The sequence below is a fragment of the Curtobacterium sp. PhB190 genome, assembly GCF_004365385.1.
GTDB lineage: Bacteria > Actinomycetota > Actinomycetes > Actinomycetales > Microbacteriaceae > Curtobacterium.
In genome coordinates this window covers 228119-283196 of record NZ_SODN01000004.1, presented here as the reverse complement: position 1 = coordinate 283196, position 55078 = coordinate 228119, and the positions used below count along the sequence as shown (strand labels likewise).

General features: G+C 69.9%; 57 protein-coding genes and 1 tRNA gene (2 of these 58 cut by a window edge). 27 read left to right on the top strand and 31 right to left on the bottom strand.

The window, feature by feature from the left end; translation table 11 throughout:
• The 9 genes in view from EDF47_RS08680 to EDF47_RS08640 are tightly spaced (at most 10 nt apart) and all read left to right on the top strand, a layout consistent with a single transcriptional unit that may run on beyond the window.
• Window positions 1–313 carry the 3' portion of a hypothetical protein gene (locus EDF47_RS08680; protein WP_133936749.1) on the top strand. 266 nt of this gene lie to the left of the window's left edge, so 313 of the gene's 579 nt are visible here — the last part of the coding sequence; the start codon falls outside the window, past its left edge; its stop codon occupies window positions 311–313.
• Entirely contained in the window at window positions 313–729 is a 417-nt protein-coding gene (locus EDF47_RS08675; protein ID WP_133936751.1) for a hypothetical protein, read from the top strand. Before EDF47_RS08680 ends, EDF47_RS08675 begins: the two co-directional genes overlap by 1 nt.
• A 3-nt stretch (window positions 730–732) precedes the next feature.
• Complete coding sequence (locus tag EDF47_RS08670) at window positions 733–1149, top strand: hypothetical protein (protein ID WP_133936753.1); 417 nt, start codon at window positions 733–735, stop codon at window positions 1147–1149.
• 3 nt (window positions 1150–1152) lie between these two features.
• Window positions 1153–1668, top strand: coding sequence for a hypothetical protein (locus tag EDF47_RS08665; RefSeq protein ID WP_133936755.1), 516 nt, complete (start codon window positions 1153–1155; stop codon window positions 1666–1668).
• 9 nt (window positions 1669–1677) lie between these two features.
• Complete coding sequence (locus EDF47_RS08660) at window positions 1678–3489, top strand: hypothetical protein (RefSeq protein ID WP_133936757.1); 1812 nt, start codon at window positions 1678–1680, stop codon at window positions 3487–3489.
• Window positions 3490–3491: 2 nt separating this feature from the next.
• Window positions 3492–4436: a carbohydrate binding domain-containing protein gene (locus tag EDF47_RS08655; protein WP_133936759.1), complete on the top strand. Its 945-nt coding sequence runs from the start codon at window positions 3492–3494 to the stop codon at window positions 4434–4436.
• 2 nt (window positions 4437–4438) lie between these two features.
• Window positions 4439–6202 carry a hypothetical protein gene (locus EDF47_RS08650; RefSeq protein ID WP_133936761.1) on the top strand — a complete coding sequence of 588 codons (1764 nt, stop codon included), beginning with the start codon at window positions 4439–4441 and terminating at the stop codon, window positions 6200–6202.
• A gap of 10 nt (window positions 6203–6212) precedes the next feature.
• Window positions 6213–6836, top strand: a complete 624-nt coding sequence (locus EDF47_RS08645; protein WP_133936763.1) for a hypothetical protein — start codon at window positions 6213–6215, stop codon at window positions 6834–6836.
• Entirely contained in the window at window positions 6833–7027 is a 195-nt protein-coding gene (locus tag EDF47_RS08640; RefSeq protein WP_133936765.1) for a hypothetical protein, read from the top strand. The genes EDF47_RS08645 and EDF47_RS08640 overlap by 4 nt, the downstream gene beginning before the upstream one ends.
• Here the strand turns inward: EDF47_RS08640 and EDF47_RS08635 are convergent.
• From EDF47_RS08635 to EDF47_RS08600, 9 genes are all read right to left on the bottom strand, one after another.
• The gene (locus EDF47_RS08635; RefSeq protein WP_133936767.1) at window positions 7017–7577 is read right to left on the bottom strand and encodes a hypothetical protein; all 561 of its coding nucleotides are present in this window, start codon (window positions 7575–7577) and stop codon (window positions 7017–7019) included. The genes EDF47_RS08640 and EDF47_RS08635 overlap by 11 nt on opposite strands.
• A gap of 30 nt (window positions 7578–7607) precedes the next feature.
• On the bottom strand, window positions 7608–7766 hold the full coding sequence (locus EDF47_RS19790; protein WP_166673207.1) for a hypothetical protein: 159 nt from the start codon (window positions 7764–7766) through the stop codon (window positions 7608–7610).
• Between the two features lie 357 nt (window positions 7767–8123).
• Window positions 8124–8414 carry a DUF1905 domain-containing protein gene (locus tag EDF47_RS08630; RefSeq protein WP_123673347.1) on the bottom strand — a complete coding sequence of 97 codons (291 nt, stop codon included), beginning with the start codon at window positions 8412–8414 and terminating at the stop codon, window positions 8124–8126.
• Window positions 8415–8639: 225 nt separating this feature from the next.
• Complete coding sequence (locus EDF47_RS08625) at window positions 8640–9560, bottom strand: endo-beta-N-acetylglucosaminidase H (RefSeq protein WP_131878506.1); 921 nt, start codon at window positions 9558–9560, stop codon at window positions 8640–8642.
• Window positions 9561–9609: 49 nt separating this feature from the next.
• Window positions 9610–12609, bottom strand: coding sequence for a glycoside hydrolase family 38 C-terminal domain-containing protein (locus tag EDF47_RS08620; RefSeq protein ID WP_133936769.1), 3000 nt, complete (start codon window positions 12607–12609; stop codon window positions 9610–9612).
• 50 nt (window positions 12610–12659) lie between these two features.
• Entirely contained in the window at window positions 12660–14054 is a 1395-nt protein-coding gene (locus EDF47_RS08615) for a cellulase family glycosylhydrolase (protein ID WP_133936771.1), read from the bottom strand.
• Complete coding sequence (locus tag EDF47_RS08610) at window positions 14054–14875, bottom strand: carbohydrate ABC transporter permease (protein ID WP_123294190.1); 822 nt, start codon at window positions 14873–14875, stop codon at window positions 14054–14056. The genes EDF47_RS08615 and EDF47_RS08610 overlap by 1 nt, the downstream gene beginning before the upstream one ends.
• A 167-nt stretch (window positions 14876–15042) precedes the next feature.
• On the bottom strand, window positions 15043–15921 hold the full coding sequence (locus EDF47_RS08605) for a sugar ABC transporter permease (protein WP_131878500.1): 879 nt from the start codon (window positions 15919–15921) through the stop codon (window positions 15043–15045).
• Window positions 15921–17213 (bottom strand): sugar ABC transporter substrate-binding protein, encoded by a 1293-nt coding sequence (locus EDF47_RS08600; protein WP_131878498.1) that lies wholly within the window; start codon window positions 17211–17213, stop codon window positions 15921–15923. The genes EDF47_RS08605 and EDF47_RS08600 overlap by 1 nt, the downstream gene beginning before the upstream one ends.
• A 115-nt stretch (window positions 17214–17328) precedes the next feature.
• On the opposite strand from EDF47_RS08600, the gene EDF47_RS08595 reads away from it, so the two are divergent.
• The 3 genes from EDF47_RS08595 to EDF47_RS19785 all read left to right on the top strand — a co-directional run bounded on the left by EDF47_RS08595 (window position 17329) and on the right by EDF47_RS19785 (window position 19039).
• Complete coding sequence (locus tag EDF47_RS08595) at window positions 17329–18360, top strand: LacI family DNA-binding transcriptional regulator (protein WP_133936773.1); 1032 nt, start codon at window positions 17329–17331, stop codon at window positions 18358–18360.
• A 91-nt stretch (window positions 18361–18451) separates the two neighbouring features.
• The gene (locus EDF47_RS08590; protein ID WP_123293983.1) at window positions 18452–18784 is read left to right on the top strand and encodes a hypothetical protein; all 333 of its coding nucleotides are present in this window, start codon (window positions 18452–18454) and stop codon (window positions 18782–18784) included.
• 102 nt (window positions 18785–18886) lie between these two features.
• Complete coding sequence (locus tag EDF47_RS19785) at window positions 18887–19039, top strand: hypothetical protein (RefSeq protein WP_159572741.1); 153 nt, start codon at window positions 18887–18889, stop codon at window positions 19037–19039.
• 8 nt (window positions 19040–19047) lie between these two features.
• Here the strand turns inward: EDF47_RS19785 and EDF47_RS08585 are convergent, their stop codons facing one another.
• The 3 genes from EDF47_RS08585 to EDF47_RS08575 are packed head-to-tail and all read right to left on the bottom strand — an operon-like array spanning window position 19048 to window position 22183.
• Entirely contained in the window at window positions 19048–19911 is an 864-nt protein-coding gene (locus EDF47_RS08585; protein WP_132099650.1) for an EamA family transporter, read from the bottom strand.
• A 13-nt stretch (window positions 19912–19924) separates the two neighbouring features.
• On the bottom strand, window positions 19925–20587 hold the full coding sequence (locus tag EDF47_RS08580; protein WP_111084503.1) for a response regulator transcription factor: 663 nt from the start codon (window positions 20585–20587) through the stop codon (window positions 19925–19927).
• 39 nt (window positions 20588–20626) lie between these two features.
• Window positions 20627–22183, bottom strand: coding sequence for a sensor histidine kinase (locus EDF47_RS08575; protein ID WP_133936775.1), 1557 nt, complete (start codon window positions 22181–22183; stop codon window positions 20627–20629).
• 133 nt (window positions 22184–22316) lie between these two features.
• On the opposite strand from EDF47_RS08575, the gene EDF47_RS08570 reads away from it, so the two are divergent.
• Together EDF47_RS08570 and EDF47_RS08565 are read left to right on the top strand one after the other, a co-directional pair.
• Window positions 22317–23159, top strand: coding sequence for a helix-turn-helix domain-containing protein (locus EDF47_RS08570; RefSeq protein WP_166673206.1), 843 nt, complete (start codon window positions 22317–22319; stop codon window positions 23157–23159).
• Between the two features lie 101 nt (window positions 23160–23260).
• Window positions 23261–23842 (top strand): hypothetical protein, encoded by a 582-nt coding sequence (locus tag EDF47_RS08565; protein WP_133936779.1) that lies wholly within the window; start codon window positions 23261–23263, stop codon window positions 23840–23842.
• A gap of 49 nt (window positions 23843–23891) precedes the next feature.
• Here EDF47_RS08565 and EDF47_RS08560 read toward each other — a convergent pair whose 3' ends face one another.
• The 7 genes from EDF47_RS08560 to EDF47_RS08530 form a co-directional block, all read right to left on the bottom strand.
• Window positions 23892–25544 (bottom strand): ABC transporter ATP-binding protein, encoded by a 1653-nt coding sequence (locus tag EDF47_RS08560; protein WP_133936781.1) that lies wholly within the window; start codon window positions 25542–25544, stop codon window positions 23892–23894.
• Window positions 25541–26092, bottom strand: a complete 552-nt coding sequence (locus tag EDF47_RS08555; RefSeq protein ID WP_131878487.1) for a MarR family transcriptional regulator — start codon at window positions 26090–26092, stop codon at window positions 25541–25543. Before EDF47_RS08555 ends, EDF47_RS08560 begins: the two co-directional genes overlap by 4 nt.
• Window positions 26089–27498, bottom strand: coding sequence for a serine hydrolase (locus EDF47_RS08550; RefSeq protein ID WP_243834029.1), 1410 nt, complete (start codon window positions 27496–27498; stop codon window positions 26089–26091). The genes EDF47_RS08555 and EDF47_RS08550 overlap by 4 nt, the downstream gene beginning before the upstream one ends.
• Window positions 27499–27582: 84 nt before the next feature.
• A complete protein-coding gene (locus tag EDF47_RS08545; protein WP_133936783.1) occupies window positions 27583–28473 on the bottom strand; it encodes an ABC transporter permease in 891 nt (296 codons plus the stop codon).
• On the bottom strand, window positions 28470–29411 hold the full coding sequence (locus EDF47_RS08540) for an ABC transporter permease (RefSeq protein ID WP_133936785.1): 942 nt from the start codon (window positions 29409–29411) through the stop codon (window positions 28470–28472). The genes EDF47_RS08545 and EDF47_RS08540 overlap by 4 nt, the downstream gene beginning before the upstream one ends.
• Window positions 29411–30832, bottom strand: a complete 1422-nt coding sequence (locus tag EDF47_RS08535; protein WP_133936787.1) for a M14 family zinc carboxypeptidase — start codon at window positions 30830–30832, stop codon at window positions 29411–29413. Before EDF47_RS08535 ends, EDF47_RS08540 begins: the two co-directional genes overlap by 1 nt.
• Before the next feature lie 11 nt (window positions 30833–30843).
• On the bottom strand, window positions 30844–32430 hold the full coding sequence (locus EDF47_RS08530) for an ABC transporter substrate-binding protein (RefSeq protein WP_243834028.1): 1587 nt from the start codon (window positions 32428–32430) through the stop codon (window positions 30844–30846).
• Between the two features lie 158 nt (window positions 32431–32588).
• Between EDF47_RS08530 and EDF47_RS08525 the strand changes: the two genes are divergently transcribed.
• Together EDF47_RS08525 and EDF47_RS08520 are read left to right on the top strand one after the other, a co-directional pair.
• Complete coding sequence (locus EDF47_RS08525; RefSeq protein WP_133936789.1) at window positions 32589–33242, top strand: FMN-binding negative transcriptional regulator; 654 nt, start codon at window positions 32589–32591, stop codon at window positions 33240–33242.
• Window positions 33242–34708 carry an amidohydrolase family protein gene (locus tag EDF47_RS08520; RefSeq protein WP_133936791.1) on the top strand — a complete coding sequence of 489 codons (1467 nt, stop codon included), beginning with the start codon at window positions 33242–33244 and terminating at the stop codon, window positions 34706–34708. Before EDF47_RS08525 ends, EDF47_RS08520 begins: the two co-directional genes overlap by 1 nt.
• Window positions 34709–34714: 6 nt before the next feature.
• On the opposite strand, the gene EDF47_RS08515 is transcribed toward EDF47_RS08520, so the two are convergent.
• The 3 genes from EDF47_RS08515 to EDF47_RS08505 are packed head-to-tail and all read right to left on the bottom strand — an operon-like array spanning window position 34715 to window position 36782.
• The gene (locus EDF47_RS08515; protein WP_133936793.1) at window positions 34715–35644 is read right to left on the bottom strand and encodes a DNA-formamidopyrimidine glycosylase family protein; all 930 of its coding nucleotides are present in this window, start codon (window positions 35642–35644) and stop codon (window positions 34715–34717) included.
• Between the two features lie 9 nt (window positions 35645–35653).
• A complete protein-coding gene (locus EDF47_RS08510; RefSeq protein WP_123293994.1) occupies window positions 35654–36151 on the bottom strand; it encodes a ribose-5-phosphate isomerase in 498 nt (165 codons plus the stop codon).
• 22 nt (window positions 36152–36173) lie between these two features.
• Entirely contained in the window at window positions 36174–36782 is a 609-nt protein-coding gene (locus tag EDF47_RS08505; RefSeq protein WP_123673322.1) for an XRE family transcriptional regulator, read from the bottom strand.
• Between EDF47_RS08505 and EDF47_RS08500 the strand changes: the two genes are divergently transcribed.
• Window positions 36781–37308 (top strand): GNAT family N-acetyltransferase, encoded by a 528-nt coding sequence (locus EDF47_RS08500; protein WP_131878477.1) that lies wholly within the window; start codon window positions 36781–36783, stop codon window positions 37306–37308. The genes EDF47_RS08505 and EDF47_RS08500 overlap by 2 nt on opposite strands.
• A gap of 36 nt (window positions 37309–37344) precedes the next feature.
• Here EDF47_RS08500 and EDF47_RS08495 read toward each other — a convergent pair whose 3' ends face one another.
• Entirely contained in the window at window positions 37345–38010 is a 666-nt protein-coding gene (locus EDF47_RS08495; protein ID WP_133936795.1) for a DsbA family protein, read from the bottom strand.
• A 122-nt stretch (window positions 38011–38132) separates the two neighbouring features.
• Here EDF47_RS08495 and pepN point away from each other — a divergent pair, with 122 nt between their 5' ends.
• From pepN to EDF47_RS08480, 3 genes are all read left to right on the top strand, one after another.
• Complete coding sequence (gene pepN, locus EDF47_RS08490; protein ID WP_133936797.1) at window positions 38133–40712, top strand: aminopeptidase N; 2580 nt, start codon at window positions 38133–38135, stop codon at window positions 40710–40712.
• 75 nt (window positions 40713–40787) lie between these two features.
• Complete coding sequence (locus EDF47_RS08485) at window positions 40788–41855, top strand: mechanosensitive ion channel domain-containing protein (RefSeq protein ID WP_133936799.1); 1068 nt, start codon at window positions 40788–40790, stop codon at window positions 41853–41855.
• The gene (locus tag EDF47_RS08480) at window positions 41852–42346 is read left to right on the top strand and encodes a globin (RefSeq protein ID WP_279586383.1); all 495 of its coding nucleotides are present in this window, start codon (window positions 41852–41854) and stop codon (window positions 42344–42346) included. Before EDF47_RS08485 ends, EDF47_RS08480 begins: the two co-directional genes overlap by 4 nt.
• 181 nt (window positions 42347–42527) lie before the next feature.
• Here the strand turns inward: EDF47_RS08480 and EDF47_RS08475 are convergent, their stop codons facing one another.
• Together EDF47_RS08475 and EDF47_RS08470 are read right to left on the bottom strand one after the other, a co-directional pair.
• Window positions 42528–43370, bottom strand: a complete 843-nt coding sequence (locus EDF47_RS08475) for an NAD-dependent epimerase/dehydratase family protein (protein ID WP_133936801.1) — start codon at window positions 43368–43370, stop codon at window positions 42528–42530.
• A 37-nt stretch (window positions 43371–43407) separates the two neighbouring features.
• On the bottom strand, window positions 43408–44109 hold the full coding sequence (locus tag EDF47_RS08470) for a hypothetical protein (protein ID WP_111086787.1): 702 nt from the start codon (window positions 44107–44109) through the stop codon (window positions 43408–43410).
• Between the two features lie 47 nt (window positions 44110–44156).
• Here EDF47_RS08470 and EDF47_RS08465 point away from each other — a divergent pair, with 47 nt between their 5' ends.
• Window positions 44157–45020 (top strand): acyl-CoA thioesterase II, encoded by an 864-nt coding sequence (locus EDF47_RS08465; protein ID WP_133936803.1) that lies wholly within the window; start codon window positions 44157–44159, stop codon window positions 45018–45020.
• On the opposite strand, the gene EDF47_RS08460 is transcribed toward EDF47_RS08465, so the two are convergent.
• On the bottom strand, window positions 45007–45462 hold the full coding sequence (locus tag EDF47_RS08460) for a thioesterase family protein (protein ID WP_133936805.1): 456 nt from the start codon (window positions 45460–45462) through the stop codon (window positions 45007–45009). The two genes, EDF47_RS08465 and EDF47_RS08460, sit on opposite strands and share 14 nt — an antisense overlap.
• Window positions 45463–45494: 32 nt before the next feature.
• Window positions 45495–47180, bottom strand: coding sequence for an energy-dependent translational throttle protein EttA (gene ettA / locus EDF47_RS08455; RefSeq protein ID WP_111086790.1), 1686 nt, complete (start codon window positions 47178–47180; stop codon window positions 45495–45497).
• A gap of 190 nt (window positions 47181–47370) precedes the next feature.
• Between ettA and EDF47_RS08450 the strand changes: the two genes are divergently transcribed.
• The gene (locus EDF47_RS08450; protein ID WP_133936807.1) at window positions 47371–48096 is read left to right on the top strand and encodes a hypothetical protein; all 726 of its coding nucleotides are present in this window, start codon (window positions 47371–47373) and stop codon (window positions 48094–48096) included.
• A 57-nt stretch (window positions 48097–48153) separates the two neighbouring features.
• Here the strand turns inward: EDF47_RS08450 and EDF47_RS08445 are convergent, their stop codons facing one another.
• The 3 genes from EDF47_RS08445 to msrA all read right to left on the bottom strand — a co-directional run bounded on the left by EDF47_RS08445 (window position 48154) and on the right by msrA (window position 49711).
• The gene (locus EDF47_RS08445) at window positions 48154–48819 is read right to left on the bottom strand and encodes a single-stranded DNA-binding protein (RefSeq protein ID WP_133936809.1); all 666 of its coding nucleotides are present in this window, start codon (window positions 48817–48819) and stop codon (window positions 48154–48156) included.
• A gap of 123 nt (window positions 48820–48942) precedes the next feature.
• Window positions 48943–49146 carry a methyltransferase gene (locus tag EDF47_RS08440; protein ID WP_123294006.1) on the bottom strand — a complete coding sequence of 68 codons (204 nt, stop codon included), beginning with the start codon at window positions 49144–49146 and terminating at the stop codon, window positions 48943–48945.
• A gap of 37 nt (window positions 49147–49183) precedes the next feature.
• Complete coding sequence (msrA, locus tag EDF47_RS08435; RefSeq protein ID WP_123294007.1) at window positions 49184–49711, bottom strand: peptide-methionine (S)-S-oxide reductase MsrA; 528 nt, start codon at window positions 49709–49711, stop codon at window positions 49184–49186.
• A gap of 158 nt (window positions 49712–49869) precedes the next feature.
• Between msrA and EDF47_RS19780 the strand changes: the two genes are divergently transcribed.
• Window positions 49870–50136, top strand: coding sequence for a hypothetical protein (locus tag EDF47_RS19780; RefSeq protein ID WP_111086795.1), 267 nt, complete (start codon window positions 49870–49872; stop codon window positions 50134–50136).
• A gap of 89 nt (window positions 50137–50225) precedes the next feature.
• Window positions 50226–51566 carry a hypothetical protein gene (locus EDF47_RS08425; RefSeq protein WP_133936813.1) on the top strand — a complete coding sequence of 447 codons (1341 nt, stop codon included), beginning with the start codon at window positions 50226–50228 and terminating at the stop codon, window positions 51564–51566.
• 82 nt (window positions 51567–51648) lie between these two features.
• Here the strand turns inward: EDF47_RS08425 and EDF47_RS08420 are convergent.
• A tRNA-Arg gene (locus tag EDF47_RS08420) sits at window positions 51649–51721 on the bottom strand.
• A 112-nt stretch (window positions 51722–51833) separates the two neighbouring features.
• Here EDF47_RS08420 and EDF47_RS08415 point away from each other — a divergent pair.
• The 3 genes from EDF47_RS08415 to EDF47_RS08405 all read left to right on the top strand — a co-directional run.
• Window positions 51834–52637, top strand: coding sequence for an acylneuraminate cytidylyltransferase family protein (locus tag EDF47_RS08415; RefSeq protein ID WP_133936815.1), 804 nt, complete (start codon window positions 51834–51836; stop codon window positions 52635–52637).
• Complete coding sequence (locus tag EDF47_RS08410) at window positions 52634–53506, top strand: N-acetylneuraminate synthase family protein (RefSeq protein ID WP_133936817.1); 873 nt, start codon at window positions 52634–52636, stop codon at window positions 53504–53506. Before EDF47_RS08415 ends, EDF47_RS08410 begins: the two co-directional genes overlap by 4 nt.
• A gap of 274 nt (window positions 53507–53780) precedes the next feature.
• A protein-coding gene (locus EDF47_RS08405; RefSeq protein ID WP_133936819.1) for a DUF6716 putative glycosyltransferase crosses the window boundary here: on the top strand, window positions 53781–55078 show its 5' portion. The gene runs 286 nt beyond the window's last position; only the first 1298 of its 1584 coding nucleotides appear in the window; the start codon lies at window positions 53781–53783; the stop codon falls past the right edge of the window.

Here is a 55078-nt window from a genome sequence, read left to right as displayed (position 1 = left end):
CGAGTGGTTCAACGTCGTCACGGCTCGGCGGGAGTGGGAGGGGGCGCCCACCGACGACGGCACGCTCCACCGGCTCCTCACCGTCGCCCGGGATCAGGTGCTGGCGTACGCGCCAGATGTTCGCCCACCGAACTCCATCCCGGAGCGCTACCGGTCCGGCCAGTTGATGCAGGCGCGGAACACCCACAACGCGTCCGTCACCAACGGCGAAGCGCAGGTGGACGCGGGCGGCTACGTCGTCAACGTCCGACCGCTCGACTGGGCGGTCAAGCAACTCCTTCGTCCGCAGCGAGCCAAGAAGGGGATCCGCTGATGGCCCGCCGCAAGGCCCCGAGTCGGTACCGCGGCTGGGTCATCGAGAACCTCAAGCCCCTCCTGCCGCGCACCTGGGATCTCTCGCCGTACTCGCGCCTTCCCGACGCCGTGGACAAGACCACCGTTGTCGTCTGGCTCCAGAACATCACCCGGCTCCCGGAAGCGCCCTTGGCGTCCCACGTGACCGAGTACACCGTCACGATCGTCAGCCCCAGGACCAGCCCCACCGAGGCGGACGCCGACCTGGACGACGACATCGCGGACCTCCTGCACGCGCTCGACAACGTGCGCAACGAGCAGGGGTCCCCGAACCTCCGATGGACCCGCGCCGAGCGCGCCGTCTACGCGGAGTCCTTCCTGGCCTTCGACATCACCGTCTCGGTCATCACCACTGCCACTCAGACCCAGGAGTAACTCATGGCTCAGATCACCGTCACCCCGTTCGTCCTCTCGGACGTTCTCCTCAAGGTGGCCTCCTCGAACTACGAGAAGGCCGTCAGCCAGGTCGAGTTCCAGCCCGCGGGCGGGATCACGAACTGGAAGGGCCTCACCCCGGAAGCGGTCTTCTCGTTCCCGCAGGGCGTCACCTGGTCCTGCGTCCTCGCGTACGCGCAGGATTGGGCCACGGACGACTCGCTCAGCCAGTACCTGTTCGAGCACCAGGGCGAGACGGTCTCGGTCGAGTTCTCGCCGGTCAAGGGCGGTCCGACCGTCTACGCCGACGTCATCATCGTCCCCGGCTCGATCGGCGGCACGGTGGACGCCGTGGGCGTCGGCACCGTCACCCTCGGCGTGCTCGGCAAGCCGTCCTTCACCGCTCCCTCGGCGGGCTGAGCAGTGGCGGGCAGTGGTCGCATCTCGGTCTTCGCCAGCCGGGATCTGCGGACGCTGCTCGCCGCCCTCAAGCAGGTCCCACGGGACGTCCAGAAGCAGGTCCGCCAGTTCACGAAACAGGACGCTCAGCCCATCTGGCAGTCCGAGATCCAAGGCAACGTGAAGACCCGCCTGGATCAGCGCGTCCTGGGATCCACCGCTCGAGTCCGGGTCTCCAACCAGAACGTGCAGTTGGAGTCGGCGCGCATCGGTCGCTCCCTCCAGGGCGGTGCCAAGCCGTCCGCAATCTCCGGAGGCGTCGAGTTCGGCGCGAACCGCGATGACCGCGTGACCTACACGACCACCAGCCGCCGCGGGAAGCGCTACCCCGTCACACGGCGCACCAAGCGGCAACTGCCCACCCGGAACACCAACGGGCGCGTGGTCTTCCCGGCCTCGCGCAAGTCGATCCCTCGCCTCGCGAGCCTCTGGTATCAGACCGCGTTCCGCACCCTGCTCGACACCTTCGACAAGAACTAGGAGTTCACGATGGCCGGAGGCTTCTCCATCGGCGTAGCCGCAGACACCCGCGCGTTCGAGGCTGGGGTCAAGGCCGGGATCATCGACCCCATCGAGGACGCCCAGGACGCGCTGGAGGACCTCGGTAAGTCCGGCGACAAGGCAGCCGACGGCCTCTCGGACGGACTCCAGGAGTCGGAGAAGTCCCTCGGCAAGTTGGGCCGCGAGGCCAAGGACGCCGGGAACGACATCGAGCGCGGGATGAAGGACGCCGAGCGCGCCACTGACCGACTTGGGGACGCAGGCAAGGAGGCCGGGAACGATCTGGAGAAGGGCCTCAAGCATGCTCAGCGCCAGACGAACCTGACCGCCGACGACTACAAGGCCATGACCGCCAAGGTCGAGGCCGAGACCCGGAAGTTGAAGCAGCAGGGCAAGGACTCCTTCACCCCTGCCGCTGAGTCCTCCGCCGCGTTCAAGGACGAGGCAGTCTCCAACCTGTCCGAGGTCGCCTCGTCCTTCGATGGCTCCGCTACGAGCATCGTGGACCTGTTCCAGGGCACCTTGGGTGGCATCATCACCGAACTCGGTCCCCTGGGCCTGGCAGCCGGTACCGCCGCCGCGGTCGGGATCGGTCTCATCGGGACGGCCTTCTCCCAGTCGGGTGAGGACAGCGACGCCTTCAAGGAGCGCGTCAAGAGCATGACCGACGAACTCGTCTCCGAGTTCTCGGACTCCGGCGATGCCGTCTCCGCGCTGGATAAGAAACTCCGCGAGTGGGCGTCCGACACGGAGAAGTACGGGACCAGCCTCGTCCAGTTGCAGAAGGATGCGAAGTCGGTTGACCGGTCCTTCAAGGACTGGGCCTCGACGATCGCCGGGGGCACGACCAAGGAACTCAAGGGCCTCCAGAAGCAGGTCAAGGACACCGCGCAGGAGCAGCGCCGCCTGGCTGCCTCAGTGGACACCACGGCTGGGGCTGACCGCTCCGCATCCCGGGAGGCCAGCAAGAAGGCCGACGCCCTCACCAAGGACGTGCTGCCCGCGATCCAGCAGCAGATCGAGGCTAACCAGAACGCCAAGGACGCCGAGGAGGCGCTGGCCGCTGCCAACGGGAAGTCCGTCAAGGAGTACCGCCGCTACGTCGAGGCGCAGACCGCAGCCAAGGAAGCCAACGACTCCTTCGCCGACTCGATGCAGTCCCTGGCCGAGCAGAGCGCCGAGAGCACCTCGGACATCCTCGACAACTCCGCTCTGAGTGCTGAGAAGTACATCCGGGACACCCAGAAGCGGCAGGCCGCGGACGCCGAGTACTACGCGAACCTCTCGACCGTCGGCAAGGAGGTCCCGGCTGACGTCCTCAACTACCTCAAGGAGCAGGGCGACGCGTTCAGCCAGGAACTGGCCACCTACCTCGCCGCGACGCCGGAGCAGCAGGCTCAGATCCTGGAGACCTGGAAGACCGCCGCTGGTGCTGGGACTGACATCGACGGCCCCACGGTCAAGGCCAAGGGCGACACGTCCGACGTTGACAAGAAGACCGCGGAGAAGGGCAAGGAGACCAAGGCCGGTCCCACCTCGAAACTCAAGGCCGACGCGAAGGACGTGGACAAGACCACGGCGGCGAAGGGCCGGGAGAAGAAGGACGGTCCCACGCTCAAGTTCAGGGACGACACGTCCGAGATCGACAAGGCCATCGCCAGGTACCGAGACAAGAAGGTCACCGGCCCCACGGTCAAGTTCCTCGCCGACACCTCCGCGGTTGACGCCGCCGCCGCGAGGATCCGGAACAACCCGATCACTCAGACCGTCAACCAGCGCATCGGAAAGCGGGTGGCCTAGCCATGACCACGACGATCACCATCCCGGCTCTCCAGACCCCGGTGACGCACGCTTGGACTGGGGCTGCCAACAGCAGCGTGTCCACTGAGTCAGTGGGCGGAGTGGTGCAGCGCCGAAACCTCATGCTGAACCCCGGCTTTGAGGCCGGAACGATCGCGTACTGGACCAGCGCTTCGAACGCCCCGTTCACGGTCGGGACTGCGCTTCCCCACAGTGGCCTCTACAGTGCCAAGTACACAGCGAGCGGCGACGGGCTGATGCTCGCAGGCCAGTCCGGCCGTGCTGTCTCGGCAGAGACCGCCTACATCGCTTCGGCCTGGGTGAACCTCCCCAATGACCTCGCAGCGCCGTTCTCGTTCCGGGTCACGTTCAAGAACAGCGCAGGAGCCTCGCTGGGAACGATGATCTCCTCGACCATGATGCAGTGGGCCACGGGTGGCTGGTCGCAGATCTCGATGGACTTCACGACGCCTGTCGGTACCGCCACGGTGGACATCTACTTCATGTACTCGACTGCTGCGAAGGCCGGGGACACGTTCTACATCGACGACGCCATGCTGGAAACCCCGAGCACCTACACGGGGAACTATTTCGATGGCAGCACGCCGACCTCCTACCTCGGGTTCTCGACCAGCCCGCTCCTCGTAGACGGCTGGACCGAGAGCGCCGAGAGCCGGAACATCATCAACCCTGTCCTGGGCGGGGGTGTGGACGTCACCCCGCAGGCTGCGAGCAAGCGCTCCGGCTCGTTTGTGCTCGTCTACCAAGACGAGGCCGACGCCGTGGCGGCGTTCGACATGCACCGGATGGCCACCACCTTCGTCCTGACGGACACGGACCGTCCCAGCGTCGGTATGACGTACGTGCTCTCCGGGACTGTGGAGCGAACCCTCGACGACGAGTCCCGTGACTTCTGGCTCGTAACCGTGAACTACCAGGAGATCTGACCATGGCGCTCCTGGATGACGTGACGTGCGCCCTGACTGTTGGCTCCGTCGCCCTAGACATCGTGGACCGACAGTTCACCCTGTCGCTCGACGAGGGCAACCGGCCCTTCTACCAGGCCACGGCAACCATCAATCGTCCCTCCGATTCCGCGTACGCCGCTCTCGATCCCACACGCCGCAGCGTCGTGACAGCGAAGATCTCCACGGGCGGGGTGCAGTACCTGTCCTCTGGCTTCCTCGTGCACACCCGCACAGCCGACCCGAGCACGAACACCGTGACGTTGCAGTTGGTCAGCGTGGAGTTCGACCTCCTGACCTACAGCCCCCGCACGGACACCGTGTGGCGCAACCTCACCAGCGTCCGGACGCTCTGCCAAGAAGCGCTGTCGCTGACGGCTGGTGTTGTGTCCACGTCGGTCGCGTTCGTTGGAGGTGCGACCGACAAGTCCTTCCTGACCTACACCGCCGCCAAGAACCTGTTCCCGAACCCGAACGTGACGACCAACACGGGCTTCACGGCGTACTCCTCTGCTGGCTCCTCCACGACATACGTGTCCGCGCAGTTGGTCCAGTCCACCGGGACGCAGGCCCCGTACGGGAACGCAGCACGCACGACAGCGAAGGCCACGTTGACCTCCATCGACGTGCGCTACCCGCAGAACGCGCCCAACCCCATCTCTGGCTCTGCCGGTCAGCAGTACTCCGCATCGGTGTCGGTTCGCGCCTCCGCTGGCCTCACGAACGGCACGCTCTACATCCAGTTCTGCGACTCCGCAGGGGCCGTGCTTCAGACGTACTCCAAGAGCACGACGGAGATGACCTCCAACTTCGTCAGCAGCGTCCGCATGAGCGTGACCGCCGTCGCTCCCGAGGGCACGTCCACCATCGGGCTGGTCCTCCGCGCCACGGGGTCAGTCGTGAACGGCTCCGTGCTGGACGGTGCGCAGTGGATGGTGTTGGAGGGCAACGGCCTTGACCCGAACGCGCCCAGCGGCACCCTCCACCCGTTCTTCTCCGGAGCGACCGCTGACAGTGCCGACTACCACTACTCCTGGGACGGGGACGCTGACGTGTCCCCGAGCAACCGCACGCCCCTCGTGGACCGTTCCCCGGACTCGCTGGTCTGGACTCCGGGTGCGAGCGCGGACGACTTCCTGGAGCCGATCCTGGACGCGGTGGGCCTTCGCCTCTTCTACCGAGAAGACGGGCAGTGGTGCTTGGCCGACAACGGCTACAGCCTCCCGGGCCAGTTGACCGTGCAGGACGGATCGAACCTCTATGAGGGAACCGAGACCGTCAGCATCGGTGAGGACAGCGTGGACGGCTACCCCATGAACGCGGACGCCGTACTCCTCAACTACGTCTGGACCGACTCCATCACGGGCCAGGAGAAGAAGGCTTTCGACTTCGCGATCACGCCCAACTACAAGCGTCCCTACCGCGAGGAGATCGAACGGCCCTTCCCTGGACCGGGGCAGGCGAAGCACCTACTCGCACGACTCCAGGCACGGAAGTACGCGCTGGACGTGATCGCACGGCCGGACTTCTCCGCGCGCCCTGGGATGACCGCTCTCATCTCACTCCCGGGGAGCGCCGCCCAGACGGGCTACGTGGAAGCGCTGGACTTCGACCTCTCGTCCGCACAGATGAGTGTCACGACGAAGGGCCTCGTGACTGCGCTGAACAACTCCTACGGCAAGGCCCCTGCCGACCAGACCTACGCGGACGTGGCCTCCACGGTCACCTACGCGACGTACACGAACTAGAGGAGACATCATGGCCATCGGCGATGCAGCAGGCGCGAAGGGTCTGAAGGTGTACTCCGCCTCGGACCTCGTGACGCTTGGCTATCAGCAGAACAACCAGCGGGGCGACGAGATTGCGGCCGTCATGGCGCGCGCCGACAAACTGGAAACCCAGTCCATCGGGGTCCCGAAGTTCGGCGTTCGGAAGTCCACCAACGGCACCAGCCTGCCCAGTGACGTCTGGAAGTTGATGGCCGCAGAGGCGTGGGCGGCTCCTCACAAGAACATCGGCGGCTTCACGTGGTCGGGCGGCGTCCTCCGCGTGCCCCGTGCCGGGTTCTACTTCGTTCAGGCGCACATGAAGCCGTACGCAGACGACTACTACGCCATCGCGATCGAGGTCACGAAGAACACGACCGCTGCCGGGACTGCCAACTCCATCGCTACATCGGAGGTCTACCCCGGTGCTCGAGCCTCCAACACGTCCAACATGGTCGCCCCGAGCGTCACGGCATCGGAACCCCTCGTGCCGCTCAACGCTGGCGACCTCCTCCGGGTTCTCTGCTACGAACGCAACTACGGAGCGAACACGACGCAACTCAACGACCGCGGCACAGACCTGTCCATGTCGGTCATCTGGCAGGACTCGCTGTGACCGAGGAGGAGGCGAGCGCCCTCGCCACCTCCCTTGGGCTGGTGCTCCAACGGCAGAAGGACGTCTACAGGATCAAGGACGCCGAGGACGGCTCCATCGTCGGGTACGTGGACGACGCCCCCGGTGGGTGGGGTCTGTCGCTGGAGGACGTGGAGATCCTCTTGTCGGCCCTCCTCCCGACTACTTCTTGAACTCCTTCTGAGCGTCATTGATGAAGGTCCCAACGAGTTCCCCAGGCTGGTGCATCCACGTCGGGTGCTTGAGGTCCTTGCGCATCTGCTTGAACAGTTCCTCGAAAGCGAGAACCATCCTTCGCGTGTCCTCCGGACTCTCGCTTGCGACCTGTCGGAAGTTGTTCCAGGCGAGGATCACCCCACGGGATCCGAATGTGATGAGGGGTGCTGGGATCCCGGCGAAGATCTTGACCATTGCCGTGGTGTCAGCGGTCTTCGACTTGCCGAGATTCATCATCCCGATCAGGTTCTTGATCGTCTCCTCGTAGAACTCGGTCTTCTGTTCCCGTACGGCTTCGTGACGGACCCGACGGCCTTGCAGGTACATCGACGTACCGAACGTGATCACGGGCACCGAGACAGCCGCGAAGATCGTTCCGGTGATTGATCGCGTGTCCTTCGGGAGTCCCTCGAACCAGTGGAACGCTCCGAGGAGGAGCCAGCCAACTCCCCACAGAGCGAGCGCACCCACTGCCAACACGACGATCCCGAGGATGAAGTTCTTCACTGTCTGACCCATGACGCCCCCTACCGATTCCTAGGCGATCTTGGACGCCGGGATGAAGTGGCCCGAGACGCCGCCCTCGCAGCGCCAGTCGAGTGACGTGGCGCTGCTGCGCGACAGCCGGGGGTCGGCCCGCTCAACGAGGTGGATCGGGAGGCCATGGGTCGGGCAGGTCTTCTGCTCATTGCTCATGTATTGATCGTCCGCCAAGCCACCGACATCTGGTGAGCGTGCTCAATTCGTGCCCAAACGTGCCCAAACGTGCCCAGAAACAGGTACCGTGAGAGCAGGCCTCGACCGACTCGTTTTCAGAAATAAGCCGGTCAGAGGCGGAATGGCGCGGAGGCGCTGAGTGCCCAGATTGGACTTCCAAACTGGCCACGCGGGTTCGATTCCCGTCATCCCCTCTCTCGTTCCTCCCTCTGTCTACGGTTGCCGCACGGTGCAGTGTTCTCCGGCCCGTGCACGGTTGCTTGCTCAGTGCGAGGTTGTTCCGGCGCACCGAGCGATCAACGTCGCACGGGGCGAACACGCGCGCACCGTGCGTCGTCAGGGACTGCCGAGTTCGAGCGTGATCTGCGGGGCGTCGCCGAGTTCCACCCGGGCACGCTTGCGCTCCGCCGCACGCAACGGCACGAGGTACCCGCCGTCCTTCGGGAACAACGAGGTGGTCCAGGTCACGGCGCCGATCGTCACCCGGGCAGGGATCACACCCCAGCCGTAGGTGAGCATCGGCGCGAGGTCGGCGATGACCTCGGCGGCGTCCGGCGGCACGACGGCGAAGAAGAACGGTGACGGGCCGCGCCACTCGATCACCTCACCGCGGAACTCGAGCTCCATGTCGCGATCGTACGGCCGCGTCGTCGAGCGCGCCGGACCGGGTTCCGATCTCGGTCCGTGACGGTTCCGGTTCACGATCACCGGGATCTGCGAACCGGAACCGTCAAGCGCGAGGAGGAACTGGTGCCTCCTCGGAGCCAGCGGGACGTGGACGACGGACGCGCCCCGTGTTTCCAGGCCGGAACCGGGGAGCACGGGGCGCGAGCCGCCGTCAGGACGGAAGGGTCAGCGGTACGACGCGGCCTGACCGTAGAGCTTCTGCGTCAGGGCGGAGACGTAGGCGGACTTGTCACCTCCCGGCAGGTTGTACGTCATGAAGACGCCGTACCCGTCCGCCTTCGTGCGCTGCGCGAGCGACACCGCCGTCGACTGCGAGGTGTTCTGGATGTCCACCGCGGCAGCGGACAACCTGGACTTGTCGAGTCCCGGGATCGACGGCGCCGAGTACGTGCCGTAGTAGGGGTTCCAGGCGTAGTCGAGCTTCGAGCCGACGGTGCTGCTCGACGACGACAGCGAGGACGAGGCCGGGCCGATGTCGTAGAACGAGATGAGCTTGCCGGGCATCTGGGCACGCAGCGCGGTGATGAGCCAGCCGATCGACTGCTGGTTCGGCTGCGGGGTGCCGTTCGCGCCGTAGTCGGAGTACTCGTCGTCGAGGTCGACGCCGTCGAGTCCGTACTTCGACACGGTGGCGGCGATCTGGGACGCGAAGTCCGACGCCGCGGCCTGGGTCGGGAAGTTGGCGATGCCCGCACCCTGGTGGTTGCCGAGGACCGACAGCGACACCTTGATGCCCTTCGCCTGCAGCGGCTTGATCTGCGTGGCAGCGTTGTCGAGGGTCGCCTGCACCTTGTCGTTGTTGACCAGAACTGCCTTGGAGCCGTTCCAGTTGATGTTCGCCGCGAAGATGATCGCGACGTCGAAGGCGTTCGCACCGCCGGACAGCGTGTAGCGGCCGACGTTCGCGAGCTGGTCGTTGTTGACCTCGACGTAGGCGATGCTCGTCGGCCCCGACTTCGTCGCGGCGGCAGTGCCGGCGGCGGCTGCAGCAGCGGTCGGTGCTGCGGTCGCGGCTGACGGCACCAGTGGCGCCGCCACCATCGCGGCGATTGCCGCCACGATCCCGAACTTCATGGACTTCTTCATGACACTCCCCTTCGAGTGGTGAACCGGCCGGCGGTCGCCGACCGGGGTCTCAGACGCGCGGGAACCGGAAGGTCCGCACCTCGTACGCGTCGACGGCGAACGACGACGCATCCGTGTCGGTCAACGGCTCTTCGAGCAGGGTGACCTCGGCAGACGGTCCGAAGGGCCCGTCGACCGCGATCCCCCCGGTCCCCCGCCGCCCCACCGGCTCGTACACCCGCACGACCAGGTCGCCGGAGCGGTCGTCGGCGAGCTTGACGCTCGACAGCACGACCCCGCCGGACACCCGCACGAGCGGCGCGAACCCGTGCGTCCCGGTGACGGTCCGCGCGCCGGCGTTCATCCGGACGCCGGCCGCGGTGGCTCCGAGCTGGTCCGTCCCGATGACGATGCCGTACCGGTGCGTCTGCACGCCCTGGTCCGTCTCGGGGTCGGGGAACCGCGGTGCGCGCAGCAGCGACAGCCGCACGGTGGTGGTGACGTGCCCGTCAACGGCGTCGCGGGTGGTGTCGAACCCGTGGATCGAGTCGTTCACGAGCGCGACGCCGAAGCCCGGTTCGGACACCAGCACGTAGCGGTGCGTCGACGTCTCGAACTTCGCGGCCTCCCACGAGGTGTTCGTGTGCGTCACCCGCTTCTGCGCCCCGAACTGCGTCTCGGCGACGGTGTGCTCGGCGCGGACGTCGAGCGGGAACGCGACCTTGAGGAACTTCTCGGTCTCGTGCCAGTCGGTCGTCTGGTCGAACTCGAGCGTGCGGGAGTCCGGTGCGAGGACGATCTCCTGCCGCACGGTCGAGTCACCGAAGGACCGCGACACGACGACCCGGGCGACACCGGCGTCGTCGACCGAGGCTGTCAACCCAGTGACCGCCACGAGGTCCTCGACGCGGTTCCGGTAGTACCGGTCGACGTCCCACGCGTCCCACATGTTCGGGAAGTCCTGGTGCAGCTGCAGCAGGTTCGCGGCCTGCCCGGCGGCGATCGCCTCGCGCCCGCTGGCCAGGTCGACGGCGCTCGTGACGAGTCCCTGGTCGGTGACCGTCACGCGCACCAGCTCGTTCGCCAGCACGTACCCGCCGTCCTGCTCCGTCAGCGTGACAGCGGTCGGTTCCGCCACGTCGGTCGCCAGGACCGCGCCCTGCGCGGGTGCGCCGGCCTGGAGGAACGGGGCCGGGTTCACGACGACGGCTGCCTGCCCGGTACCGGCGAGCGCCGAGAGCACCTGGCCGATGATCGCGGTCAGCGCCGCGGCCGTCTCGGCGTACTTCGCCTCGGCTTCGCGGTGCACCCAGGCGATCGAGGTGCCCGGCAGGATGTCGTGGAACTGCTGGAGCAGCACCTGCTGCCACAAGGCGTCGAGCTCGTCGTACGGGTAGGCGAAGTCGCTGCGTGCGGCGGCGGTCGTGGCCCAGAGCTCGGCCTCGATGAGGAGCTGTTCGCACCGGCGGTTGCCCTGCTTGGTGCCGTGCTGGCTGGTCAGGGTGGCGCGGTGCAGCTCGAGGTACAGCTCCCCCACCCACACCGGCGGGTCCGGCAGTTCGGCCTTCGCGCGGTCGAAGAACGTGTCGGGGTGCTCCCAGCGGACCTTCGCGCTGCCCTCGAGGTCGGCGAGCCGTGCGGCCGTCCCGGTCATCTCGCGGGTGGTGCCACCACCGCCGTCGCCCCAGCCCACCGGGGCGATCGACCCGGTGGCGAGCCGGTTCTCACGGAACTGGCGGGAGGCCTTCGCGACCTCGCTGCCGGACAGGCGCGAGTTGTAGGTGTCCATCGACGGGAAGTGCGAGAACACCCGTGAGCCGTCGATGCCCTCCCACAGGAACGTGTGGTGCGGGAACTTGTTGACCTGGTTCCACGAGATCTTCTGCGTGAAGAACCACTCGAAGCCCGCACGGCGCATGAGCTGCGGCAGCGCCGGCGAGTACCCGAAGCTGTCCGGCAGCCAGACGCCCTTGGGCCGTATGCCGAACTCGCGCTCGAAGAACCGCTGCCCCTGCGAGAACTGGCGGACGATGCTCTCGCCGGTCGGCATCACGGTGTCGGACTCGACCCACATGCCGCCGATCGGCAGGAACCGTCCGGCCTCGACGGCGGCCTGCACCCGGGCGTAGACCTCGGGGCGGTGTTCCTTGATCCAGGCGTACTGCTGCGCGCTCGACATGCCGTACAGGAAGTCGTCGGTCTGGTCGATGAGCTCGGTCATCGTCGACGTGGTGCGGGCGACCTTGCGGATCGTCTCGCGGACCGGCCAGAGCCAGGCGGAGTCGATGTGGGCGTGGCCGATCGCCGAGATCGTGTGCGCCGAGGATTCTGCGGGGGCGGCGAGCACCTCGGCGAGCGCCGCACGGGCGTCCCCGGCGGTCTCCGGGATGTGCTGCAGGTCGAGCGCGTCGAGGGCGTCGTCGAGAGCCTGCAGGATCCGCATCCGTCGCGGTCCCTCGGGCAGCTCGGCCTGCAGTTCGAGCAGGACGTCGATGTCGAGCGCGAGCTCGTGCACCTCGGACTCGAACACGGCGAGGTCCATCCGGCGCGAGGTGTACAGCCGCTTCGACGACGAGGTCTGGATGTCGCCCTCGTGCGTGACGAGGAAGGGGTGGTAGTCGAGCAGGACCGGGTTCGACGCCGCCTCGACGAAGAGCTCGATCGTCTCCCCGCCTTCGGCCCGTTCCGTCAGCAGCACCCACTGGTTGCGCGGGTTGATCGACTTCACCGGCGTGCCGTCGGCCAGGTACACGAGGCCCTCGCACTGGAACCCCGGCATGTTCTTGTCGAAGCCGAGGTCGATCACGGCCTCGACCCGGCGACCGGCCCACTCGGCCGGCACCGTCCCGGTGAGCCGGAACCACGTCGTCCCCCAGGCCGCACCCCAGGGCGTGCCGACCTCGTACGGTTCGAAGGTGAGCTGCAGGCCCTCGGTCGGCGGGACGGGCTCACCGGGCAGCTCGTGCCACGCGGTCTCCAACGGCACGGCGGTGGCGTGCACCGCCGGCGTGATGCGCTCGTCGAGGACCCGGCGGGCCCGTCCGGTGGTGAGGGGGATGTCGTCGTGCATGGGGCCTTCCAGGGTCGGGGCGTGGGCGCGGGTCAGCGCGTGGTCGCGGGTCAGCGCGTGGTCGCGGGGTGCGCGACGCGGATGGAGGTGGAGTCGAGCTCGGCGGGCACGTCGACGCAGCGGTCGATGCCACGGGCGGCGAGCATCCCGGTGTCGCCGAGCCGGGAACGCAGGACGACTTGCGGGCCGCGACCGTCCGGTTCCGCCGACGCGACCGCGAGCCAGGCGGCGGCGAACCGTCCGCCGGGGGCGCAGTCGGCACGCATCCCGTGTCGGTCCGAGCCGTCGGGCAGCACGTCGTCGAGCACGAGCGCCGTGGCCGGAGGCGCAGCAGCGGTGCCGGTGGCACCGGACCGTGCGACAGCGGCAAAGGCCTCGCCCGCGGGCTTGATCCGGCCGTCGTTGGTGAAGAGCCCGAGGTCGTACTCGAGCTCCGGGAAGTCGGCGAGCGACCTGGCGACGTCGTGCGAGCACCACCACGTGACACCGAGCACCTCCTGCGCCCCGAGCACGTGCCGGATGGTCTGCTCGGTGAACGAGGCAGCGTCGGCGGGATCGACGACGTTGGTGGGCGCCCCGACCTCTTGCAGCCAATTCGGCCGTGCGGGGTCGCGGTTCCACGCGGCGGCGAGCTGGAGCAGGTACTCCCCGTGCCGCACCGATCCCGGTCCGAGTGCGCCGTGCAGGGCCGCCGAGCCGTTGAACACCCACGAGTGCGTGACGGTGGCGTCACCGTGGTCCGCCGCGTGCTCCGGTCCGAACGGCTGCGCGTCGTCGTACCAGGCCGCGTCGTACTGCGCGACGGTGACCAGCGGCCGTGGACGCGACCCACTGCCGGACGGAGCCGACGCGGACGGGTCGACCCGGGCCTCCAGGCCGGACGAACCTGCCGAACCTGCCGAACCGGGCGGACCGGACGCGAGCCCGGACCGTGCCGCCGCGACCATCGCTGCCGCCCACGCGTGCCCCTGCTCCGCCGTGATGTCGTGCGGGGCGGGGTGCGGCGCGTGCGCGAACTGGTTCACCTCGTTGCCGATGGTGATGCCGAGCAGGTTCGGCTTGTCCGCGACCGCTGCGGCGAGCGCCCGGACGTACGCCGCGGTCGACGCGACGACGTCCGGGTCGGTGAACATGTTCCGACGGTGCCAGCTGTCCAGCCACGACGGCACGAAGTCGAAGCTCGACAGGTGCCCCTGCAGCGCGTCGACGTTGACGTCGAGTCCGAACGAGCCGGCGATGTCCACGACCGTCGCGACGTCCTGCAGTGCCGACGCCCGGATGAGGGTGCGGTTCGGCTGCACCACCGGCCAGAGCGGGAAGATCCGCACGTGGTCGGCGCCGAGCGAGGCGATCGCCTCGAGGTCCCTGGCGGTGTCCGACGGTGAGAAGTCGAGCCACGAGTGGAACCAGCCGACCGAGGGCGTGTAGTTGACCCCGAAGCGCATCAGCCCTTCACACCGCCCTCTTCGACGCCCTTGAAGAAGAACCGCTGCAGGACGGCGAAGATCACGGCGATCGGGATGAACGCGATCATGGTGCCGGCGGCGATCATGCGCTGGTCGGTCGCGAACGTGCCCTGCAGGTACTGCAACCCGACGGTCAGGGTGAGGTTCTCCGGCGACTGCAGCACGATGAGCGGCCACAGGAAGTCGTCCCACGCCCCGATGAACGAGAAGATCGCGATGACGGCGATGGTCCCCTGCACGGCGGGCAGCGAGATGTACCGCAGCCGCTGCATCGCGTTCGCACCGTCCATCACCGCGGCCTGGTCGATCTCCTCGGGGATCTGCCGGAACGCGTTGAACATGAGCAGTACGTTCAGCGCGGCGATCATGCCGGGCAGGGCGACGCCGACCAGGTTGTCGGCGAGGCCGAGGTCCTTGACGGTGACGAACTGCGAGATGATCGTCGCCTCGCCGGGCAGGACGAGGGTGGCGAGGAACAGTCCGAGTACGAGCTTGCGGTGCCGCCACTGCAGCCGCGCCAGGGCGAAGCCGGCGAGCGTCGCGAAGACGATGTTGCCGAACACGTCGATCGCGGCGACGAGCAGCGAGTTGCCGATGTAGCGCCACACCGGGATCGCGGCGGCCACCTTGAGGTAGTTCTCGATGGTCGGCTCGGTCGGGATGAACGACGGGTTCGCGGTGTAGATGTCCTCGCCGGCGCCCTTGAGCGAGGTGGACAGCTGCCACAGGAACGGGCCGATCGTGATGAAGAGCACCACGATGAGCAGGACGTAGCGCACGACCTTCTCGCGGGTGGACATGACACCCCAGACCGCGCGACGGCGCTTGCGTCCGCCTCGTCCGTCTCGTCCGTCTCGTCCGTTCGGCCGGGAGGCCCGTCCCGCGTCCGTCGCGCCGGTCACGTCCGGCGTCGGGCTGGCTGCACCGCGCGCCCCGCCCAGGGCGGGTTCGGTGGTCGTCGTGTTCGTCACTTGTCCGCCTTGCTGTTCATCCGCGCGAGGGCGAGCATCGGGATCAGCGTCACGACGAAGAGCAGGAGGCTCAGGGCGGACGCGTAGCCGAGGTTGCCGGTGAAGCCGCGGGCGTACTGCTGGATGAGCATGACGAGCGAGTTGTCCTGCCCGCCGGGTCCACCGGTGCCGTTGGTGAGGATGTAGAGCTCGCTGAACACCCGGAGCGCGGAGACGCACACCAGGATCCCGACGAGCGTCATGGTGCCCCGGACCCCCGGCATGGTGACCGACCAGAACCGGCGCACCGACCCGGCGCCGTCGAGGGCGGCCGCTTCGTGCAGGTCCTTGCCGACGTTCCCGAGAGCCGCGAGGAAGATGATCATGTAGTAGCCGAGGCCCTTCCAGACCGTCAGGCTGATCGCGCTGAGGAGCAGCAGCCACCGGTCGGTCAGGAACGGGACGCTGCCCTGCACGACGCCGAGCGCCTGCGCCATCTCGTTGATGACGCCGCGGTCGTCGAGGATCCAGGTCCAGATGAGCCCGACGACCACGGCCGACGCGATGACCGGCGTGTAGAACGCCGTGCGGAAGAACGCGATCCCCGGCAGCTTCTGCTGGACGAGCACCGCGATGAGCAGCGGCAGCACGGTCAGCAGGGGCAGGCAGATCGCCATGTAGATGACGCTGTTGAGCAGCGCCTCCCACACCTGCGGATCGGCGAGCAGGGTCTCGAAGTTCTCGAGCCCGACCCACTGGCTCACGCCCCCCAGCGGGCTCGCGTTCGTGAACGACAGCCGGACGGTGTTGATCGACGGCCAGAGGCTGAACGCGACGAGCCAGACGAGGGCCGGCAGGACGAGCAGCCAGGGCGTGAACCAGCGGTTGGCGCGCATCAGCCGTTGGCCAGCAGGCTGTTCATCTTGGTCTGAGCCGTCTGCAGCGCCTTCTCCGGCGCGACCTGGCCCTTCATGGCGAGGGCGATCTGCTGGTCGAGGAAGTCCGTCATCGCGGAGTTCGCCTCGACCGGGTTGAGGACCTTCGCGGTCTTCAGGGCCTCGTTCGCCAGGACACGGGCCTCGCCGTTGACGGTGCCGTCGTCCTTCGAGAAGTACGGGTCGGACTGCGAAGACGTGGTCGACGGGAAGATGTTGACCTTGTGCGCGAACGCCTCTTGGTTCTCCGCGTTCGTCATGAACTCCGCGAACGCCTCGGCGGTGGCGAGGTGCTTCGACTTGGCCGACACCGACAGGCCCTGCACGTACAGCGGCGGGGTGTCGAGCGCCGGGCTGACCGTCACCTTGCCCTTGAGTGACGGGTTGTTCTTCTCGAAGTCGGCGAGCGAGGTCGCGCCGCCCGTGGTCCAGGCGACCTTCTGCTGCGTGAACAGCGTCGAGTTGCCGAGGTAGTCGCTGTTCAGCACGTTCGAGGGCATGTAGCCGTCCTGGTACGCGTCCTTGTAGCGCTCGATCAGGTCGGCGGCCTTCGACGAGTCGGCGAAGGTGAACTTCGTGCCGTCCGCGTTGAGGACCTTCACGCCGGCCAGGGTGAAGTCGCCGAGGCCGGGCTTCCGGCTCATCAGGTAGTCGGCCGGGCAGTTCTCGTGCATGGTCTTCGCCTGCGTGAACAGCTCGTCGGTGGTCTTCGGCGGGTTCTTCGCGTCGAGGCCGCACTTCGCGAACATCGTCGCGTTCCAGTAGTCGACGTCGGTGTTGAGGTACCAGGGGTAGCCGAACGTGCCGTCGACGCCCTTGTACTTGTAGGAATCGAGCGCGCCGGCGACGTACGTGCTCGCGAGCTTCGTGTCGTCCTTCGCGACGTCCTGCAGGAACCCACGCTTCGCGAGCGGCAGGGCGATGTCCGGCGGCAGGTTGATGACGTCGGGCAGCGAGTTCGACGACGCCTGGCTGAGCACCTTGTCGGCGTAGCCGTCGCCCGGCTGGTCCTGCAGCTTGACCTTCGCGTCGGGGTGGGCCTTCTCGAAGTCGGCGATCACCCCGTTCAGGTAGCCCGTGTACGTCGGCGTGAGCGCCCACGTCTGCAGCGTGATCGACCCGCTGATCTCGCCGCTGCCGGTGTCGGCCGCGTTGCCGCCGCTCGAGCAGCCGGTCAGGACGAGTGCCGTGGCGGCAGCTCCTGCGAGCAGCGCTGCGGCGCGGCTCCTCGTCGCACGTGTGGTGGTCCTCATGGCGTCTGACTCCCTCGTCATCCTGCGTGGTCATCGTGCTGAACCGGTTCAGTTCCTGTCCCTGAACCCGCTTGTAGCAGTGACTATGAAGGACTAAAACGCTATAGTCAAGCCCGTGGCCACGAACCGTCGAACGACGATCTCCGACATCGCCGCACGTGCCGGCGTGTCCGTCAGCGCTGTGTCGTTCGCCCTCAACGACCGCCCCGGCGTGTCCGACGAGACCCGCGAACGCGTCCGGGCGATCGCTCGCGAACTCGACTGGCAACCGCACACCGCAGCACGCGCCCTGGGCGGCGCGAAGGCCGGCTCGATCGGCTTCGTGCTGAACCGGCCGGCCCGCACACTCGGCACCGAGTCGTTCTTCGGCGACCTGATCTCCGGCATCCAACTCGGGCTCGCCGGCACCCACGTCGGGATGAACCTGCTCGTGGCGCGCGACGCGGCCGAGGAACTCGAGACCTACCGGGCCTGGTGGCGCGGGCATCGGGTCGACGGCGTCGTCGTCATCGACCCGCGGCGCGACGACGACCGACTCACCCTGCTCGCCGAACTCGGCATGCCCACGGTCGTCGTCGGCTCCCATCCCTCACCCGAGGGCTCCGCACCGAGCGTGTGGATCGACGACGGCGACGCGACCGACACGGTCCTGCGGTACCTGCACGCGCTCGGGCACCGGCGCATCGCGCACGTCGCCGGGCGCCCCGAGTTCGAGCACACCGCCATGCGGATCGGCCGCGTCCGGGCCTTCGCGGCGACCGAGAGGCTCACGGACGCCGTGTCGATCCCGACCGACTACTCGGCCGAGGCCGGCGCGAGTGCGACCCGGACCCTGCTGTCCCGCAGCAGTCGACCGACGGCGATCGTGTACGACAACGACGTCCTGGCGGTCGCCGGACTCGGGGTCGCGAGCGAGATGGGCGTCGCGGTGCCGACCGACGTCTCGATCGTGTCCTTCGACGACTCGGCGATGATCCAGCTCGTCCGGCCGTCCATCACCTCGCTGACCCGCGACACCGTGGAGCTCGGGCAGCGCGCGGCGACACTCCTGCGAGCGCAGATCGACGCCACTGCACCGCTGGCGTCACGGCCCGGACCACCACTGACCTTGAGCGTGCGGGAATCGACGGCGCGCGCGCAGCCCTGACCGCTCCCCGACACGCCGAGCGGCACGTCGGCGTCCGTCCACGGCGCGCGGCGGACTTGACTCCCGTTCGAACACACGTTCGAATACCGTCGTGGGACGGCGTCGCGAGAACCGGTGGCAGCCCCCGGAGCACCCGGAGGTCGAACGTCCGCGCGCCTACTCGCTCTCAGAGGACGCCCGCGGGCCCGACGTCTGCCACGCCGTCACCCCCGTGCCGGTCTGGGCGTGGATCCAGTTCCCGACATTCCACGTCCGGGTGAAGGCCTTCGCGAAGAGCTGGACCCGCGATGCCGTCATGGTCGAGTGGGCCCAGTTCGGACAGCAGGCGGACGCGTGGGTGTGGCGGTCCGCCGTGAAGCACCGCACCCTGCGCGCCGACCAGGCGGAGCGCGCGATGCGGAGTCCGCAGAACGCAGCGCGTTGACTTCTGCTCGCACCCCGAGGATGGTTTGTCGAACACCGGTTCGGCAAGTAACTCACTGATCGAGGCATTCGTTCGAGTGTCGCTCCGGGACGAGGAGGCACCATGAAGAACACAGCGGTGCCGTCCTGGGTCGCCCACGTGCTCACCCCGCCCGAGGTCATCAGCGCCTACGTCGAGGCCCGGGTCAACGATCCGGCCCTGCTGTCGGGCGAGCACACGGAACCCACGTACGCCGACTTCCTCGGCGACGAGTAGACGGTCGTTCAGCGGCGTCGGCGGCGCGCGGACAGCGTGACGCCGACGCTCGCAGCGGTGACGCACACCAGCGCCACCGTCTCCAGCACGGACAGCCCCTCGCTGAGCACCACGAGACCGGCCAGCGCGGCGATCGCCGGGCCGAGACTCTGCAGCACGCCGAACACCCGCGTCGGCATCCGCCGCAGCGCCAGCATCTCGAGGGCGTAGGGCAGCACGCTCGACAGCACCGCGACCGCGCCGAAGACGAGCAGGAGCACGGGTTCGCGGGCCACGCCGTCGATCGCGGACGGGAGCCCGAACGGCAGCGACACGAGCATCGCGACCACCATCGACACCACCAGGCCGTCGACACCCGGGATCGCGGCGCCGACGTGCCGGTTCATCACGATGTAGCCCGCCCAGCACGCCGCCGCGAGCACGGCCCAGACCACGCCGCCGACCTCGGTCACGGCGCTCGGGCCGACCCCGAGCAGCACGACGCCGGCGAGCGCCAGGGCGGCCCAGAGCGCGTCCCGCCACCGCCGGGTGTGCACGAGGGACAGGGCGAGCGGACCGAGGAACTCGATCGTCACCGCGACCCCGATCGGGATGGTCGCGAAGGCCAGGTAGATGAAGACGTTCATACCGCCGAGCGCCAGCCCGAGGCCGACCGCGCCGAGCCACTGCGCGCGGGTCCAGTGCCCGACGCGGGGACGGACGACCAGCGCGAGCACCACTGCGCCGATCACGAGCCGGAGCGTCGCGGCCCCGACCGCGCCGACGTCGTCGAAGTGGGTCTTCGCGATCGCGGCACCGAGCTGGACGGACACCATCGCGGTGAGGGCGAGCAGCGGAGCCGGGATCCGGTCGGTGCCGCGGGCCTGGTTCATCCGCGGGACCGGCTCATCCGAGGTAGGCGAGCACGGCGAGGACGCGGCGGTGGTCCTCGCCGGTGTCCTCGAGCGCGAGCTTGCCGAAGATGCTCGACACGTGCTTCTCGACGGCGCCGGTGCCGATGACGAGGGCGCGGGCGATGGCCGCGTTCGTGCGCCCCTCGGCCATCAAGCCGAGCACGTCGCGTTCGCGCGGGGTGAGCGCGGCGAGTGGGTCGCGCCGCCGGCTCATCAGCTGCGTGACGACCTCGGGGTCGAGCACGGTGCCACCGGCCGCGATCCGACGAACGGCGTCGTCGATCTCCTCGAGCCGGGTGACGCGGTCCTTGAGCAGGTAGCCGATGCCCGTCGCACCGGCGGCGAGGACGTCTTCGGCGTAGGTGGCCTCGACGTACTGTGAGAGGAGCAGGACCCCGGTGCGCGGGGCGATCCGGCGGGTCTCGACGGCGGCGCGGACGCCTTCGTCGGTGAAGGTCGGCGGCATCCGGACGTCCATGACGACGACGTCGGGAGCGCCGTCGGGCAGCGTCGCGAGGAACGCACGGGCGTCGGCGTACTGGCCGATGACGTCGATGCCGGCTTCGTCGAGCACGCGGGCCAGGCCCTCGCGCAGCAGGACGGCGTCGTCGACGACGACGGCCCGGATGCGTGCTGCATCCGGGCCGTCTGTCATGCCGACCAGCCTAGTGGGAGCGCGGGCGCTCCCGTGGGGTCACGACCGCGGGTTCGCCGTCGTGGGGACGCCGTTCAGGGCACCGAGCGGGATCCGCGCCGTGGCCTCGGTCGGGCCGCCCTCGGGGCTCGCGACGACCAGGTCGCCGTCGAGCGCGCGCATCCGGCCGATCAGGCCCTCGATGCCGTGGCCCTGCTGGGGTCGTGCTCCGCCGCGGCCGTCGTCGGTCACGCTGACGGTCAGGTACCAGAGCCCGGAGGCGTCGACCACGAGGCCGAGGTACACCCCGGCGGTCGTGGCGCCGGCGTGCTTCATGGTGTTCGTCAGGAGCTCACTCACCGTGAAGTACACGTTGCGCTGGATCTCCGTCGCGAGCTCGAGGCCCTCGGGCAGGCGGACGTCGAGGCCGACCGGGATCGGGGTGCGGGCGACGAGCGCTTCGAGGGCCGCCACGAGCCCGCGGTCGAGCAGGATCGGCGGGGCGAACCCGCGGGACAGCGCACGCAGTTCGTCGAGGGCGTCCTGCGCGTGCTCGGAGGCCTCGCCGATCAGCTGCTTCGCCTTCTGCGGGTCCTTCTCGAACGCGCGTTCCGCTGCCGACAGGTCCATCCGGAGCCGCACCAGGCGCTGCTGGGGGCCGTCGTGCAGGTCGCGCTCGATCTGGCGCAGGGCCTGACCCTCGGCGGTCACGGCACCGGCACGGGAGGCCTGGAGTCCGGCGACGCGCTGCTCGAGCTGCTCGGCACGGAACCCGCCGAGCAGACCGAAGTCCACCCAGTAGTGCGCGATGACCGAGCCACGGGCCCAGAGCGGGAACAGCACGACCGAGGCGGCCATCGACAGCACCCCGAGGAACCCGAACCCGACGACGGAGGTCATGTCCCACCCGAAGTACTGCGCACTCAGTCCGTTCGCGAACGCGACCACCGCGAGCCCGACGGGCCAGAGGAACCCGGCGAGCAGCAGGACGCCGGCGCCCACGGTGAAGAGCGCGACGAGCGGGTAGACGACCGCTGCGTGCAGCAGGTAGAGCCAGTAGTGCGGGTTGGCGACCGCGGAACCGGTGCGCGTCCACCAGTTCTGCTGCCAGCGGGGCGTCCAGTCCACCGGGCGGATCGGACGCCGGTCTGCCCATCCGATGCGGAGCTTCTCGAACTGTCCGAGCCACCGCGCCACGAACAGCGCGATGAAGAACATCAGCAGCACGAACGGGTTGAACAGGTCGCGGAAGCCGCCGCCGAAGATCGCCGCGGGGAACGCGAAGTAGAGCGTGCAGAGCAGCACCCCGGTCAGGGCCATGTAGCCGAAGTCGCGCGGCAGGCGCTTCCACGACTCACGGTAGAACGCGCCGGCGGTCATGCCGGAGCCCGCGCTGCCGCCCCGGCCGCCACCCGGTGCCGATCCGTTCGGCGGGGTTGCTCCCCACGACGCCGGCGGCGTCTGCTGGTCGTGCTGTCGCGGGTACTGCGGCATCGGCTTGGTGGCTCCAGGTGGGACGGAGTCGCCCAGCGGGACGGTCTGGGCCTGGTCGGGCGAGGGCGTGACGTCGTCCAGCGGGACGGTTCGCGCCTGGTCGAGGCGGTCGGTGTCGGTCATGACTCCAGCCTCGCGATCACGGGGCCGTTCCCCCATCCTGCCCCCTCCCCACCCCGGGTGGGGTTATCCCCCCTCTCCACAGATCTCCCGAGGCCGATCGTCGCGGGACGGCCCGCAGGACATGCTCGTGGTGATGGGCGACGCACTCCGAGCACTGATCGACGCCGTCGGCCTCGAGGTCGGCCCCGGCGAGGAGATCCGATCCGACGACGACCGCTGGACGCTCGATCTCGATCCGGACGGTACGCACGCCTGGGTTGCGACCCGGCACCGGCCGGTCTGGCTCCACCGCGACGACACACTCGTGTTCATCGAGGCTGGTGGAGCCGCACTGGTCGAGCAGCACCCGACGACGTCGATCGGCTCCGACCCCGAGCGGCACGGTCCGCCTCGAACTGCTCCTTCGTACGACTTCCCGCACGAGGCCCTGTTCGCCGACACCGGCGTCGTCGTCGGATCGGCGAGGCTGGGGCCACTCGCTGCCGAGGTCCTCGCGCTCCCGCCGATCGCCACCACCCAGCCCGCGGGCTTCCCATCGGCCGACGTCGTGCTGGCGCTGCGTCACGTCGGTCACCTCGACGGCGGCCGGTGGCACGGCGTGCAGCAGGATGCGCTCGCGCGACTCGTGGTCACGACCGTGCTCCACGACAACCCACCGCCCTTGCTGCGCGACAACAGCCTGGCGAGGGTCCTCGACCGGCTCTTCGACCCTGTGGGCGGGCACTCGACCGCGGACCTGCTCGACGGCGTCGGCATGTCTCCGCGCACCCTCGAGCGTCGGTGCACCGAGACCACGGGCTGCACGCCGGCCCAGCTCGGGCGGTGGTTCCGGAGCCTCGGCGTCCGGAGTGCACTCACCCGGGGTGACCGTCCCGCCGAGGTCGCTGCACGCTTCGGCTTCAGCACCACCGCCTCCATGCGACGCGCGCTGCAGCGGGTCCGCGCACCGGAGACCGACCTCCCTCGGAGGTTCTGACGGTTCTGGTTCACGAATCCCGCGGTTCGCGAACCAGGACCGTCAGCCGCCCGGACAGAACATGCTTTCCCCGCCGCGCGGGCTGCGCGTAGTGTGCGGGCATGCAGAACATCACGGGGGTTCGGGTGGTCTCGGCCGCGGCGGTCGTCGCAGCGGTCGTGTTCGGGGCGCGCGGACTGGTCGGGACGATCTGGCTCGCGCCGTGGGACCTGCCGAACGGGCTGCTCCTCGTCGCCACGGCGCTCGCCGGGCTGGCAGGCGTGGTCGTGCTCGTCGCGGCGGTGCGGGCGAAGGACCGACGGGCGCTCGCGTTCGCGGTGTCGGTCCTGGCGTTCGCGCTCCTGTGGCCCGCGCCGGGTTGGGCTACCGCGGTGCTCGTCGTCGTCGCGCAGGGTGCACTCGTGGCGTTCGGCGTGCTGACCGTCCGGAACGAGGACGGCGTGCAGCGGGCCATCGGCTGGGTCGTCACCGTGGCGGCGTCGCTGTGGTTCGTCACCGCGCTGCTGTCGAACGCGGTGCTCCTCACGGCGCTGCCGCAGGAGGCACTCGGCATCGCTTTCTCCGTCCCGGGGCTGCTGCAGACCGTGGCCTACCTGGCGGCGACGGTGCTCGTCGCGGTCCCGCTCCTGCGTCCGGTGGGCCGGGGCGTGAACGCGCTCTGGGCCTCGGCCGAGGTGCGCTGACTCCGCAACGACGCCGAGACCGCAGGGCCGCTGAGCCGGCGAGCGCCCCTCAGCCGGCCCGTGCCGCCAGGCGCTCGGATCGGCGCACTGCCTGCTCGTCCGGGTCCGGCACCGGCGCGGCCTGGATGAGTCGACGCGTGTAGGGGTCCTGCGGCGACCGGAGGATGGCGTCGCGACTCCCCTGCTCGGCGACCTTCCCACCGTGCAGCACGACGACCCGGTCGCACAGCGTGTCGACCACGGCCAGGTCGTGGGTGACGAACAGGCACGCGAAGCCGAGACGTTCCTGCAGCTCGCGGAAGACGTCGAGCACCCGGGCCTGCACCGAGACGTCGAGGGCGCTCGTCGGCTCGTCGGCGATGAGCAGTGCGGGGTCGAGTGCGACGGCGCGGGCGATCGCGACGCGCTGCCGTTGTCCGCCGGAGAGCTCGTGCGGGAAGCGCTCGCGGTACCCGCCGTCCAGGCCGACGTCGGCGAGCAGCCGCTCCACACGTTCGTCGATCTGGGCCGACGGCAGGCGCAGGATCTGCCGGAGCGGCTCGGCGACGGTCTGTCCGACCGTGTAGCGCGGGTTGAGCGACCGGAGCGGGTTCTGGAAGACCACGCCGACGTGTCGCCGCATCTCCCGGCGCGCTGCTCGCCGGGCGACTGCCACGTCGGTGCCCTCGACGACGACCGAACCGGACGTGATCGGTGCGAGCCCCACGGCGGCGCGGCCGATGGTGGTCTTGCCGCTGCCGGACTCGCCCACGAGTCCGACGATCTCACCGCGACCGACCGTGAACGACACGTCGTCGACCGCGCGGAACCGCCCGCGCAGCGCACCGCCGTACTCGACCACGAGGTGCCGGACGTCGAGGACGACCGACGGGGCCTCCGTGACGGGGTCGACCCGCGCCTCCCGGCCGACCTCGGTGCCCATGCGTGGGACCGCAGCGAGCAGGTCGCGGGTGTAGTCGGCGGACGGTGCGGCGAAGACCGCGGCGACGGTGCCCGTCTCGACGACGCGACCGCGACGCATGACGACCACGCGGTCGGCGATGTCGGCGACGACGCCCATGTCGTGGGTGATGAGGAGGATCGCGGTGCCGGTGCGTTCGCGCAGCGCACGCAGGACGTCGAGCACCTCGGCCTGCACCGTGACGTCGAGTGCGGTCGTCGGCTCGTCGGCGATGAGCAGGTCGGGGTCGGCGGCGAGCGCCATCGCGATCATCACCCGCTGCGCCTGTCCGCCGGAGAGCTCGTGCGGGTACTGGCCGAGCCGGCGTTCGGGTTCCGGCACCTCGACGGCACGCAGGAGCTCGAGCGAACGGTGCCGGACGGCGGCGCGGTCGTGCGAGGCGTCGGCGCGGCGGACGGCCTCGGCCAGCTGGAACCCGACCGTGAACACCGGGTTGAGCGCGGCCGACGGGTCCTGGAAGATCATCGACACGCTGCGGCCGCGGACCCCGCGCAGGGTGCGTTCGTCGGTGCCGAGCACCTCGAGGTCGCCGAGCCGGATGCTGCCGGAGGAGCGCGCGCCGTCCGGCGCGATCCCCATCGCCGTCATCGCGGTCATGCTCTTGCCGGATCCGGACTCCCCGACGACGGCGACGACCTCGCCGCGGCCGACGGTGAACGAGGCGTCGTCGACCGCGCGGACCTCGGCGCCGTCGACGTCGAAGGTCACGGACAGGTGGTCGACGGTCAGGACGTCGGTCATGGGGTCTCCGAGCGGTCGGTGCGGTCGCGGGCGGCCTTGAACGCCTCCCAGTCCTCGAGCATCTTGTGGTGGTGGCCCTGCAACCACTGCATGTAGTCGCGGCCGTTGAGCAGGCGCTCGCGGACCTCGGCGTCGACGTCGCCCGCCCCGGTGCGGCCGGCGTGCTCGACCACCGCCAGGCCGTGTCCGATGATGTCGCGCTGCCGGTCGAGGTACTTCCGTTCCCCGGCGAGCCAGGAACCCCAGACGTCGGCCTCGGCGCGGAAGTAGTGGCTGCGCTCGCCGGCGACGATCTGCCGCTTCACGAACCCGGAGTCGACGAGCCGGCGCGTCGCCATCGAGACCGAACCCGAGCTGGCGCCGAGGGCGCGTTGGAGATCGGCGGAGGACGAGTGCGGCGCGCGGGTCATCATGAGGTAGCCGAGCACGCGGGCGTCGGTGAGCGCCATGCCAGCACCGTCGTTGAGCATGAGGGCGAACTCCTCGACGAACGCCTGACGCTCGGGTTCGAGCACGACGTCGTCGCGCCCGACACCGTCGTCGCTCACGGTGCCAGCCCTGCCGCGACCTCGGGCGACTCGGTCGGGATCGTCCACGGTTCCTCGGTCATGCCACCACCGGCGCGGATCGACCGGACGGTACGGTCGGCGTCGCGCGTGAAGGTGATGTCCTCGTCGATCGAGCCGAAGCGGTTGCCGTGCGTCATCCGGAGCGTGTCCGCGTCGACGACCTCGAGTCGGGTGGGGGTGTCGAGCGGTTCCGGTCCGGACGGGTCGACCTCGACGAGCCGGTCGCCGATCCGGGCGATGTCGCTGACGCCCCACGGGTTGGCGAAGCGGCCGGTGTAGGCGGTGGTGTCGACGTCGTCGGGCACGGGGGTGCCGGGCGCGGACGTGTCCGCCGCGGCGTCGAGCATCTGCACGATGGCGGTGGCGATGAGGGTGGCGGGACCGGCGGCGGCGCTCGTCAGCACGGACACGACGAGTCCGGATGCCGGGTCGAACAGCGACTGCGTGATGTGCCCGGGGAACCCGCCGGAGTGACCGCGGACCTCGCGGCCGCCGATGCGGTCGACGATGAACCCGGCGCCGTAGCCGCGGGCGGCCGGGTCGTCGGTGGCGCTCCAGGCCTTGCGCTGCGCGAGTCGCTTCGAGTGGTCGTCGAGCAGGCTGCCGGCCCCGATGACGTGCTGCGAGAAGTACTTGACCAGGTCGGAGGCGGTGCCGTGGAACCCGGTGGCGGCGGCCATGGCGTGGGTGTCCACGTGGTCGATGCGCTGCCGCTGCCGCGCGGTGTGGAACCCGGTGTAGCCGACCACGAAGTCGTCGGCGCGCGTGGGGTCCCAGTCGGGGCCGGTGTTCCGCAGGCCCAGGGGTTCGGTGATCGACTCGCGGACGAAGTCGTTGTAGGACTGCCCGGAGACCGCGGCGATGACGAGCCCGAGCAGCGAGTAGCCGAGGTTCGAGTAGTTGAACGACGATCCGGTGGGGACCTTCTGCCCGCGGTCGAGCACGAGTGCCAGCAGCTCCTGCTCGTCGGGGAACGGGCGCAGGAGCGACCAGTAGTCGCCGTCGTGGCCGTCGCGGATGACCCCGGCGCCCATCTCCATGAGCTCACGGATCGTGGCGTCGGCGAGCGGGGAGCCGCCGTCGACCAGCGCCGGGATGTACGTGCCGACGGTGTCGTCGAGCCGGAGCGAACCGCGCTCGGCGAGCTGGAGCAGTGCCGTCGCGGTGAAGGTCTTCGAGTGCGAGGCGATGCGGAACAGGTCGGTGGTGGTCAGGCGGCGCCCGGCCTCGACGTCGGCGTAGCCCCAGGCTTCGTCGAACAGCACCTCGCCGCCGAACCCGATGGCGACCTGCACGCCCGGCACCCGCAGCTGCCAGACCTTGTACGACACCCACTCGTGGATGTAGGGCAGGGTCTTCCGGTACGCGGAGAGGGTGTCGGTCACGGTGGTCCTTTCGAAGGGCGGTGGTTCGAGTCTGGCGCGTCGGTCGCGACGGTGCCCACCGCGACGCGGCGTGCACCGTGGAGGTCAGCGCCGACGCGGGTCGAGCGCGGCGCGCAGCGTGTCGCCGAGCGCGATGACGGAGAGCACCGTGACGGCGAGGAACGTCGCGGGTGCGATGAGCATGTGCGGGGCGCGGAGGAACTGCGACGTCGCGGCGGAGAGCTGCAGCCCCCACGAGATCGCCGGGCTCTCGAGCCCGATGCCGAGGTAGGTCAGCGACGACTCGGACACGATGACGCCGCCGACGGTGATGGTCGCGAGCACGAGCAGCGGCGAGATCGACGACGGCAGCACGTACCGGGTGGTGATCCGCCAGGTGGACAGCCCCATCGTGCGGGCGGCGAGCACGAACTCGGCGTTCCGCACGCTGCGGACGCTCGACCGCACGAGCCGGGCCATCGTCGGCCACCCGAACAGCGCGAGCACGAGCGACACCGTCAGCACGGACCGCTCCCCCACGCTGTTGAGCACCACGACGGCGCCGAGCAGGAACGGGAAGCCGAGGAACACGTCGGTCAGGCGGGCGAGCACGGCGTCGACCCAGCCGCCGACCATGCCGGCGATCGTCCCGACGACGACGGCGACCATGCCGGCGAGCACGGTGGTGAGCACCGCGACGGCGGTCGACGACCGGGTGCCGTACACGACGTTGGCGTACACGTCGCAGCCCTGCAGGTCGAAGCCGAACGGGTGTCCGCTGGTCGGCGAGGCGCCGCTCTGCCCGAGGTCGCACACCCGGGGGTCGCCGTGGCCGAACAGTCCGGCGAACAGCTGCGGGAACGACGCGATGAGCAGCACGACGACCAGGACCGAGGCGGGCACCCAGAAGCCCGGGGTACGGGCCGCGGCCAGCAGGGGTCGTCGTCGGCCGCCGACGACGGGTTCGACGGTGGCGCTGAGCGCTGAGGTGGTCATGCGGCTGCTCCGGTCCGGACGCGGGGGTCGAGGGCGGCGTGCAGCAGGTCGACGAGCACGCTCGTGACGAGGAACACCAGGATGAGCGCGGTCGAGATGCCGACGACGACGGCGCCCTCGTGCGACCGGATGCCCTGGAACAGCAGGTTCCCGACCCCGGGCAGGTTGAAGATGCCCTCGATGATCACGGTGCCGCCCATCAGGTACCCGAGGTCGGTCGCCAGGTAGGTGGCGGTGGGGATGAGCGAGTTCCGCATCACGTGCACGCCGACGATCCGACCGGGTGCGAGCCCCTTGGCCCGTGCGGTCCGGACGTAGTCGGCGTCGAGCGTCTCGATCATCGAGGTGCGGGTGAGCCGGGACACCGCGGCGAGCCCGAACAGCGCGATGACGAACGCCGGCAGGATGTACGCCGTCGGCCAGCCTGCGGTGACGCCGGCGACCGGGAACCAGTGCAGCCGCACCGAGAACACCAGCTGCAGGGCGACGCCGAGGACGAACACGGGGATCGCACCGACGACGATGGTGCCGACCAGCACCGTCTTGTCGAGGGCGGTCCCGCGCTTCAGGGCGGAGAGCACCCCGAGCCCGATGCCCAGGACGATCTCGAGGGCCCACGCGGTGAGCGCCAGGGTGATCGTGACGGGCCACCGCGAGGCCATCTGCTCGCCGACGGACTGCCCGTTGAAGTCGGTGCCGAAGTTGCCGCGGAACAGCCCGCCGACGTACTGCACGTACTGCAGCCAGAGCGGCTGGTCCAGGTGGTACTCGGCCCGGAGCGTGCGGACGACCGCGTCGCTGAGCGGCCGGTCGCCGCCGAGCGCCCGGATCGGGTCACCGGGCAGCGCGAACGTCATCGCGTAGATGAGGAACGTCACCCCGAGGAACACGATGGCCAGGCCGCCGAGCCGGCGACCGACGGCGAGCGTCGGACGCATCACGCGCCTCCCGACACGGCCGCCGACACCGGACGGGAGGCACGGGTCGGGTCCGCACTGTGCCTTCCGTCGTCGCCTTCGGCGACGTGGCTCGCGCAGGCGAGGATCGCCCCGTACTGCACCCCCACCAGTTTCCGCACCGGGATCGGGTCCGCCTCGGTGGCGGCGTCGGCCTGCCAGTGCGCGTAGCGCTCCGCCAGGCGGTCGCGCAGGCGCCGGAGCGGCGCGGACGCCGTACCGGCGGTGGTCTCCGCCTCGAACGCGCGCAGCAGCATGCCGCCGTAGCGCAGCCGGAAGCAGCGGACCAGGTCCTCGCAGCCGAAGCGCTCCGCGACGGTGGCCCGCCGGTCGGCCGGCTCCCGGTCGGCCCGGCGGCGGTCGGTGTCCGCCGTGCCGACGAGCATCGGCACGAAGGCCCGCGACGCCTCGAGGAACGGCGACTCGATCGACAGCATCGGAGACGCCTCGTCGAGCAGCTGCTGGAGTTCCTCGCCCGAGGCGCCGAGCTCGGCGGAGCAGCGCCGCAGCAGGTCGGCGTAGGACTCGTCGGTCGGGGTCTGGTCGTCGGCGTCCGGGTGGCTCCAGTACGGCAGTTCGGCCACCATGCACAGTGCTCCGTGCCGCATCGCCCACGCCGCACTCGACGCACCGTGGATGTGCTCGCCCGGGTCGACCCCGAGTCCTTCGAGGTAGTCGTACGCGGTCTCGATCCCGTCCATCGCGAACACCGCGGGGGCGAGTTCGCGCAGGAACGGTGACTCGGGCTCCCCGGTGTCGAGCGGCAGCCCGAGCGCGGCGGGGACCGCGTGCAGGGTGTCGACGACGTCGGGCAGGTCCTCGGACAGGTAGTAGTAGACCCCGCCCATCTCGCCGTTGTGCAGCGACACCAGCAGGTCCGGCTCGGTGTCGTCGATGAGCCGCATGAACGCGAGCGTCTCCGGCAGCACCTGGTCGAAGTACACCGACTTGTGGCTGTTCGGGAACGTCCACTCCACCTGGCTGTCCGGTGCCGGGCGGTAGAAGTGCCGCGAGTAGAACACCCGGTCGTGCGGGTCATGGAACCACGCCTCGTTGAGCCGCATGCCGTCCGGGTCGATCGTCGGGACGATGTGCCAGGTGACGTCGAGCGCACGGGCGTCGTCGTCGGTGAGCACCGTCTCGGCGAGGTGCAGGGCCGTCCACGAACCGATCGGTTCGTTCGGGTGCACGCCGCCGACCACGACGGCGGCGTGCGACCCGGTGCCGATCCGGTAGGAGTGCAGCGGTTCACCGAGCCGGCTGGTGCCGATCCGGGTGACCGTGACCTGGTCCGGGTGCGCCGCGGCGAGCGCGTCGAACCGGGCGTGCAGGTCGTCGACGAGCGGGAAGCCGTCGTGGTCGGGGACCTCGGCCGCCAGGCGGAGGATGGTGCGCTGGTCCATGTGGTGGTGCCCTACTTCACGGCGATCTGCGCGACGACCGGGCTGCCGGCGACCGCGGGGAGCTTCGTGACCTTGTCGCTCGTGACGTACGAGTACTTGTCGAAGAAGGTCGGGACGACGGGGAAGTCCTCGAGGACGGCCTCCTGCGTCTTCGTGTAGTACTCGTTCGCCTCGTCCTGCGAGCCGGCCGAGTCGGCCTTCGCGAGCAGCGCGTCGACGGTGTCGGACTGGTAGTACCCGGTGCAGGGCGAGCAGCCGCCGGCCAGGGTGAACAGGGCGCGGAGGGTGTTCTGCTGACTGATGTACAGCGCACCCCAGTGACCGAAGTGCGGGCCGGCGACCTTCTTGTCCGTCAGCTCGGAGTAGTACGAGGCCCAGTCGGTGGTGGCCTTCGCGACGGTGTCGACGCCCAGGTTCTGCCGGATCTGGTTGGCGTACGCCTCGTAGAGCGAGTCAAGGCCGCTGCCGCCGGGGTAGACGAGCGTGATCGTGCCGTCGAAGCCGCCGGACTTCGCCAGGAGCTTCTTGGCCGCCGCGGGGTCGAACTCGCACGCGTCGCCGCAGATGCCCTCTTCGGTGCCGGACATCGACGGGGGCGTGAGCGCGGTGGCGGGTTCGTACAGGCCGCCGTAGATTGCCGTGTTCACCTCGTCGCGGTCGATCGACATCGAGATCGCGCGACGGACGTCGGGGTCGGAGTACCGGTCGTCCCAGAGCGGGAAGCCGAGGTAGTCGATGCCCGGAGCGTCGAAGGAGTGCAGGCGGTCACCGAAGTCGGCCTTCGCGCTCGTCATCTTGTCGGTCGGCAGGAACAGCACGTCGGCGTTGCCCGCGAGGACGTCGGTGTAGGCGGTGTTCATGTCCGAGTAGCTCCGGAACGTGACGTCCTTCGTGACCGGCTTCGTGCCCTCGTAGTCCTTCCACGCGGTGACGGTGAACTCCTTGTCCGCCTTCCACGCCGACTGCATCTCGTAGGGGCCGTTCCCGATCGGCTTCTCGTCGTACGCCTTCAGGTCGTCGTAGGCGGCCTCGGGCATCGGGTAGAACGCCGTCTGGGCCTGGCTGAGCTGGAGCGGGAACTGGCTGTCGGCGTGGGTGAGCGTGACCGTGAAGGTGTCCTTGCCGGTGACCTGCAGCCCCGACATCTCCTTCGTCTTCGGGGTGCCCTTCGCCGGGTTGAGGTCGGTGTACCCGACGATCGCGGCGAGCTGCCCGCTGTTCTCCCACGCGTTGGGTCCGTAGGCGACGTGGTTCCAGGCCTTCACGTAGCTCTCCGGGGTGACGGCCTCGCCGTTCTGGAACGTCCAGCCGTCCCGGAGGGTGATGGTCCATGTGGTGGCGTCGTCGCTCTCGACGCTCTTCGCGGCGACGTCGTGGAGCTCGCCCTTCGCGTCGGTCTGCGTCAGCGGCGCGAACAGGCTCTGCACCTGGTCGAACGCGACGGTCTGTCGTCCGGGCGTCAGGTGGTCGGGCTCGCCGGTGGCGTACACCAGGCTCGATCCGCCGGCGGAGTCGGCCGTGCCGCTCGCCGAACAGCCGGTCACCACGAGCGCCAGTGTGGCTGCCGTGGCCAGGGCGGCGATGGTCCTGCGTCGCATGGGGGTCTCCTCGGGTCGTCGTTGATGAGTGAAGCTAGGCCCGTTCGAGCACCCGGCACAATGCTTCTTTCAATGAACTCTGAAACTTTTACCGTTCTGAAACACTCGCGAAACGACAGGTGTCGCGCTCGACCGGGGCCGTGTGCCACGCTCGGACCATGCGGCACACACCCCACTTCCTGATGACGGACGTCGACGAGGTCAAGCGCCTCGTCGCCGGCAACCCGTGGGCCACGATCGTGTCGCACACCGACGCCGGGATCGTCGCGTCGCACTACCCGTTCCTGCTCGAGACACCCGGGCCGGACGACGACCCCGACCAGGTCGTCCTCGTCTCGCACGTCGGCCGCCCCGACGAACTCGCGCACGAACTCGGCCGCCACGAGGTCCTGGTCGTGGTGCAGGGTCCGCACGGCTACATCTCCCCCGCCTGGTACCCGCCGGAGCAGTTCGTGCCGACCTGGAACCACGTCACCGCCCATCTGTGGGGCACGCCGGAGCTGCTGTCCGACGACGAGAACTTCCGGGTGCTCGGCGAGCTCGTCGACCACTTCGAGCGCGTCATGCCCGAGCCGGTGTCCCTCGAGATCGACGAGGAGACCGCGCGCCGGATGGCGAAGGGCACCGTCGGCATCCGCATCCGGGTCACCCGGTTCGACGCCCGTGCGAAGCTCTCCCAGAACAAGGCGCCGGAAGTCGTCGACCGCATCATCGCCGGCCTGCGCGGCGACGGCCCCTACGCGTCGCCGGCGCTCGCCGACGAGATGGAGCGAGCGCACGCTGCGCGCGCTGACGACCGGGAGGCTCGGTGATGGAGAACCTGCTCCGCACCGTCCGCAGGGTGGGCACCTCCGGGGCCCCCGCCGACGTCCGCATCACCGACGGCCTGGTCACCGAGATCGCGCCTGCCGGCACGCTCGACCCCGCCGGCCCCGACACCGAGGTCGTCGACGCCGCCGGCGCCTGGCTCGGCCCCGGCCTCCGCGACCACCACACGCACTTCGACCAGTGGGCCCTGGTGCGCCGCCGCGTCGACGTCTCCGGCTGCGACTCCGCGGAGTCGACCGCCGACCTCCTCGCCGCGGTCGCGCGGACCGGGGTGCCGGACCGCGTGCTGATCGGACACGGCTACCGCGACGGGTTGTGGCCGACCCCCGCACGACGCGAGCTGCTCGACCAGGCCGCACCGGGCCTCCCGACCGTCGTCATCAGCGGTGACCTGCACGCCGTCTGGTGCAACGCCCTCGCGCTCGCGCACTTCTCCGCACTCGTCGGCCGCTCGCTCGAGGCGGGTGACGACGGGATCCTGCGCGAGCAGGACGCCTTCGACGTGACCGGTGCGCTCTCGCAGGTGCCGGACGACCTGCTCGACGGGTACGTCGCCGACGCCGCGGAGGCCGCTGCCGCCCGCGGTGTGACGGGCATCGTCGACCTCGAGATGCGCTTCGGCCTCGACCGCTGGGCGCGCCGGATCCACGCTGGCACCGACGCCCTCCGGGTGTCGTCGGGCGTCTACCCAGCGGAACTCGACGCCGTGATCGACCGCGGACTCCGCACCGGCGACGTCGTCGACCGGACCCGCGGCCTGCTCACGATGGGGCCGTTCAAGGTCGTCACCGACGGCTCGCTCGGCACCCGGACCGCGGCCATGGCCGACGGCTCCGGCGTGCTGGCGTGGGAGTTCGACGACCTCGTCGCGATCACCCGCCGAGCCGTCGACGCCGGACTCGTCCCCGCGATCCACGCCATCGGCGACCGGGCGAACACCCTCGCGCTCGACGTCTTCGAAGCCGTCGGCGCCCGCGGCACCATCGAGCACGCGCAACTGCTCGTCGACACCGACGTCGACCGGTTCGCCAGGCTCGGGGTGGCCGCCTCGGTGCAGCCCGAGCACGCCATGGACGACCGCGACATCGCCGACCGGCACTGGGCGGGCCGCACCGACCGCGCCTTCGCGTTCGCGTCGCTCGCCCGAGCCGGAGCGCGCCTGCTGCTCGGTTCGGACGCCCCCGTCGCGCCGCTCGACCCGTGGATCTCGATGGCCGCGGCCGTGGGACGCGACCGGGACGGCCGCGACCCGTGGCACCCCGCCGAACGACTCTCGGCGCTCGCCGCGTGGCAGGGGTCCACGGACGGTCGGGTCAGCGTCGCGGTCGGCGACGTCGCGGACCTGGTGCTCGTCGAGTCGGACCCGCTGGCGGCGTCGTCGTCCTCGTTGCGGTCGATGCGGGTGCTCGCGACCGCGATCGCCGGACGGTTCACGTACTCAGAGCTCTGAAGCGCGCTACTTCTGGTCCTTCGGGCACCAGTAGAGCTTCCGACCGGCCATGTCGGCCACCCGGATCTCGGTGCCGCACACCCGGCAGGGCTCACCCTGGCGGTGGTAGACCCAGTGCCGGTCCTTGCGCGACCGCTGCGCCTTCTTGTACTCGGCGTCGGACAGGCCGTCCATCGTCATCATCAGGCCGTCGCGGACGCCGTCGCGCAGCAGCTTCGACCAGTCCGCCCACAGCGCCTTCGCCTGCTTGACGGTGATCTTCTTGCCGACCTTGTACGGGTCGATGCGCTGCCGGAACAGCAGTTCGGCCCGGTAGATGTTGCCGATGCCGCTCACCACGGACTGGTCCATGAGCAGCTGGCCGATGGCGACGTTCCGCTTCCGGACGTTGTCCACGAACGTCTTCTCGGCCTCGGGACCGTCGTCGTTCATCGGGTCGGGGCCGAGCTTGTCGAGGGCACGCTGCACCTCGGCCGGGGTCTCCACCACGCAGGCGGTCGGACCGCGCAGGTCGGCGACGGTGTCCTCGGTCAGGATCCGGACCCGCACCTGGCCGACGGGGTCCGGCGGGAAGGACTCGATCGGGTCCTCGACCTTCTCCTGCTCGGCCATCCGGTACCGCGCCAGTCGGGGTGCGCCGATCGACGTGAGGGACTCCTCGCCGTCGTCGTCGGCGGACAGCGCCGTGGCGGTCGACAGGTCGCCGGCGAAGTCCCACGCGCCGTAGAGCCCGAGGTGGACGCGCAGGAACAGGTCGCCCTCGAACTCGAGGAACATCTGCTTCGCCACCGCCCGGGCAGCGATCATCCGCTTGCCGTCGAGCTGCGCGGCCCCGGCGGCGAACCGCCCCTGCGGACTGGACACCTCGCAGCGCTTGCCGACGAAGTGCCGGGTGAACTGGTTGGCGATTCGGTGGACGGAGTGACCCTCGGGCATGGGACCTGTCTACTCGGCCGAGCCGTCGATCTGCTTGCCGGCGATGTGCCCCGTCTGCTCGTACTCGGCCAGCTGCGCGATGCGGCGTGCGTGACGCTCCTCGCCCGAGAACGGCTCGGCGATGAACAGGTCGACGAAGCGGATCGCTTCGTCCTCGGTGTGCTGGCGGGCACCGATCGAGATGACGTTGGCGTCGTTGTGCTGGCGTGCGAGGAGTGCGGTCGACTCGTTCCAGACGAGCGCTGCGCGGACACCCTCGACCTTGTTCGCGGCGATCTGCTCACCGTTGCCGGAGCCGCCGAACACGACGCCGAGCGCCTGGACGCCGGCCCGCTGGTCCTGCACCACGGCGTGCGCGGCGTTGATGCAGAACGAGGGGTAGTCGTCGAGCGCGTCGTACTCGGTCGGTCCGTGGTCCACGACCTCGTGCCCGGCTTCGGTCAGGTGCGTTGCGAGGGTCTGGTTGAACTCGAGGCCGGCGTGGTCCGTTCCGAGGTGGATGCGCATGGAACCGATCCTATTCCTGCGACTACTGCCCCCGGACCACCACGACGACGTACCGCGTGGGCCCCTCGCCCGGGTTCCGGTAGACCACGTCGGCGGGGTCACCGAGCTCGATCCGGTCCCCCGCGGCGAGCCGCGTCGGCTCGCCGCCGACGACGAGCTCGAGCACGCCGTCGACGACCCAGATGCAGTGCCGCAGGAACGCGTAGGCGGACGCCGGGTAGGCCACTTCGCGGCCGGCCGGGAGGCGCACCTCGGTGACGTCCGCGGGGAACGCCGCACTCGAGACCGGACGGCGGCGGTACCCGGTGTCGGGATCGGTCCAGGACTCCGCGGTCGCGCCGCGTTGGATGCCACGTGCGTCGTCGGGGTCGGTCGCCCTGGGCACCTCGTGCTCGAGGGCCTCGTCGAGGAGCTGCGAGATCGTCAGGCCGAAGGCGCCGGAGAGCCGGCCGAGGATCGTCGCGGTGGGGCTCGACACCCCGCGCTCGACGCGGTTGATCATCGCGCGGGAGACACCGGACTCCTCGGCGAGCTCGGTGAGGCTCCACTTGCGTTCGGTGCGCAGGCGTTGGAGGCGCTCGCCGAGGGCCCGTTCCGCGAGACCCGGCTCGTCGTCTACGATGTGAGACATGACGACAGCATATGCGACGAACGGGACGGATCCGGTCGTGGTGCGCGATTGCGGACCCGGCGACCTCGACGTCGTGCACGCCCTGCACGTCGACGCCGTGCTGCACTCCACCGCCATCTGGCAGGAGACCCCGCACCCCCGCGCCTACTTCGACGGCTGGCTGGCCGAGCGGCAGGGCGACGGGTACCCCGTGCTCGTCGCCGAGGTCGACGGCACTGTGGCCGGATACGCCACGTACTCGCAGTGGCGGCCGCACCACGGGTACCGGCTGACCGTCGAGCACAGCGTCTACGTGGTCGAGTCGTTCCGCGGTCGGGGCATCGCCTCGACCCTGATGCGATCGCTCGTCGAGCGGGCGACCGCCGAGGGCCGGCACGTCATGATGGCCGGGATCTGCAGCACGAACACCGGGTCGATCGCCCTGCACGAGAAGCTCGGGTTTAGCACGGTCGCGGTCGTGCCCGAGGTCGGGCGCAAGTTCGACCGCTGGCTGGACCTGACGCTCATGCGCCTGCCGCTCGCCTGACGCGAGCCGAGGGGCGGGGGCGAGCCGCGCCTCCCGTCAGTCGGTGGTGTCGAAGACCGGGCCGACGGTGCGCGAGCGCTTGAGCTCGAAGAAGCCGGGGTACTTCGCCACGGCGACGACGCCGTCCCACAGGTCGAGCGCTTCCTGGCCCTTGGGTGCCGGGGAGATGACCGGGCCGAAGAACGCGGTGCCGGCGACGGCGATGACGGGCGTGCCGACGTCCTGTCCGACGCGGTCGATGCCGTCCTGGTGGCTGACGCGCACGGCGGCGTCGACCTCGTCCGTCCAGGCGTACTCGAGCAGGTCGGCGTCGAGGCCGAGCTCCGCGAGCACGGCGGGGACCACCTGGTCGGGGTCCTGCTCCTGGCGGTGGTGGATGTGCTCACCGAGGGCGTCGTAGAGCGGCTTCACGATGTCCTGGCCGAGCCGGAGCCGCGCCGCCGTGACGATGCGCGGGTAGAGCTGCCCCTTGTGGATGCGCTCGCGGTACTCGTCGGGGATGTCCTGGTCCTCGTTCAGGACGAACAGGCTCATCACCTTCCACGTGACGTCGAGGTCGCGGTGCTCGGCGACCTCGCCCACCCAGCGGCTCGTCATCCAGGCCCAGGGGCAGTTCGGGTCGAACCAGAACTCCACGGTGGTGCGTTCGGTCGGGTGTTCCGTCGTGTGTTCCGTCGTCTTGTCCACAGTCGTCTCGCTCACGCTCCGAGCGTACGCGGCGTCGCTAGGCTGGGGATGACCGTCCCGCCGGTGCACGACGCCGTGCCGGGACTCCCCCTCGCGGACCACGATCGTCCGCGTCCTCAGCGAAGATGGAGCGTTGCGTGCCCGGAGAGAACCTCACCAGAACCGAAGCCCAGGAACGTGCCGGCATCGTCAGCGTGCAGACGTACGACGTCGAGCTCGACCTGACCCGCGGCGCCGAGACGTTCGGCAGCACCACCCGCGTGCGCTTCACCGCGACCGCCGGTGCGTCCACGTTCATCGACGCGATCACGAAGACCGTGCACTCCGTCACCCTGAACGGCACCGCGCTCGACGTCGCCGCGGTGAACGACGGCGTCCGCATCCAGCTCGACGACCTGCAGGAGCAGAACGAGCTCGTGGTCGTCAGCGACGCGCTGTACACGAACACCGGCGAGGGCCTGCACCGCTTCGTCGATCCCGTGGACGACGAGGTGTACCTGTACTCCCAGTTCGAGGTCCCCGACTCGCGCCGCATGTTCGCGGTGTTCGAGCAGCCCGACCTCAAGGCACAGTTCTCCTTCACCGTGACGGCGCCGTCACGGTGGCAGGTCGTGTCGAACTCCCCGACGCCCGAGCCCCACGTCGACGGTGAGAACGCGACCTGGGCCTTCCCGCCCACCGCGACCATCTCGAGCTACATCACGGCGCTCATCGCCGGCCCGTACGAGGTCGTCCGCGACGAACTCACGAGCAGCGACGGCCGCACCATCCCGCTCGGCGTCTTCGCGCGCAAGTCGCTGGCCGAGTACCTCGACCCCGAGTACGTGTTCGAGACCACGAAGAAGGGCTTCGCCTACTACGAGGAGAAGTTCGACGTCCCGTACCCGTTCGAGAAGTACGACCAGCTCTTCGTGCCGGAGTTCAACGCCGGCGCGATGGAGAACGCGGGCGCGGTCACGTTCACCGAGACCTACGTCTTCCGCTCGAAGGTGACCGACGCCATCAAGGAGCGCCGGGTCGTCACGATCCTGCACGAGCTCGCCCACATGTGGTTCGGCGACCTCGTCACCATGAAGTGGTGGAACGACCTGTGGCTGAACGAGTCGTTCGCCGAGTGGGCCTCCACGATCGCCACCGCCGAGGCCACCGAGTGGACCGAGGCCTGGACCACGTTCCAGGCGATGGAGAAGTCCTGGGCCTACCGCCAGGACCAGCTCCCCTCGACCCACCCGATCGTCGCGACGATCAACGACCTCGAGGACGTCCAGGTCAACTTCGACGGCATCACGTACGCCAAGGGCGGCTCCGTCCTGAAGCAGCTCGTGGCGTGGGTCGGCATCGACGCGTTCTTCGCCGGCGTCTCGGCCTACTTCAAGAAGCACCACCACTCGAACACCGAGCTGCGCGACCTGCTCGTCGAGCTCGAGGCCACCAGCGGCCGCGACCTGTCCGAGTGGTCGAAGCTCTGGCTCGAGACCGCGGGCGTCAACACGCTCCGCCCGGAGATCGAGGTCGACGCGTCCGGCGCGATCACCGCGTTCGCCGTCCTGCAGGAAGCGCCGGCCGACTACCCGACGCTCCGCCCGCACCGCCTGGCCATCGGCGTCTACTCCTTCGGGACGGACGACTCCGCGCCGTTCGGTGCCGACACCGCGTCGTCCGGCGGCAAGCTCGAGCGCGTGCACCGCGTCGAGATCGACGTCGACGGCGCACGCACCGAGGTCCCCGAGCTCGTCGGCGTGCAGCGCGGCGACCTCGTGCTCCTCAACGACGACGACCTGGCCTACGCCAAGATCCGTCTCGACGAGCAGTCCCGCACGACGGCGATCGAGCACCTCGCGGCCATCGCGAACCCGCTCGCGCGCTCCATCGTGTGGGGTGCGATGTGGGATGCCACGCGCGACGCCGAATCGCCCGCCAGCGACTACGTCCGGCTCGCGCTCGGCAACATCGCGACCGAATCCGAGTCGACGACCATCCGCACGACCCTGTCGCAGCTGCTCCTGACGACGCGCAACTACGTGGCGCCGTCGAAGGTCGACGCCACGGTCCGCACGGTGGGCGAGACGCTCTGGCAGCTCGCGGCCTCGGCCGAGGCCGGGTCGGACGCCCAGTTCCAGTTCGTGAAGTTCTTCGCACAGATCGCGTCGACGCCCGAGCACGTCGCCACCCTGCAGGGGCTGCGCGACGGTTCGGTCACACTGAACGGGCTCGAGATCGACACCGACCTGCGCTGGGAGCTGCTCGAGGGCCTCGTGCTCGCCGGTGCCGCCTCCGATGCCGAGGTCGACGCCGAACTCGCGGCCGACAAGACCGCGTCGGGTGAGCAGGCCGCGGCCCGCGCCCGTGCGACGATCCCGACCGCCGAGGGCAAGCTGGCCGCCTTCGCGTCGCTCGTCGACTCCTCCGAGCTGCCGAACGCGATCGTGCGCCAGACCACGGTCGGGTTCCAGCACGTGAACAGCCCTGTCGTGCTCGAAGGCCTCGTGCCGAAGTACTTCGAGGTGCTCACCCGCATGTGGGCCGAGCGCAGCTACCACATGGCCGACACCATCGTCTCGGGCCTCTACCCGGCGCCGCTCGCGTCGGCCGAGCTCCGCGACGCCGCCCACGCGTGGCTCGAGGCGCACCCGGAGACCCCGGCGCTGCGGCGGATCGTGTCCGAGAGCGTCGCGGGCACGGAGCGTGCGCTCCGGGTGCAGGCTGCCGACGCCTGAGCTCGAGTGACTGATCGGCGGGGTCTTGGCGTTCCTCATGGAACGCCGAGGCCCCGCCTTTAGCATCGACCGGATATGACCTTGGCTGCAGAGACCTCCGACGTCCCGAAGTGGGCATCCAACGCGTTCACCCAGTTCGTCGACGCCTGGCACATCCCGATCACGATCGTGATCACGATCATCGCGGCGATCATCCTGCGCGTGATCCTCCGCCGGATGATCAAGCAGATCGTCGACCGTGTCGTGAACGGCGTGAAGAAGCGTCAAGGCGCCGAGGACACGCAGGCACTCATCGCGTCGCCGGTCCAGACCGCGCGCGTGGTGCAGCGGACCCGCACCCTGGGCAGCGTGCTCGAGAACCTCGCGACGGTCATCGTCGTGGTGGTGGCCCTTGCGATCATCATCCCCGTGGCGATCCCGGACGCCGCCGTCGGCATCGTCGGTGGCGCGTCGCTCGTCGCCGCGGGCCTCGCCGTCGGCGCACAGTCGATCGTGAAGGACCTGCTGTCCGGCATCTTCATGATCCTCGAGGACCAGGCCGGCGTCGGCGACGTCGTCGACACCGGGCAGGCCACGGGCGTCGTCGAGAACGTCGGACTCCGTGTCATGCAGGTGCGCGACGTCAACGGGATCCTGTGGTTCGTGCCGAACGGGCAGATCCTGCGCGTCGGCAACCTGTCCCAGGGCTGGTCGCGCGTCCTCGTCGACATCACCGTCCCCTACGACACCGACATCGACGCCGTGCAGGACGCCCTGCTCGCGGCCGCCGTCACCATGTCGCAGGAGCCCCGCTGGCGCCAGCGCATCGTCGAGAAGCCCGAGATCTGGGGGCTGCAGTCGGTCTCCCCCGACGGCATGGTGTTCCGCCTCGTCGTGAAGACCCGCGCCTCCGAGCTCGACGTCGTCGGCCGCGAACTCCGCGCCCGCCTGAAGCACGCCGTCGACGAGCTCGGCATCACCCTGCCGGCGATGGCGATGATCATGCCCGAGGGCTGGGAGAACGCGACCTCGATCAACGGCCTGCGGTCCGTGCAGACGCGGCCCACCCCGGCACCGACCAAGCCGCGACGCACCAAGCGCAACGTGCTCGGGCAGCCCATCCGCACCGACGACCACCACGACGGTGGGAAGGACTCCCAGTGACCGATCCCACACCTCCGAGCAGTGGCCCCGGCGGGGCTGGTCTCGGCATGCCCGGCGTGCCGGGTGTTCCGGCGCAGCCCATCACGCTTCGGGTCGGCGAGCACGGCGCCTCGGCCACCGGCTCGCTCTTCGACCGCATCGGTGGCGCCCCGACCTTCGACCGGCTCGTGCGCCGCTTCTACGAGGGCGTGCAGCAGGACGACGTCATCTGGCCGATGTACCCGGCCGACGACCTCGAGGGCGCGATCTGGCGCCTGTCGGCTTTCCTGCAGCAGTACTGGGGCGGGCCGGGCACCTACAGCGAGGAGCGCGGACACCCCCGGCTCCGGATGCGGCACAACCCGTTCCGCATCACGTCCGAGGCCCGCGAGCGCTGGCTGCACCACATGCGCGAGGCCGTCGAGTCCCTGCAGCTCGCACCCCTCGACGAGGCCGAGCTCTGGGCGTACCTCGACCGCGCCGCGCACGCCATGACGAACACCTTCGACTGACGCCTGCTCTTCAGCCGCCCAGGTTCCGACTGCCGTCCAGGTTCCGACTGCCGCCCAGGTTCCGAAATCTGCACATCTCGGCGGCGCTTCGTCCCGTTCGTGGAACCTCGGCGAACGGCGTGCGGCGTGTTGTGGAACCTCGACGGCGCTGACGCCGTCGTCAAGGGCCGTTCGTCCGCCTTCAGCGCGCGTACGAGCCGGTGGCGAGGTCCTGGACCAGGGACGGGTGCGTCGGGTTCCAGCCGAAGGCGGAGCGGGCGTGGGCTCCGGACGCCTCCTGGTGCAGGAGCAGCGCGTCGGCGAAGGCCCCACCGAGTCGCTCGCGCGAAGCATCGACGCTCTCGGCCACGACCGGTGCGCCGTGCGCCCCCGCTTCGGCGAGCTCGCGCACCGTCGGGTTGTCCCCGGTCGCGGCGACGATGTACCCGTCCAGCTCGGCACGCTCCAGCGCGAGGACGTAGAGCTCGCCGAGGTCGTCGACGTGCACCGTGGTCCAGCGCTGCGAGCCGTCACCGACCAGCGTGACCGGCTGGGTGCCGTCGCTGACGAACATCGCGGGGATGCCGGCACCTCGCCCGTACACGATGCCCGGGGCGACGATCGTGGTCCGCACGTCACTCGCCCGCACGGCAGCCTCGTTCGCCGTGCGCCACGACGTCAGCTCGGGCGGATCGATCGGGGACTGCTCGGAGATGTCCGTCGAGTTGCCGAAGGTGAAGATGCCGCCGGTGTGCACGAACGGCTTCGGTGTGCCGGCGGACGCGCGCAGGACCGTCGCGGTGAAGTCCGGGTCGACGTCGGGCGCGGACGCCGTGTGGACGACGCCGTCGGTCTCGTGCAGCAGCCGTTCGACGGCCTCGGTGTCGGTGACGTCCCCGACGAGGGCGTGCCCACCGGCGTCACGCACGTGTTGCGCCTTCTCGTCGGAGCGGACGATGGCGGTCACCTCGTGCCCGTGGGCGACGAGGGCGCGGAGGACAGAGGAACCGATGTACCCGGACGCACCGGTGAGCAAGACGTGCATGCGGCCAGCCAACCACCTGGCCAGGACGTGACGTTCGCTACAGGTTCAGGGTCCAGGCGCGGCGTTTGACGAGCACGTGCCCACGCGACGTCGTCAGACGGCTCCACGGACCGGTCTCGAACAGGCGGACCGGGTCGTGCCCGAGGAAGCCGAGGCTCTCCCCCGCGAAGCCCGCACCAGCGGGCAGGTGCTCGATGCCCGGCACCGGACGGCCCCAGACCTCGGATCGCACCTTGCGGATGATCGCCTCACCCGCGTTGGTCGGGACGGCGTCGGCGACCTCGGCGATGCCGTCACGGGTGGCGCGGCGCAGCAGCTCCGGCGAGACGTCGGGCAGCGGCACCCATCCGCCACGGGGCGGGGAGATCGCCGCCCACGTCACGGTGTGGACCTCGTGCGGGAGCTCGACCTCGATCGGGGTGGCCCGCGTCGGGTCGGCGCCGTCGGCGTGCTCGGCGTCCTGTGCCTCGGCGAGGAGCCGGAGCCGCTCGAGCAGGGACTGCAGCGGCACCACGGCGTCGATCGTCGCGGGCTCGGTGAGCGAGAACGTGCGGAGGCCGAGCACCGTCGGCAGCTCGTCGAGGAGTCCGAGGGGGTACAGGATCGCCGTGTAGACCGCGAGGACACCGGAGTCGGCGATGAACCGGACCGAACCGTCCTCGATCCGAGCGGCACGTCCGAGGTACGTGCGGAGGTCCCCGAGGGAGGCGGCGTCGGGAAGCGTGAACGAGGTGCCCATGTCGAACCGATCCTACCGGCGCACCCTGTGTTCGTAGACTGCACCACGTGAACGGCGAACCCGACTTCCTGCGGACCCTCCGACTCGAGGACACCGGTGCGAGCACGGGTGAGACGATCCTCACCGGCGCGAACCACTGGTCCCCCGGCGGGCGGGTGTTCGGCGGCCAGGTGCTCGCCCAGTGCATCGTCGCCGCGCAGGCCACCATCGAGGGGCGTGACATCCACTCGATGCACGGGTACTTCCTGCGCCCCGGCGACATCGACGTGCCGATCACCTTCGGCGTCGAACGCATCCACGACGGTCGGTCCTTCGCGACGCGGCGCGTGCAGGCCTACCAGCGCGGAGTTCCGATCTTCTCGATGATCGCGTCGTTCCAGGTGCCGGACACCGGGGTCGAGCACCATGACCCGTACCCGGTGGACACGCCGTCACCGGAGTCGCTGCCGTCCGCCGCGTCGATCCTTTCCACCATCGACCACCCCGTCGCCAAGGCCTGGGCCGAGCGCTCGATCGACCTGCGGCACGTCGAGGGACCGGTGTTCGTCGACGTGCAGGGCGAGCACGTGCCGCACCAGGCGGTCTGGTTCCGTGTGCAGGGCGACCTGCCGGACGACCCGGCGCTGCACCGTGCGGTCCTCGGGTACGCCAGCGACCTGTCGATCCTCGAACCGATCATGCGGCGGCACGGCGTCGCCTGGGGCACGCCCGGCGTGAAGAGCGCCAGCCTCGACCACGCGATGTGGTGGCACCGCGACGGTCGGGCCGACGAGTGGATCCTGTACACGCAGGAGTCCCCCAGCGCGCAGGGCGGCCGGGGGCTCGCGTTCGGCCGGATGTTCTCCCGCGACGGACGCCTGCTGGCGACCGTGGCGCAGGAGGGCATGATGCGGGTCCCTACGGGCGGCTGAACTCCACCGGGGACTCGAGGTACTGCTCGCACGCCGCACGCTCGGCCGCGGTCAGCCGCCGAGGACGGTTCGTGGCGGCGTCCACCATGACGAGCGCGGTCGTCGCCCGGGTGTAGAGCTCGGCCGGCTGCTGCCCGACCGGGGACCAGACCTCGTACGACACGTCGACGCTCGCCCCGCCGAGCCGCCCGATCCACATCTGGATGTCGAGCGGCTGGCGCAGGTACGGGATCGACGCGAGGTACTCGAGGCGCTGTCCGGCGATCACCGTCATCGTGCCGGAGCCCGGCCGACCGTCGATGATCGGCTCGGGCAGGCTGCCGTCCGCCGACAGCTCACCCTCGTCCGGACCCCAGAACCCCACGATGCGCGCCTCTTCGAGCAGGCGCAGCATCGCGGAGTTGTTGACGTGGCCGTAGGCGTCGATGTCGCTCCACCGCATGCGGATGGGAGCGTGCAGTCTCGCCACGCGGGTCAGTCGCGGGTGAGCTTGCGGTACGTCGCGCGCCCGGGCTTCGCGGCGTCGGCACCGAGGCGCTCGATCTTGTTCTCCTCGTACGCCTCGAAGTTGCCCTCGAACCAGTACCAGTTCGGCGTGCCGTCCTCGTTGAGGCCTTCCCACGCCAGGATGTGGGTCGCGATGCGGTCGAGGAACCACCGGTCGTGGGTGATGACCACGGCGCAACCGGGGTACTCGAGCAGGGCGTTCTCGAGGCTGCCGAGGGTCTCGACGTCCAGGTCGTTCGTCGGCTCGTCGAGCAGCAGCAGGTTGCCGCCCTGCTTGAGCGTCAGCGCGAGGTTCAGGCGGTTGCGCTCGCCACCGGACAGGATGCCGGCACGCTTCTGCTGGTCCGGGCCCTTGAACCCGAACTGCGAAACGTAGGCGCGGGACGGGATCTCGGTCTTGCCGACCTGGATGTAGTCGAGCCCGTCGGACACGACCTCCCACAGGTTCTTGTTCGGGTCGATGCCGCCACGGCTCTGGTCGACGTACGAGATGTCGACGGTGTCGCCGATCTTCAGCGTGCCGCCGTCGAGGGGTTCGAGCCCGACGATCGTCTTGAACAGCGTCGTCTTGCCGACACCGTTCGGGCCGATGACGCCGACGATGCCGTTGCGGGGCAGCGTGAACGACAGGTCACCGATGATGACGCGCTCACCGAACTGCTTGTGCAGCTTCTCGGCGTCGATGACCTGCGAGCCCAGACGAGGACCCACGGGGATCACGATCTCCTCGAAGTCGAGCTTGCGGGTGCGCTCGGCCTCGGTGACCATCTCTTCGTACCGGGCGAGACGGGCCTTCGACTTCGCCTGACGACCCTTGGTGTTGCTGCGGACCCAGTCGAGCTCGGAGGACAGGCGCTTCGCGAGCTTCGCGTCCTTCTTGCCCTGCACCTCGAGGCGCGCACGCTTCTTCTCGAGGTACGTCGAGTAGTTGCCCTCGTACGGGTAGAGGCGACCACGGTCGACCTCGGCGATCCACTGGGCGACGTGGTCCAGGAAGTACCGGTCGTGGGTCACGGCGAGGACGGCACCGTGGTACTGCTGCAGGTGCTGCTCGAGCCACTGCACGCTCTCGGCGTCCAGGTGGTTGGTGGGCTCGTCGAGCAGGAGCAGGTCGGGCTTCTGGAGCAGGAGCTTGCAGAGCGCGACGCGACGCTTCTCACCGCCGGACAGGTGCGTGACGAGCTCGTCCCCCGGGGGGCACTGGAGCGCGGCCATGGCCTGCTCGAGCTGCGAGTCGAGGTCCCACGCGTCGGCAGCGTCGATCTCTTCCTGCAGTGTGCCCATCTCGGCGAGGAGCGCGTCGAAGTCGGCGTCCGGCTCGGCCATCAGCGCGGAGATCTCGTTGAAGCGGGCGAGCTTCGCGTGGATCTCGCCGACGCCTTCCTGGACGTTCTCGAGGACGGTCTTCGTCTCGTCGAGCTCCGGCTCCTGCATGAGGATGCCGACGGTGAAGCCCGGCGTGAGCTTCGCCTCACCGTTCGACGGCTGGTCGAGACCGGCCATGATCTTCAGGATCGTCGACTTGCCCGCACCGTTCGGTCCCACGACGCCGATCTTGGCGCCGGGGAGGAACGACATCGTGACGTCGTCGAGGATCAGCTTGTCGCCGACCGCCTTGCGGGCGCGGACCATCTGGTAGATGTACTCAGCCATATCGGCCCCAAGTGTAGTGACCCCGTCGGTGCGTCGCGCGCCCGGAACGGGATCGCCGCTTCGCGCACCCGGCGGGACGGGGGTCTGTCGGGATCCCTGGCGACGACGTAGGTTGTCCTCGCCAACCACCTCGGGGACCGTCGCTCACCACGACGCGGACCGATCCAGGATCACGGACGGGATGACAACCATGACCAGGCACGCCACACGACTGCGCCGACTCGCGCTCCCCTTCGTCGGAGCGATCGCGCTCACCGTCGCCCTCGTCGCACCGGCCGCGCCGGCATCGGCCGCCGGTGCCGTCCCGAAGGGGAACCCGTACCTGCTCTACACGGCGAGCATCAGCGCCAACGGGTCCGGCACGGGCTACTCGTCGTACATCAACGTCCACGACGCCCACAACAACGCCTACTCGTTCGGCATCCAGTCGGACAAGGGGTCCCCCGAGAGCAAGGGAAAGCCGCGCTACATCTGGGAGCGCGTGCAGAACGGCAAGTTCACCTACGGCTACCTCGGTCCGGCGACGAACAAGCTCACGCCGATCGGGATGCGCTGGTACAAGAACGACGTCGCGACGATGATCGTGAACCACAGGACGATCGGCACCCTCAAGCTCAACCTCGACGGCCGGCTGTTCTTCAACGCCGAGGCGAACGCCCGACTGAACGGCGACGTCGTGCACTCGACCGTGCAGAACACGCGCATCACCGTCGGCGACCGGAAGGGCCAGACCGGCTTGAACGGCACGTGGAACACGAGCTTCTCGTTCCGCGGGCTGAAGGCGACGCAGACGAACAAGCCGCGGATCCAGGGCGCGACCTTCAAGATCGACGGCCGGGTCGCCGGGCTGCCGCGCGGTGGGAACTGGGACACCGAGCAGGTGTCCGGCATCGCGATGATCGCGCAGAAGTGGTGACCGTCCGGCGCGTCTGGCCCGGTTCACGCGGCGGCCCGGTTCACGCCGCAGCCCGGTTCACGCCGCGACCCGGTCGAGGGGCGCGTCGTGGTCCGGCGCGTCGGGGTCGAACGCGGCGCCGTCCTGTTCGAGCATGCGCTCTGACGGCCCGACCGGGTCCGCATCGTCGAGCCGGTGGTCGCTCCCGGCCTCGTCCTCGTCCCCGTCCTCGTCTTCGTGGTCGGGCACGCGCCCGTGGTCGGACTCGTGCTCGTGCGCCTGACCGTCGAGCGCAGGAGCAGCGGCCAGCCCGCCGCCGTGCACCTCGCCGGTCCGGGGATCGACGCCCCGCACCCCGCCGTGCCCCGACGTCGTGTCGTTCACCTGCCGCGGCACCCGGACCCAGTTGCTGATGCCCCACGCCAGGTCGTGCCCGATGCCGTCGGCGTCGATCTCGACCGACGTGCCGCCCCGGCCGTCGCGCTCCCAGGTGCGGATCCGGACGCGGCCGGACACGACGATGCGGTCGCCCTTCTTCAGGGACTTGAACACGTTCGACGCGAGGGAGCGGAACGCGGTGACGGTGTACCAGTTGGTCGCACCGTTGACCCAGGCCGCGCTGGCCCGGTCCCATCGACGTGACGGTGAGGCGAGCCGGAGGCTCGTGATGGCGATGCCGGTCTCGGTGACGAGGTGACGGGGTTCCGTGGCGACGATTCCGCAGACGGTGATGATGTCGTTCATGCGTCGATCGTCATCGAGCCCGGGGCTGCGGAAGCAGCCCCGGGCTCGATCTGTGGCGAGTGGACCCGATCAGGCGACCTGTGGAGGACGAGTCCCCCGGGCCTCCTGTCCGGCCCTGGACCGCTAGTGCGCTCGGAACTCGGGCCGCGCCGCGAGCGGGCCGAGCGCAGCGTGGACCGCGCCCTTCGCCGACTCGAGCGACGGGTAGAGCCCGCCGGCGCGCCCTCGTCCGTAGAGCTCGACCTGGAAGCCGTCCGCGGCACGGTGGATGCTGCCCACCGCACCCGCCGGACCGATCGCGACCCAGGTCCCGGTGTTGTTCGTCATCGTTCGACCACCTCCTCGTGGCCCCGACGCCCGAGGATCAGGACGCCAGGATGTACTGACTGTAGGCCTTGCGGACCTTGTTCACCTTCGGCAGCGCCACTGCGAGGCAGTAGCCCTGACCGGGGTTCTTCGCGAAGAAGTCCTGGTGGTACTCCTCCGCCGCGTAGAACGTCGTGAGCGGCTCGATCGTGGTGACGATCCCGCCGTCCCAGATGTCGGATGCGCGCTGGATCGCCTGCTCGAAGAGCGCGCGCTGCGCGTCGTCCGCCGGGAACATCGCCGAGCGGTACTGCGTGCCGACGTCAGCGCCCTGCCGGTTCAGCTGCCGCGGGTCGTGCAGCGTGAAGAAGACGTCGAGGATGACCTCGGCCGGGATCACCGTCTCGTCGAAGGTGACCGCGACGGCCTCGGCGTGACCGGTCGAGCCCGTGCACACCAACTCGTACGATGGGTTCTCCACCCGACCGCCGATGTAGCCGGACTCCACGTCCTGCACGCCCTGGAGCGTGCGGTACACGGCATCGAGACACCAGAAACACCCACCTGCGAGCACGAATGTGGTCATGGCCACAACCTACCTCCCCGACATCCGTGCGGGGTTGGACAGGGGACACCCCCTCCACAGCACGCACCGCTCGTCCCGCCGTCCACGATGCGTCGGCAGAGCCCCGGCGTGTCGGTGGTGGCCCGTAGCGTCGAGACCACACCGACCAGGAGGCCACGATGCAGACCACGACCGAACCCGCACTGCGGATCCGCACCGTCCCGCTCTCCCGGTCGCGCGGCGACTACCGAATCCTCGACGTCCGCGACGACCTGAGCCGCGTGACCCGCGCCAACGGCGAGATCGTCGGCTACGTCGACCGCATCGACGTCGCCGGTGACACCGCCTACCGCGCCCGTCGCTACGTCGCCACCGAGCGTCGGTTCGTCGAGCTGCCGAACGTGTGGTCCGCCGACGACGCCGTGGACTGCCTCCGTTGGTCATGATGTTCCAGATTGGAATCATCTCGGGTCGGATGCGCGGAACGCCGTTCGTCCTCCCCGGGGCCTGACCGTTTCGTGAGTATGGTGCGCGCATGGACTGGTGGAACGACCTGACCGACTGGACTTCGTCCGACGACGGGTGGCGGGTGATCTCGGGTGCCGCGATCCCCTTCGTCGCCATCGTCGTCGCCGGCGTCATCGCGGCACTCATCGGACGGGGTGCGACCAAGCGGGTCGTCGCCCTGCAGGAGCGCGAGTCGAAGAACGCCGCCGTCGCGGCGATCATCTCCGCGGCGCGCAAGGCCGCTGCCTGGGGCTCGCTCGGGCACGACGAACGCGGCTACGCGGACCACCTGGCGGAGGACGCCGACATCCGGCTCCGGTTGCTCCCCGTGCAGGGTGCGCCCCTTGCCGCCAGCTGGGCGCAGCACGAGATCGCCGACATCAAGAAGAACTCGTCGACCTTCAGCTTCCAGGCTGACCAGTCGCTCGCCGAGTTCCGCGACCGCCTGCTCGAGTGGCAGGCCCGTCCGGGCCGCGCACGCAAGCTCTTCAAGGCCGACCTCGAGCGCTGGAAGTTCGAGTCCCCTGACCCGGACGCCGATCTGATCAAGCGCCAGCAGGACTGGAACGCCGACCAGAACGGCGCCGCCCGACCGCAGACCCCGACCCAGGCTGCTCCCGCCCCGGCGGCTCCCGTCGAGCGCCCGACGCCGACGACGACTTCCCTGCGTCCGGCACAGCGTCCGGGAACCACGCCCGCCTCCGCGCCGTCGGCCCCGGCCAACGCCGGGTCGGCGCCCGCCGGTGGCACTCCCGCTGCCGCAGCTGCCGCCGCTCCCGCCGCAGGACCCGGGTTCTCGGTGAACCGCGGTGGGTCGGACGCCAACGCCACCCGCTCGTACGGCGAGAACACCACCCGCGTCTACGGCGACGACGCCGCACCGCCCGTGCGCCCGGCACTCGGAACCCCCACGTCACCCGCACGTTCGACCCCGAGCCGCGGCACCGACGACACCGAGGTGGTGGACGACGACGCCGTCACCAAGGCCTTCGGCGACACCGACCGGGTGACCTCCGACCGGGTGACCTCCGACCGGGTGACCCCGGCCCGCGGCACCGACCGTCCCGCACCGTCCACCGTCGCGACACCTGCGCCGACCTCGGCCGACGCCCACGTCAACCGGACGCCCGCCAACGACGTCCCGACGAACCCGGGGACACCGACCACCCCGGGTGCACCGACGACCCCGGCGTCCGCTCCGGCTCCGAAGGTCGAGACGCCGGGCACGACGAACACGACGTCGATCCCGACCCGCATCACCCAGGCCCCGGCAGAGCCCACCGACGCGAGCGAGACGTCCGAGGCGCCGTACACGCAGCCGATCAGCGCCTCCGAACTCCGTCGCCGCGCCGCGGACGACGACGAGTAACGGGCACGGACACCCAGCACCCAGCACCCCCACGAACGAGCAACGGGCCGCCATCCGATCGGATGGCGGCCCGTTCGCGTCGTGCCCCCGGCAGGAATCGAACCCGCGGCACGGTGGGTAGAAACCACCTGCTCTATCCACTGAGCTACGGAGGCGAGCGACGTCGATTCTAACCGGGACCCGCCGCTCGAGCGGTTCCGGAACGGTTCGGCCGTCGTCTGCCCGCAGTTCGCCTCCGGGACACCCGCGCTTCGTACCGTGCGGGGGATGCACTCCTCTGCCACCGTCCTCGCCGTCGTCCCCGCACGCGCCGGCTCGAAGGGCATCCCGGGCAAGAACCTCCGGACGGTCGGAGGTCGGTCGCTCGTCCGTCGGGCCGTGGAGTCGGCACGCAGCGCAGCACTGATCGACGCCGTGGTCGTCACGACCGACGGTGACGCCATCGCCGCCGAGGCCCGCGCCGCCGGCGCCGACGTGGTCCGACGGCCGGCCGATCTCGCGGGCGACCAGGCATCGTCGGAGTCCGCGCTGCTCCACGTGCTCGACGAACTCGAGGCCGCCGGCGATGCGCTGCCCGAGGTCCTGGTGTTCCTGCAGGCGACCTCGCCGTTCATCGACCCGGACGACCTCGACACGGCGATCCGGCGCGTCTCAGAGGGGCACGCCGACGTCGTGTTCGCCGCAGCGCCGTCGCACGCGTTCCTGTGGCGCATCGCCGACGACGGTTCCGCCGTCGCCGTGAACCACGACGCGGCCACCCGTCCGCGTCGCCAGGACCGCGCGGCCGAGTACCGCGAGACCGGCGCCTCGTACGTCATGCGGACCGACGGCTTCCGGCAGCACCGGCACCGCTTCCACGGCCGCGTCGAACTCATCGCCGTCGACCCCGCCGGCGCGATCGACATCGACGACGAGACCGACCTGATCGCGGCCGACGCCACGGCCGAAGCCACGGCCGCAACCGAAGAGCACGCCACGGCCGACGCCCGCGCAGCCGCCGTTCCGATCCACGCCCCGGACCACGACCCATCCCCGACGCGGGCAGCCCCCGCACTGAACGGAGCACCATGACCGTCACCATCGGCACGTCCACGATCGGCGCGGGCCACCCCGCGTACCTCATCGGCGAGATCGGCCTCAACCACAACGGTGACGTCGACATCGCCAAGCAGCTCATCGACGTCGCCGCCGACGCCGGACTGCAGGCCGTCAAGTTCCAGAAGCGCACCCCGGCGATCTCCACGCCCGAGCACATGAAGAACACGCCCCGCAGCACCCCGTGGGGCGAGATGACCTACCTGGAGTACCGTTACCGCGTCGAGTTCGACCGCGACCAGTACATCGAGATCGGCGACCACGCGACGCTGCGCGGCCTGGACTGGTTCGCCTCGCCCTGGGACGAGCCGTCGGTGGACTTCCTCGAGGACCTCAACGTCGTCGCGTACAAGATCGCCTCGGCGTCGGTGACCGACCTCGGGATGCTCGCGGCCGTCGCCGCCACCGGCAAGCCCGTCATCCTGTCGACGGGCATGTCGACGCTCGAGCAGATCGACGCCGCCGTCGACGTCCTCGGAACCGACCGCCTCGTGCTCATGCACGCCACGTCGACGTACCCGCTCCCCGCCGAGGAGGCGAACCTGCGCATGATCGACACCCTCGCGCACCGCTACTCGGCCGTGCCCGTCGGGTACTCCGGCCACGAGCCGGGCCTGCAGATCTCGATCGCCGCCGTCGCCCTCGGCGCCACCGCGGTCGAACGGCACATCACGCTCGACCGCACGATGTGGGGCTCGGACCACGCGGCCTCGCTCGAGCCGCACGGCCTGAAGACCCTGGCGCGGGACATCCGGATCATCGAGACCGCGCTCGGTGACGGGGTGAAGCGGATCTTCCCCGGCGAGCGGGCGCCGCTCGCGAAGCTGCGCCGCGTCGGCGCGTGAGCGTATGCAGCACCCATCCGACCGCCGGCGAGCGGGCGCCGCTCGCGAAGCTGNNCCCCCCGGCGAGCGGGCGCCGCTCGCGAAGCTGCGCCGCGTCGGCGCGTGAGCGTATGCAGCACCCATCCGACCGCCGGCGAGCGGGCGCCGCTCGCGAAGCTGCGCCGCGTCGGCGCGTGAGCGTATGCAGCACCCATCCGACCGCCGGCGAGCGGGCGCCGCTCGCGAAGCTGCGCCGCGTCGGCGCGTGAGCGGAGACCACGTGAGCAGAGGGCACGTGAGCGGCCCGGTCGACGAGACCGGCGCCCTGGACGTGCCGGCTGACGGGGGTGCGTCGACCGTCGGACGGGAGGCGCGCCTCCCGTCCGGCCCGTCACCCCGCGGCCGACGTGTGGTCGCCCTGGTCGACACCGACTCGTTCGCCAAGTGGGGCGCCCACCTGCTCGCCGCGGCACCGGCCGGCTGGGACCTCGACCTGCGGACCGTCGCGACGCCGCGTTCGGCCAGCGCGAAGCAGCTGCGCTCGGCGTTCCGCGGGCTCGACGCACGACTCGCGCACCTGCGGACGGATCCGCCGACGCCGAAGGACGTCGACGCCGTCGTCGAGGAGCTCCGCGTCGATCCGCCCGACGCCGTCCTCGTGTCCCTGATCGGCCCGGTCGCCGAACTCGTCATCGACGAGGTGCACCGCCGGATCCCGGACCGGCCGGTGCTGGTGTCCGGCCTGCCGGGCATCTCGTTCCCGGCGAAGTGGAAGGGCATCTTCTTCCGTGCGCGGGCCGACCTGTTCGTGCTGCACAGCCACCGCGAGGTGCAGGCGTACGAGGAGATGGCCATCGAGGGCGGTGTCGAGCCGCACTTCGCGCTCGCCACGCTGCCCTTCGCCCGGAGCGCGAGCGCCAGCGCCAGCGCCAGCACGGGCGCGACTGCGATCGCCAGTACGGGCGCGACTGCGATCGCCAGTACGGGCGCGCCCGGTGCGCCCGGCGCACACGTCCGCGACGCCGTCGTCTTCGCCGCCCAGCCGAGCGTCCCGCTGGAGCGCGTCGACCGGGCCCTCGTCGTGCAGTGGCTCGTCGCGACCGCACGGCAGCACCCGGAGTGGCGCATCGTGGTCAAGACCCGCGCGGCCGCCGGCGAACACCAGACGCACCGCGAGGAACACCCCTACCCCGACCTCGTGCCGGCCGACGCACCGGCGAACCTGGTGGTCGAGAGCGGGCCGATGGCCGAACACCTCGACCGTGCGGTGGCCCTCGTGACGATCAGCTCGACCGCGGTGCTCGAAGCGGCCGCACGTGGTGTGCCCGCGCTGACGTTGACAGACTTCGGCATCGGCCGCCACCTCATCAACGAGGTGTTCGTGTCGAGCGGCCTCGAGGGCGACTCGGTCGACCTGGTGGACGGCCGGTTCGGCACGGTCCGACCGAGCTGGACGCAGGACAACTACTTCCACCCGGCGTCGGACGACGACTGGCAGCGCCGGCTCACCGAGCTCATGGCGCAGCGCGACGCTGGGACGCTCGTCGACCGGGAACCCGCACGTCGTAGCCGAGGCGGGGTGCTGCGCCGGGC

Bases quoted from the DNA above. Each gene is read 5' to 3' on its own strand.
- EDF47_RS08675 (WP_133936751.1), top strand. From the start codon at position 313: ATGGCCCGCCGCAAGGCCCCGAGTCGGTACCGCGGCTGGGTCATCGAG.
- EDF47_RS08670 (WP_133936753.1), top strand. From the start codon at position 733: ATGGCTCAGATCACCGTCACCCCGTTCGTCCTCTCGGACGTTCTCCTC.
- EDF47_RS08660 (WP_133936757.1), top strand. From the start codon at position 1,678: ATGGCCGGAGGCTTCTCCATCGGCGTAGCCGCAGACACCCGCGCGTTC.
- EDF47_RS08655 (WP_133936759.1), top strand. From the start codon at position 3,492: ATGACCACGACGATCACCATCCCGGCTCTCCAGACCCCGGTGACGCAC.
- EDF47_RS08650 (WP_133936761.1), top strand. From the start codon at position 4,439: ATGGCGCTCCTGGATGACGTGACGTGCGCCCTGACTGTTGGCTCCGTC.
- EDF47_RS08645 (WP_133936763.1), top strand. From the start codon at position 6,213: ATGGCCATCGGCGATGCAGCAGGCGCGAAGGGTCTGAAGGTGTACTCC.
- EDF47_RS19790 (WP_166673207.1), bottom strand. From the start codon at position 7,766: ATGAGCAATGAGCAGAAGACCTGCCCGACCCATGGCCTCCCGATCCAC.
- EDF47_RS08630 (WP_123673347.1), bottom strand. From the start codon at position 8,414: ATGGAGCTCGAGTTCCGCGGTGAGGTGATCGAGTGGCGCGGCCCGTCA.
- EDF47_RS08625 (WP_131878506.1), bottom strand. From the start codon at position 9,560: ATGAAGAAGTCCATGAAGTTCGGGATCGTGGCGGCAATCGCCGCGATG.
- EDF47_RS08620 (WP_133936769.1), bottom strand. From the start codon at position 12,609: ATGCACGACGACATCCCCCTCACCACCGGACGGGCCCGCCGGGTCCTC.
- EDF47_RS08615 (WP_133936771.1), bottom strand. From the start codon at position 14,054: ATGCGCTTCGGGGTCAACTACACGCCCTCGGTCGGCTGGTTCCACTCG.
- EDF47_RS08610 (WP_123294190.1), bottom strand. From the start codon at position 14,875: ATGTCCACCCGCGAGAAGGTCGTGCGCTACGTCCTGCTCATCGTGGTG.
- EDF47_RS08605 (WP_131878500.1), bottom strand. From the start codon at position 15,921: ATGCGCGCCAACCGCTGGTTCACGCCCTGGCTGCTCGTCCTGCCGGCC.
- EDF47_RS08600 (WP_131878498.1), bottom strand. From the start codon at position 17,213: ATGAGGACCACCACACGTGCGACGAGGAGCCGCGCCGCAGCGCTGCTC.
- EDF47_RS19785 (WP_159572741.1), top strand. From the start codon at position 18,887: ATGAAGAACACAGCGGTGCCGTCCTGGGTCGCCCACGTGCTCACCCCG.
- EDF47_RS08585 (WP_132099650.1), bottom strand. From the start codon at position 19,911: ATGAACCAGGCCCGCGGCACCGACCGGATCCCGGCTCCGCTGCTCGCC.
- EDF47_RS08580 (WP_111084503.1), bottom strand. From the start codon at position 20,587: ATGACAGACGGCCCGGATGCAGCACGCATCCGGGCCGTCGTCGTCGAC.
- EDF47_RS08575 (WP_133936775.1), bottom strand. From the start codon at position 22,183: ATGACCGACACCGACCGCCTCGACCAGGCGCGAACCGTCCCGCTGGAC.
- EDF47_RS08570 (WP_166673206.1), top strand. From the start codon at position 22,317: ATGGGCGACGCACTCCGAGCACTGATCGACGCCGTCGGCCTCGAGGTC.
- EDF47_RS08565 (WP_133936779.1), top strand. From the start codon at position 23,261: ATGCAGAACATCACGGGGGTTCGGGTGGTCTCGGCCGCGGCGGTCGTC.
- EDF47_RS08560 (WP_133936781.1), bottom strand. From the start codon at position 25,544: ATGACCGACGTCCTGACCGTCGACCACCTGTCCGTGACCTTCGACGTC.
- EDF47_RS08545 (WP_133936783.1), bottom strand. From the start codon at position 28,473: ATGACCACCTCAGCGCTCAGCGCCACCGTCGAACCCGTCGTCGGCGGC.
- EDF47_RS08540 (WP_133936785.1), bottom strand. From the start codon at position 29,411: ATGCGTCCGACGCTCGCCGTCGGTCGCCGGCTCGGCGGCCTGGCCATC.
- EDF47_RS08535 (WP_133936787.1), bottom strand. From the start codon at position 30,832: ATGGACCAGCGCACCATCCTCCGCCTGGCGGCCGAGGTCCCCGACCAC.
- EDF47_RS08530 (WP_243834028.1), bottom strand. From the start codon at position 32,430: ATGCGACGCAGGACCATCGCCGCCCTGGCCACGGCAGCCACACTGGCG.
- EDF47_RS08525 (WP_133936789.1), top strand. From the start codon at position 32,589: ATGCGGCACACACCCCACTTCCTGATGACGGACGTCGACGAGGTCAAG.
- EDF47_RS08520 (WP_133936791.1), top strand. From the start codon at position 33,242: ATGGAGAACCTGCTCCGCACCGTCCGCAGGGTGGGCACCTCCGGGGCC.
- EDF47_RS08515 (WP_133936793.1), bottom strand. From the start codon at position 35,644: ATGCCCGAGGGTCACTCCGTCCACCGAATCGCCAACCAGTTCACCCGG.
- EDF47_RS08510 (WP_123293994.1), bottom strand. From the start codon at position 36,151: ATGCGCATCCACCTCGGAACGGACCACGCCGGCCTCGAGTTCAACCAG.
- EDF47_RS08500 (WP_131878477.1), top strand. From the start codon at position 36,781: ATGACGACAGCATATGCGACGAACGGGACGGATCCGGTCGTGGTGCGC.
- EDF47_RS08505 (WP_123673322.1), bottom strand. From the start codon at position 36,782: ATGTCTCACATCGTAGACGACGAGCCGGGTCTCGCGGAACGGGCCCTC.
- EDF47_RS08485 (WP_133936799.1), top strand. From the start codon at position 40,788: ATGACCTTGGCTGCAGAGACCTCCGACGTCCCGAAGTGGGCATCCAAC.
- EDF47_RS08475 (WP_133936801.1), bottom strand. From the start codon at position 43,370: ATGCACGTCTTGCTCACCGGTGCGTCCGGGTACATCGGTTCCTCTGTC.
- EDF47_RS08470 (WP_111086787.1), bottom strand. From the start codon at position 44,109: ATGGGCACCTCGTTCACGCTTCCCGACGCCGCCTCCCTCGGGGACCTC.
- EDF47_RS08460 (WP_133936805.1), bottom strand. From the start codon at position 45,462: ATGCGGTGGAGCGACATCGACGCCTACGGCCACGTCAACAACTCCGCG.
- ettA (WP_111086790.1), bottom strand. From the start codon at position 47,180: ATGGCTGAGTACATCTACCAGATGGTCCGCGCCCGCAAGGCGGTCGGC.
- EDF47_RS08450 (WP_133936807.1), top strand. From the start codon at position 47,371: ATGACCAGGCACGCCACACGACTGCGCCGACTCGCGCTCCCCTTCGTC.
- EDF47_RS08445 (WP_133936809.1), bottom strand. From the start codon at position 48,819: ATGAACGACATCATCACCGTCTGCGGAATCGTCGCCACGGAACCCCGT.
- EDF47_RS08440 (WP_123294006.1), bottom strand. From the start codon at position 49,146: ATGACGAACAACACCGGGACCTGGGTCGCGATCGGTCCGGCGGGTGCG.
- msrA (WP_123294007.1), bottom strand. From the start codon at position 49,711: ATGACCACATTCGTGCTCGCAGGTGGGTGTTTCTGGTGTCTCGATGCC.
- EDF47_RS19780 (WP_111086795.1), top strand. From the start codon at position 49,870: ATGCAGACCACGACCGAACCCGCACTGCGGATCCGCACCGTCCCGCTC.
- EDF47_RS08425 (WP_133936813.1), top strand. From the start codon at position 50,226: ATGGACTGGTGGAACGACCTGACCGACTGGACTTCGTCCGACGACGGG.
- EDF47_RS08415 (WP_133936815.1), top strand. From the start codon at position 51,834: ATGCACTCCTCTGCCACCGTCCTCGCCGTCGTCCCCGCACGCGCCGGC.
- EDF47_RS08410 (WP_133936817.1), top strand. From the start codon at position 52,634: ATGACCGTCACCATCGGCACGTCCACGATCGGCGCGGGCCACCCCGCG.